At 72.9% G+C, this 57,671-nt stretch carries 40 protein-coding genes, 1 tRNA gene and 1 pseudogene (1 of these 42 running past the window's edge); 18 read left to right on the forward strand and 24 right to left on the reverse strand.

Annotated elements, in window-relative coordinates:
• From Q0283_RS11385 to Q0283_RS11430, 10 genes and pseudogenes are all read right to left on the reverse strand, one after another.
• Positions 1-599: pseudogene (locus tag Q0283_RS11385) on the reverse strand (hypothetical protein); the annotation flags it as partial.
• A complete protein-coding gene (locus Q0283_RS11390; protein ID WP_298044730.1) occupies positions 596-1,540 on the reverse strand; it encodes a PP2C family serine/threonine-protein phosphatase in 945 nt (314 codons plus the stop codon). The gene Q0283_RS11390 and the pseudogene Q0283_RS11385, both read right to left, overlap by 4 nt.
• Entirely contained in the window at positions 1,537-2,820 is a 1,284-nt protein-coding gene (locus Q0283_RS11395) for an RDD family protein (RefSeq protein ID WP_298044731.1), read from the reverse strand. The genes Q0283_RS11390 and Q0283_RS11395 overlap by 4 nt, the downstream gene beginning before the upstream one ends.
• 5 nt (positions 2,821-2,825) lie before the next feature.
• Positions 2,826-5,330: a DUF3488 and DUF4129 domain-containing transglutaminase family protein gene (locus Q0283_RS11400; protein ID WP_298044765.1), complete on the reverse strand. Its 2,505-nt coding sequence runs from the start codon at positions 5,328-5,330 to the stop codon at positions 2,826-2,828.
• Positions 5,330-6,538 carry a DUF58 domain-containing protein gene (locus Q0283_RS11405; RefSeq protein WP_298044767.1) on the reverse strand — a complete coding sequence of 403 codons (1,209 nt, stop codon included), beginning with the start codon at positions 6,536-6,538 and terminating at the stop codon, positions 5,330-5,332. Before Q0283_RS11405 ends, Q0283_RS11400 begins: the two co-directional genes overlap by 1 nt.
• A gap of 121 nt (positions 6,539-6,659) precedes the next feature.
• Positions 6,660-7,718 (reverse strand): MoxR family ATPase, encoded by a 1,059-nt coding sequence (locus Q0283_RS11410; protein WP_183524019.1) that lies wholly within the window; start codon positions 7,716-7,718, stop codon positions 6,660-6,662.
• Positions 7,719-7,826: 108 nt separating this feature from the next.
• On the reverse strand, positions 7,827-14,048 hold the full coding sequence (locus Q0283_RS11415) for an Ig-like domain-containing protein (protein ID WP_298044732.1): 6,222 nt from the start codon (positions 14,046-14,048) through the stop codon (positions 7,827-7,829).
• 140 nt (positions 14,049-14,188) lie between these two features.
• Positions 14,189-15,469, reverse strand: coding sequence for an adenylate/guanylate cyclase domain-containing protein (locus Q0283_RS11420; RefSeq protein ID WP_183524016.1), 1,281 nt, complete (start codon positions 15,467-15,469; stop codon positions 14,189-14,191).
• A complete protein-coding gene (locus Q0283_RS11425) occupies positions 15,462-16,028 on the reverse strand; it encodes a PH domain-containing protein (protein ID WP_298044733.1) in 567 nt (188 codons plus the stop codon). Before Q0283_RS11425 ends, Q0283_RS11420 begins: the two co-directional genes overlap by 8 nt.
• A gap of 97 nt (positions 16,029-16,125) precedes the next feature.
• A complete protein-coding gene (locus tag Q0283_RS11430; RefSeq protein WP_298044736.1) occupies positions 16,126-17,013 on the reverse strand; it encodes a biotin--[acetyl-CoA-carboxylase] ligase in 888 nt (295 codons plus the stop codon).
• Positions 17,014-17,123: 110 nt separating this feature from the next.
• Between Q0283_RS11430 and Q0283_RS11435 the strand changes: the two genes are divergently transcribed.
• From Q0283_RS11435 to Q0283_RS11485, 11 genes are all read left to right on the forward strand, one after another.
• On the forward strand, positions 17,124-17,918 hold the full coding sequence (locus tag Q0283_RS11435; RefSeq protein ID WP_183524010.1) for a class I SAM-dependent methyltransferase: 795 nt from the start codon (positions 17,124-17,126) through the stop codon (positions 17,916-17,918).
• Positions 17,919-18,155: 237 nt separating this feature from the next.
• Entirely contained in the window at positions 18,156-19,784 is a 1,629-nt protein-coding gene (locus tag Q0283_RS11440; RefSeq protein ID WP_298044739.1) for an acyl-CoA carboxylase subunit beta, read from the forward strand.
• Positions 19,781-20,083, forward strand: a complete 303-nt coding sequence (locus tag Q0283_RS11445) for an acyl-CoA carboxylase subunit epsilon (RefSeq protein WP_298044740.1) — start codon at positions 19,781-19,783, stop codon at positions 20,081-20,083. The genes Q0283_RS11440 and Q0283_RS11445 overlap by 4 nt, the downstream gene beginning before the upstream one ends.
• 187 nt (positions 20,084-20,270) lie before the next feature.
• Entirely contained in the window at positions 20,271-20,714 is a 444-nt protein-coding gene (locus tag Q0283_RS11450) for a hypothetical protein (RefSeq protein ID WP_183524001.1), read from the forward strand.
• 186 nt (positions 20,715-20,900) lie between these two features.
• Positions 20,901-22,565 (forward strand): DUF885 domain-containing protein, encoded by a 1,665-nt coding sequence (locus tag Q0283_RS11455; protein WP_183528186.1) that lies wholly within the window; start codon positions 20,901-20,903, stop codon positions 22,563-22,565.
• The gene (locus Q0283_RS11460) at positions 22,562-23,239 is read left to right on the forward strand and encodes a nucleoside triphosphate pyrophosphatase (protein WP_298044743.1); all 678 of its coding nucleotides are present in this window, start codon (positions 22,562-22,564) and stop codon (positions 23,237-23,239) included. Before Q0283_RS11455 ends, Q0283_RS11460 begins: the two co-directional genes overlap by 4 nt.
• A 144-nt stretch (positions 23,240-23,383) precedes the next feature.
• Positions 23,384-25,201 carry a biotin carboxylase N-terminal domain-containing protein gene (locus Q0283_RS11465; protein ID WP_298044744.1) on the forward strand — a complete coding sequence of 606 codons (1,818 nt, stop codon included), beginning with the start codon at positions 23,384-23,386 and terminating at the stop codon, positions 25,199-25,201.
• A 207-nt stretch (positions 25,202-25,408) separates the two neighbouring features.
• Entirely contained in the window at positions 25,409-26,866 is a 1,458-nt protein-coding gene (locus Q0283_RS11470) for an MFS transporter (protein ID WP_183523994.1), read from the forward strand.
• A 123-nt stretch (positions 26,867-26,989) separates the two neighbouring features.
• A complete protein-coding gene (locus Q0283_RS11475; protein WP_298044746.1) occupies positions 26,990-28,375 on the forward strand; it encodes an MBL fold metallo-hydrolase in 1,386 nt (461 codons plus the stop codon).
• A 186-nt stretch (positions 28,376-28,561) separates the two neighbouring features.
• Positions 28,562-29,002, forward strand: a complete 441-nt coding sequence (locus tag Q0283_RS11480; protein WP_183523989.1) for an Hsp20/alpha crystallin family protein — start codon at positions 28,562-28,564, stop codon at positions 29,000-29,002.
• 42 nt (positions 29,003-29,044) lie between these two features.
• Entirely contained in the window at positions 29,045-30,100 is a 1,056-nt protein-coding gene (locus Q0283_RS11485) for a zinc-dependent alcohol dehydrogenase family protein (protein ID WP_183523986.1), read from the forward strand.
• Between the two features lie 54 nt (positions 30,101-30,154).
• Here Q0283_RS11485 and Q0283_RS11490 read toward each other — a convergent pair whose 3' ends face one another.
• The 3 genes from Q0283_RS11490 to Q0283_RS11500 all read right to left on the reverse strand — a co-directional run bounded on the left by Q0283_RS11490 (position 30,155) and on the right by Q0283_RS11500 (position 33,549).
• Positions 30,155-30,373, reverse strand: coding sequence for a PLD nuclease N-terminal domain-containing protein (locus Q0283_RS11490; RefSeq protein ID WP_183528184.1), 219 nt, complete (start codon positions 30,371-30,373; stop codon positions 30,155-30,157).
• A complete protein-coding gene (locus Q0283_RS11495) occupies positions 30,373-32,028 on the reverse strand; it encodes a DUF4389 domain-containing protein (RefSeq protein ID WP_298044749.1) in 1,656 nt (551 codons plus the stop codon). The genes Q0283_RS11490 and Q0283_RS11495 overlap by 1 nt, the downstream gene beginning before the upstream one ends.
• A 114-nt stretch (positions 32,029-32,142) precedes the next feature.
• Complete coding sequence (locus Q0283_RS11500) at positions 32,143-33,549, reverse strand: NAD(P)H-quinone dehydrogenase (protein ID WP_183523983.1); 1,407 nt, start codon at positions 33,547-33,549, stop codon at positions 32,143-32,145.
• Positions 33,550-33,642: 93 nt separating this feature from the next.
• On the opposite strand from Q0283_RS11500, the gene Q0283_RS11505 reads away from it, so the two are divergent.
• The 5 genes from Q0283_RS11505 (at position 33,643) to Q0283_RS11525 (ending at position 38,380) form a co-directional block, all read left to right on the forward strand.
• Positions 33,643-34,509, forward strand: coding sequence for a purine-nucleoside phosphorylase (locus Q0283_RS11505; protein WP_183523981.1), 867 nt, complete (start codon positions 33,643-33,645; stop codon positions 34,507-34,509).
• A gap of 19 nt (positions 34,510-34,528) precedes the next feature.
• A complete protein-coding gene (locus Q0283_RS11510) occupies positions 34,529-36,307 on the forward strand; it encodes a phospho-sugar mutase (protein WP_183523978.1) in 1,779 nt (592 codons plus the stop codon).
• Positions 36,308-36,317: 10 nt separating this feature from the next.
• Positions 36,318-36,968: a deoxyribose-phosphate aldolase gene (deoC, locus tag Q0283_RS11515; protein ID WP_183523975.1), complete on the forward strand. Its 651-nt coding sequence runs from the start codon at positions 36,318-36,320 to the stop codon at positions 36,966-36,968.
• 54 nt (positions 36,969-37,022) lie between these two features.
• Positions 37,023-37,292 (forward strand): hypothetical protein, encoded by a 270-nt coding sequence (locus tag Q0283_RS11520; RefSeq protein WP_183523972.1) that lies wholly within the window; start codon positions 37,023-37,025, stop codon positions 37,290-37,292.
• 95 nt (positions 37,293-37,387) lie between these two features.
• The gene (locus Q0283_RS11525) at positions 37,388-38,380 is read left to right on the forward strand and encodes an acyltransferase family protein (RefSeq protein ID WP_183523969.1); all 993 of its coding nucleotides are present in this window, start codon (positions 37,388-37,390) and stop codon (positions 38,378-38,380) included.
• Between the two features lie 98 nt (positions 38,381-38,478).
• Here Q0283_RS11525 and mfd read toward each other — a convergent pair whose 3' ends face one another.
• Complete coding sequence (gene mfd, locus Q0283_RS11530; RefSeq protein ID WP_183523966.1) at positions 38,479-42,201, reverse strand: transcription-repair coupling factor; 3,723 nt, start codon at positions 42,199-42,201, stop codon at positions 38,479-38,481.
• Between the two features lie 89 nt (positions 42,202-42,290).
• Between mfd and Q0283_RS11535 the strand changes: the two genes are divergently transcribed.
• Positions 42,291-42,797, forward strand: a complete 507-nt coding sequence (locus tag Q0283_RS11535; protein ID WP_298044751.1) for a DUF2505 domain-containing protein — start codon at positions 42,291-42,293, stop codon at positions 42,795-42,797.
• 135 nt (positions 42,798-42,932) lie between these two features.
• Here Q0283_RS11535 and Q0283_RS11540 read toward each other — a convergent pair whose 3' ends face one another.
• On the reverse strand, positions 42,933-43,913 hold the full coding sequence (locus tag Q0283_RS11540; protein WP_183523960.1) for a ribose-phosphate diphosphokinase: 981 nt from the start codon (positions 43,911-43,913) through the stop codon (positions 42,933-42,935).
• Positions 43,914-43,983: 70 nt separating this feature from the next.
• The gene (glmU, locus tag Q0283_RS11545; RefSeq protein ID WP_298044752.1) at positions 43,984-45,486 is read right to left on the reverse strand and encodes a bifunctional UDP-N-acetylglucosamine diphosphorylase/glucosamine-1-phosphate N-acetyltransferase GlmU; all 1,503 of its coding nucleotides are present in this window, start codon (positions 45,484-45,486) and stop codon (positions 43,984-43,986) included.
• A gap of 281 nt (positions 45,487-45,767) precedes the next feature.
• On the opposite strand from glmU, the gene Q0283_RS11550 reads away from it, so the two are divergent.
• Positions 45,768-46,280, forward strand: a complete 513-nt coding sequence (locus Q0283_RS11550; protein ID WP_298044754.1) for a VanZ family protein — start codon at positions 45,768-45,770, stop codon at positions 46,278-46,280.
• A 53-nt stretch (positions 46,281-46,333) separates the two neighbouring features.
• Here the strand turns inward: Q0283_RS11550 and Q0283_RS11555 are convergent, their stop codons facing one another.
• The 8 genes from Q0283_RS11555 to Q0283_RS11590 form a co-directional block, all read right to left on the reverse strand.
• A complete protein-coding gene (locus tag Q0283_RS11555; RefSeq protein ID WP_183523951.1) occupies positions 46,334-47,503 on the reverse strand; it encodes a glycosyltransferase in 1,170 nt (389 codons plus the stop codon).
• Positions 47,500-48,684: a DegT/DnrJ/EryC1/StrS aminotransferase family protein gene (locus Q0283_RS11560; RefSeq protein WP_255459392.1), complete on the reverse strand. Its 1,185-nt coding sequence runs from the start codon at positions 48,682-48,684 to the stop codon at positions 47,500-47,502. Before Q0283_RS11560 ends, Q0283_RS11555 begins: the two co-directional genes overlap by 4 nt.
• On the reverse strand, positions 48,684-49,835 hold the full coding sequence (locus Q0283_RS11565) for a Gfo/Idh/MocA family protein (protein ID WP_183523948.1): 1,152 nt from the start codon (positions 49,833-49,835) through the stop codon (positions 48,684-48,686). The genes Q0283_RS11560 and Q0283_RS11565 overlap by 1 nt, the downstream gene beginning before the upstream one ends.
• The gene (locus tag Q0283_RS11570) at positions 49,835-50,335 is read right to left on the reverse strand and encodes a nucleoside-diphosphate sugar epimerase/dehydratase (RefSeq protein WP_183523945.1); all 501 of its coding nucleotides are present in this window, start codon (positions 50,333-50,335) and stop codon (positions 49,835-49,837) included. Before Q0283_RS11570 ends, Q0283_RS11565 begins: the two co-directional genes overlap by 1 nt.
• 346 nt (positions 50,336-50,681) lie before the next feature.
• Positions 50,682-53,339 (reverse strand): LuxR family transcriptional regulator, encoded by a 2,658-nt coding sequence (locus Q0283_RS11575; protein ID WP_183523942.1) that lies wholly within the window; start codon positions 53,337-53,339, stop codon positions 50,682-50,684.
• A complete protein-coding gene (locus tag Q0283_RS11580) occupies positions 53,336-56,041 on the reverse strand; it encodes a LuxR C-terminal-related transcriptional regulator (RefSeq protein ID WP_298044758.1) in 2,706 nt (901 codons plus the stop codon). The genes Q0283_RS11575 and Q0283_RS11580 overlap by 4 nt, the downstream gene beginning before the upstream one ends.
• Positions 56,042-56,350: 309 nt before the next feature.
• Positions 56,351-56,422: transfer RNA gene (locus Q0283_RS11585), tRNA-Gln, on the reverse strand.
• Between the two features lie 115 nt (positions 56,423-56,537).
• On the reverse strand, positions 56,538-57,671 hold the 3' portion of the coding sequence (locus tag Q0283_RS11590) for an ABC-F family ATP-binding cassette domain-containing protein (protein WP_183523936.1). The gene runs 750 nt beyond the window's last position; 1,134 of the gene's 1,884 nt are visible here — the last part of the coding sequence; the start codon falls outside the window, past its right edge — the gene reads right to left on this strand; it ends in the stop codon at positions 56,538-56,540.

Raw genomic sequence — 57,671 nt, forward strand, 5'->3', positions numbered from 1 at the left:
GCGGGCGGGACGGGGTCCGCTGCCCGCCCCGGTTCCGACGGGGCGGCCGGGCCGGCCGGAGGGGCCGTCGGCGTCGGGGCCGCGACCGGCGCGAGGTGATGGGCCGGCCGGGCCGCCGGACAGGACTCGGGGTCCCCGGACGCGGCGGCCATCAGGTCGCACTGGAGGGCCGCCAGCCGCACGGCGCCGGCCTCCAGCGGAAGGTCCTCCGCATCGGGCAGGGCGTCGTCCACGAGCAGTTCGAAGGAACGGACCCCGGGGACGATCCGCTCGGCCCAGGTCGAGACCCCGGTCCCGCTCAACCGGGCCTCGACGTCGTCCAGTCCGGTCATCCGCAGGTGGACGTCCCCGCGCAGGATGGCGTGCACGTCCTGGTCCGCGTAGGAGACGATGGCGAACGCGGGCATCCCCGTCAGGTCCAGGCGGCCGGAGAGGACGGTGGCGAGCAGGTGCTCCACCCCCGGGGTCCCGGCCAGCAGGTCCCAGAGGACGGCGGCGGTCTCCTCGCTGGCGTCCGCGGGCAGGGCCACCAGGGACCGGCCCCGGACCAGCCCGAGCCACGGCCCGGCGCTGTAGCGGACCATCGCTGTCGGCGTCATGGTCGTTCCCCTCCCCCGTCGCCCGGACCGGTGCCGCCCGTCGCGGCGTCCGAGGTGCCGACGCCGGCATCACCCGGGACGCCGCCGACCAGCGTTCCGGTCTCGCCGGACCCGAACCGGGGCCGGGTGGTCTGCTGCTCCTCGGAGTGGAGGGCCCGGGGCGAGGTGATGCTGCGGTTCTCCTCGGCCTCGGTGTCCTCCACGTCGACCACGATGACCGTGATGTTGTCCCGGCCGCCGCCGCGCAGGGCACTGCGGATCAGCGCGTCCACCGCGTCCTGCGGCGCGTGGTGGGCGGTGAGCTCCCGCAGGATCTCGTCGTCGTCCACCTCGGAGGTCAGCCCGTCCGAGCAGATCATCAGCCGGTCCCCGTCATGGACCGGGAGCATCCAGAAGTCCGCCTCCGACGCCTCACCGGTGCCCAGGGCCCGGGTGATCACGTGCCGGCGGGGATGGTGCCGGGCCTCCTCGCTGCTCAGGTAACCCGCGTCCACCATCTCCTGGACCTCGGAGTGGTCCACGCTGACCTGGCCGAACCGCCCCTCGGACACCCGGTAGACGCGGGAGTCACCCACGTTGAACACCATCCAGTACAGCCCCTGCCGCTCCCGCACGATCGCGGCCCCCGCCAGGGTGGTCCCCGCCCGCGAGTCCGCGACCCTGCGGATGGCGTCATCCGAGGCGACCATCAGGTGCTGCAGTTGCTCGGCCGTGAGGTCGTCCCGGACCTGCTTGACCCCCGAGGCGAGGGTCTCCACGCAGATCCTGCTGGCCACCTCGCCGGCCTCGTGTCCGCCCATGCCATCCGCCACGGCGAACAGGTTCCCGGTGACCACCAGGGAGTCCTCGTTCAGGTGCCGGCGCAGTCCACGATGGGTGCCGAACCCGTAGTTCAGGCGGAAGGGTCTCTGGGGCGCGTCGATGGCAGTCTCCAGGGTCATGCAGCGGACACCGTGAAGGAGCGGTCGCCGAAGTGGACGGTGGTCCCCACCGGGGCCAGGACGGGCTGGCCCGGTTCCAGCCGCCGGCGCTGCCCGCCACGCGGGGTGATGCCGGAGCCGTTGGTGGAGTTGCGGTCGGTCACCCAGACGCCGGCGGAGTCCACCGTCAGGTGCAGGTGCGTCTTGGACACGGACCGCCCCATGTCCGCGAACGGGATGAGCAGGTCCACTGTCTCGCCGGCGGCCGCGGCCGGGTTGCGTCCCACCAGGGCGGATGCGGAGAGCTCATGGGCCTGGCCGTCGTCGAAGCGCAGCCTCACCGCGGCGGGTCCGGCGGGCCGGCTGCGCAGCTGGGTGGAACCCAGCTCCTCGTCCGGGTCAGCGGACGATCCGGCGCCACCCACGAGGATGACCCGGTCCTCCCGGTACCCCGAGGAGTTGCCGGAGCCGGCGGGCACGGGCATCCGCGGGGCGGCGGTCGGTGCCGCGGCGGGGCGCCCGGCCGTCGCGTGGGCGGGTTCCGGCCGGACGGTCCCGGGCTCGGGGGCCGACGTCGGCGCCGGCGGCGTGGCCGTTGACGGCAGGACGGGCCGGTCGTCCGGGGACGACGGGCCGGACGGGTCCTGGGACGGACTCCGCCCGCCCCCCGGGACGGTGGTGATGGGCCCGGCCGCGGTGAACGCGGGCCAGCGGGTCAGGGCCGGGGTGCTCACCCCGGTCTCGGGGTGGCCGGGGTCTCCGGGGCTCAGGGCGCCGGGAGCGAACGTGGACGGTCCGAACAGTCCGCCGGTGGTCAGCGGGTTGCGTCCCGTGTGCACGTCCAGCACGAGGGTGCGCGCCACCTTGTCGTGCCAGCCCTGGCGCTGGTGGTTGGTGTCCCGGGTGTTCGACAGCAGCATGAGCACCGGCCCGACGACCGGCACCAGCCCGCTGACCCCGATCAGCACGGAGCGCAGGAAGATCGGCCCCCAGCCGGCGGGCGTGCCCTCCTCGGAGGTGATGCGCAGCCCGAGGAGCAGGTGACCCGGCGTCTTGCCGGCCGAGGCCTGCCAGCCCCACAGCCAGACCGCATAGGCCAGGGACAGCACGCCGGCGATGAGCATGCCCAGCCAGAGGGTGACCAGCGCGTCCTGCCGGGCGCTGCCGGCCCCGGCCAGGACCGCGGGGACGGTGACCGCGTAGACCACGCCCACGGCCACCGCGGGGATGATCTGGTCGATCAGCCAGGCCGCCAGCCGTTTTCCGGCCGGTGCGTTGACCAGGTTGAGGGTTCTCTGCACGGTTCCTATTCCTTGCTCGCTTGGTCGTCCACTGTACGGACTGCTCGGGTGCCACCGCCACGCCGGGCCGGGCGTGACCGCGGTTCGGCCGCGCGCTCCTCCGCCCGGCGCCCGGAGGCCGCCGCACGGCGGGCCAGGCGCTGCTGGCGCCGCAGCTGGTGCCGCTGCCGGCGCCGGGCGCGGGCCTCGAGCACGAGGGACCGCGGGGAGAACCTCGCCCGCAGCCGTCGCCAGCCGCCCACCGAGCCACGGATGCCGGCGATGTTCTCGTCCACCCGCTCCCAGTACTCGGCCACCTGGGCCTCGGTCGGCTCCCCGGGGCCGAAGACGGCGTGGTCGGCGCGGCGGGCCAGCAGGGTGGTGCCGGCCGCCGTCGTCGGGAAGGCGGCGCCCAGTGCGGCGGCGTGCTCGCGCCGGGTGCCGGTGCGCTGCGGCTCCGAGCCCAGGTCCGCGGCCAGGCTCAGCACCTCGGACCAGCCGCCGGAGACCTGCCCGGCCGGGCTGTCCGCGCGACGGCGCCGCGTGCGCCGCCGTCCCTTGAGCAGCGCGATGACCAGCAGCGGGATCATCAGGACGAGGACGGGGATCATCGAGTACACGACGATCATCATCACGGCTCCCCACCGGTCCCACCAGGAGCGCTCCTCCTGCTCGGCGTCCTGCGGCTCCGGCGCGGTGTCCGGCGGGAGGTCGGCCTGTTCCTGTGGCGGGGGCGGGGGCTGCAGCACCTGCGGCTTCGGCGTGGACTGCGGCTGCTGCTGCGGCGGGGTCGGGACGTTGTCCTTGTCCGGGGTGGGGTCCATGGCCACCCAGCCGATGTCCTCGAAGTTGACCTCCACCCAGGCGTGGACGTCCTTGCCCTTGATCTGGACCGGCCCGCCGCCCTCGGGGTGGTTCTCCGGGTAGAAGCCCATGACCACGCGGGCCGGGATGTCCAGGGAACGGGCCATCAGGGCCATCGCCACGGCGTACTGCTCGTCGTCGCCGATCCACTGCTCCGCGTCCAGCAACCGGGTGATGCGCCCGGCGTAGTGCCCGGACAGCGAGGTCACCTCGCCCTCGCGTCCGTTGGAGAACGCCCCGGACTCGTGCAGGGTGGACGCCAGCCCGCCGGCGATGCCGAACGCGGAGTCCTGCCGGCCGGTCAGCTCGGCCGCCTTCTCGGGGACCACCTGCGGCACCCCGGCCAGTTCCGGCATGACCACCGTGGCGAAGTCCCGGTCCTCGAGCTCCTCCGGGTCGACCCGTACCGGGTAGACGACCTCGGCGGTATAGGAGTCCCCGGACTGCAGCGGGATGGCGGACAGGGCGGTCTCGTTGGCGTCGTTGTAGTACAGGGACCGGGACAGCTCGCCGGCCCGCGGCCCGGACAGGGCCACCCCGGTCAGCTTCCCGCCCCCGGGCAGCCAGACGCCGTCGTAGGCCCCGATGGTGATCTCCAGGGACCCGTTCTGGCGGTTCGGCAGGTCCGGGGACTCTGCAGCGGAGAGGCGGGAGGCGTCACCGACCGGCGAGAAGTGCCCACTGGCCTGGGGGTTCACCGTGTAGACCATGCCGTCGTAGGCGTCCAGGGCGGCCAGCCGGACCCGCTGGCCCTCGGGGAGGCCGTCCACCGTGAACAGGACCTCCTCGTGCTGGTCCTTGACGTACTGCCGGAACTTCATCAGCGGGCTCGGGTAGTCGAACAGCTCGATCGGGGGCTCGACCACGTCCCGGAGCACCTTGCGGTCCTGGTCCTGCAGCAGCAGCGGCGAGGCCGCGGCGGTCAGCAGTCCGGCCACCGCCAACACCCCGGCCCCCAGGCCGACCCGTCGCCAGACCAGCCGGCGCGCGGTGGCCGGATGGGTCAGCGTGGTGGTGTCGGCGGACGTCCGGGTCCCGTGCACCCGCATCCGGTGCCGGCGCCAGGCCAGCCAGACGACGGCGGCCATCACCAGCACCATGCCCCGCAGCAGGGCCATGGGGGCGTCCTTGGTGCCGAACAGGATGCCTACGACGGTCATCGCCAGCACCGGGATGAGCGTCCAGTACGGCACCCGCACGCGCCAGGCCAGCAGGCCGGCCACCACGGCGGTCAGCAGCCCGGACAGGTACGGGGCCACCAGCATGCCGCCGTGCACGCCCACCGGTGCCGCGACGGTCAGGATGTCCTTCCACGTGGTCACCGGCGCCGTGAGCAGCACCCCGGGGGCGTCCGCACCCGGCAGGACACCCGCGGCCGGGTCGGCCGGGGTGGCCAGGACGAGGCCGGCGGCCAGGTAGACCGCGATCACCACGCCGGAGGTCAGCCAGGGGCCCCATCGCCGGGAGGAGCTCGCCAGGGCGACGGCCAGGCCCAGGACGATTCCCCCGAAGCCGGCCGTCAGGTACCGGGGGTCCCCGGCGAAGGTGTCGTGGAAGCCGAGCATCCCCAGGCCCAGCAGCACGGTCAGCACGGCGGCGTCGGCGCCCACCTGGGCCCGGGGGTGGCGCAGGCCCCTCTCCCGGAGCCCCGTCCGGGCCCCCGCCATCACGCCGCCGCCTTCCGCAGGGCCAGGCCCAGGTCCTGGAGGTCCCCGATGGAGACCACCGTCAGGTCCCCGATGCTCGCCCGCCCGGTCTCCAGCCCGTGGGCGCACCGGATGGCGAAGGCGCGGACCCCGGGCGGCGCCACGTTGGCGGCCCGGCGCAGCTCACCGGGGCTGGGCTGGCTGCCGGTGACCAGGAAGAACACCGAGGCGTTGGGCACGTGGTCCGCGGTCTCGCGGGCCACGTCCAGGCTGGTCCCGCGCAGCGGCCTGCCCTCGATCCGCGTCATGTCATCGAGCATGTTGCGGCCGGTCTCGGTGTGGATCGGCCCGGCGTGGGTGCGGATGGAGATGTTGCGCTGCTCCTTGAAGGCCTCCAGTCCGATCGAGGCGGCCACGGAGACGGCCAGCTCGAAGTCGTTCTCGGTGGCGTACTCGGCGGTGTTGGTGGACAGGGCGATGGCCAGGTGGGCGCGCCGGGTCTCCTCGAATTGGCGGACCATGAGCGTGTTGGTGCGGGCCACCGTCTTCCAGTGGATGTGGCGGCGGTCGTCACCGGGCACGTAGTCGCGCAGGGCGTGGAAGGAGACGTCCGCGCTGGAGAGGTCCTTCGTGGGCAGTCCCTCCAGGTCCCGGATGAACCCGGCCGAGGACCCCTGCAGGGCCACGGTGCGCGGGTGGACGTACAGGTCCTGCGGCTCGGTCCACCTCAGCTGGCGGCGCAGCAGGCCCAGCGGGTCCTGGCGCACCGAGCGCACCGGCCCGACGACGATCACCGCGCGGCGGTGCGTGGGGATGGTGAACAGGTCCTCGTGCACGGCGCCCGGGCGCATCCGGGGCAACGGGAACACGGCGGTGGCCCGCCCCACGGGCAGCTCCATCGCCACGGGGAGCAGGGCGCGGTCCGCGGTGTTGGTCACCTCGATCGCCCCGACCGCCCGGTCCCCGACGGCCACCCGCGAGCGTGCCAGGTCCAGGTCCACCCGGTAGGAGGAGCGGCCGAGGATGAAGCCGATGGCCAGCAGCAGCAGCAGGACGCCGACCAGTCCGGCGATGAGCGCCTCCGCCCAGCCCAGCGTCGTTCCGACCGTCCAGGCGGTCACCGTCACGGCCAGCACGATCCACCCCAGCGGGGAGACCACCTCGACCACCGGGCGGGCCGATCGCGCCCACCAGCCGGCGGCGGACTCGAGCACCGGCCCCGTGGTGATGGCGGCCGACTCTCCCAGCCGCCTCCACCGCTCCCTCAGGACGCCGGCCACCCCGGCCCCTCGTGGACGGGGCTGCCGTTGCGGGGCGCTCCGTTCCGGGGCCCTCCGTGCCGTCGGCACCTCAGGCCCCGGCGGCGGTGGAACCGCTCCGCGCCGCGGGGTCCCCGGACGTTCCGGCGCCGGCCGACGCCGCGGCGCCCACCCGGACCGGTGCCTCGGCGCGGTGTTGCGGGGCATCCACCTGGGCCAGGACGCGGGTGAGCACGGCCGGCGCGGTGGCCCCGGCGAACTCGGCCTCCGGATCCAGCACCAACCGGTGGGTCCACACGTGCGGGGCCAGGTCCTTGACGTCGTCCGGCAGCACGTAGTTACGTCCCCGGGAGGCCGCACGCACCTTGGCCGCGCGGACCATGGCCATGGCGCCGCGGACCGAGACGCCCAGCCGGGTCTCGTCCGCGTCGCGGGTCTCCTCGGCCAGCTCGGCGATGTAGTTCAGCACGGCCCCGTCCACGTGGACGGTGGTGGCCAGCTCGGCCATGTCCCGGATGGCCTGGGTGGTGATGATCGGGCTCAGGGCACCGGAGCGGTCCTTCGTGGCGGCACCGGAGAGCAGCTCGACGGTGGAGCTGCGGTCGGGGTAGCCGATCGAAGTCTTGATGAGGAAGCGGTCCAGCTGGGCCTCGGGCAGCCTGTACGTGCCAGCCTGCTCGATCGGGTTCTGGGTCGCGATCACCATGAAGGGGCGCTCGTTCGCGTAGGTGACGCCGTCCACCGTCACCCTGGCCTCCTCCATCACCTCCAGCAGCGCGGACTGGGTCTTCGGCGAGGCCCGGTTGATCTCGTCGGCCAGCACGATGTTGGCGAAGATCGGTCCCCGGTGGAACTCGAACTCCTGGGTCCTCTGGTCGTAGATCGTCACGCCGGTGACGTCCGAGGGCAGCAGGTCCGGGGTGAACTGGATGCGCGAGTGGGTGCCCTTCACCGTGGCGGCCAGCGACCGCGCGAGCATGGTCTTGCCGGTGCCGGGCGCGTCCTCCAGCAGGACGTGGCCGTCCGTCAGCATCGCCGTGAGCACCAGCGAGATGACGTCCTCCTTGCCCAGGATGGCCTGGCCGATGTTGTCCGAGATCTTCTCGAACGTGCCGGCGAACCACTCGGCCTGTTCAGTGGTCATGGTCATGGTGCGGTGTCCCCTTCGCTGGTGACGCTGGTGCAGGTGCTGGTGCTGGTGCTGGTGCTGGTGCTGGTGCTGGTGCTGGTGGTCAGTGTGCTGGCGCAGGGCCGGGTCTCAGTATCCCGGCCACGGCCTGATGGGCGTGGTCTTGACCCCGTTGCCGTCGAACACGGCCCAGACCTGGTCGAAGTACGCGTTGCCGGCCCAGCAGTTCAGGTCCCCGGCCCCGCGCCCGTCGGCCCCCACCGAGATCGCGTAGGAGTTGCCCGAACCGATCGTGCGTCCGGACCCGGCCTCTCCCCCGGAGGCCCAGCACTTGGCGGTGTGGGTGCCCGGGGGGAAGTCCTGAACGGAGACCCGCAGCTTGTGGCAGTTGATGTTGCAGCCGCTCTCACTGACGGGTGCCCCGCGCTGGGTGACCCCGCTCGGCTTGGCCGGTGGTGGCGGGGGCGGCGGTGCCTTGTCCGAGGTGGCCTTGCCGGACCACTGCCTGGACTGCTGGGCCGAGGTCTCCAGCGTGGTCTGGACCCGCACCACCACCGTCGAGGTGGTGCTGTACCCGACCCTGGCCGTGTGGGACCCGGCCGTCGCGTCGACCTGCCGGCCGTCCACCGTGACCGTCATGGTCAGGCCCCGGCCGTTCTCGTAGTCGCGGACGTTCGGGTTCCAGGAGTGGACCACCTTCTTCTCACCGCCGGAGGACCTCACGTTCGCGGCGTCCCGGATGGGGCCGTACGCGCTGGTCTGGTTGGAGGCGCCCGAGGGGTCTCCGGCGCCGGCGGCGTTGAGCGCCCGCACGGAGACCGTCACGTTGGTGCCGTTGGAACCGACGTTGATGGTGCTCCCGGGCCCTGCGATCCCCTGCCAGCCGCCGCCGTTCACCTGGTACTGGTACCCGGTGACCGGTGAGCCGTTGGTCGAGCCCGGGGTGAAGTCCACCGTGATCTGGTGGTCCTTCCCGGTGGCGGCGATCCTCGGGGTGGAGGGGGCCTTCGGCCGTCCATAGGGGGTGACCGCCGTGGACCGGGCCGAGGGCTCGGAGTCACCGACCCGGTTCTGCGCGACCACCGCGAACGAGTACGAGGACGTGGTCTTCAGGCCGGTCACCTGCTGGGAGGTCCCGGAGATGCCCGCGATGGTCCGCACCCTGGCCCCGCCCTCGTAGACGTGCAGGTCATAGGACGTGATCGTGGCGCCGTTGGCATCCGGGGCTCCCCAGGAGACGTCGATGACTCCCCCGTTCACGGCCGACTGGGCGCGCGCGGCCGAGGGCGCCAGGGGCTGCATCGGTGCCCCGGCCGGCGTGACGGACGAGGACCAGCCGGAGAACTCGGAGGGCCGGTCGGCGTCGTTCACCGCCTGGATCCGGAACTGGTACGCGGTGCCGTTGGTCAGCCCGTCCCACGTCGTGGAGGTGCCGGAGACGGACCGCTGGCTGACGCCGCCGGCCGGGGCCGGGGAGATCTCCACCGTGTACGAGGTGATGGGTGAGCCGCGGTTCACCGGTGCGGTCCAGGACAGGTCCACGGTGCGGTCGCCGTCGGTGCCCGTGGGCGGTGCCGGCTGTTCCGGCTCGACGTCCGGCCGGGCCGGCGCCGAGGCCACGGACGGATCGGACTCGCCGACGTCGTTCGTGGCGGTCACGGTGAACGTGTACTCCTGGTCGTTGGTCAGCCCGGTGAGGGTGCACGTGGTGGCCGGGCACTGCTGGTCCACCCCGGACGCGGAGACCGTGTACCCGGTGATGGCGGAACCGTTGTTGGCGGGGGCGTCCCAGGTCAGCACGACCTCTCCGTCCCCCACGGAATCCACGCGGGGCACCCCCGGTGCCTCCGGCGCGCCCTTGACGTTGAGGGTGATGGTGCCCTGGACCTCGCGGTCGGGGTCCTCCGTCAGGTCCCCGACCGTGTACTGGACGCGCATCTGGCCGACGAAGTCCTGCGCCGGGGTGACGACCACGTCCGACCCGGCGACCTCGACCTGTCCCTGCCCCTCCTGGGTGGTGGCCGCGCGCAGGGACAGCGGCCCCTCCCCCTCGAAGGGATTGACGTCGTTGGCCAGCACCGCCACGGTCTCGGCACGGCCCTGATGGGCGTCCGCGACGGTGTCCGGGTTGGCCACGGCGAGCTCGCGGTCGGAGGCGTTGACGCTGATCGTGACCCGGGCGGCCACGGGCTCGGACCTGCCGTCCGTGACAGACACCTGGGCGGTGCCCCGGGTCCCCTTCGGGGTGCGGTTGTCCGCCCGGACCGAGAGCACCGAGCCCTCCAGGCTCACGTCCACGCCCTCGATGTCCACGGCACCGAGCGCGAACTCCAGGTTCCCGGCGTCCTGCGGGTCCGGGTCGGCGGCGGCCTGGGACAGGTCCAGCCGGGCGGGTTCGGCGCCGGCGGCCACCTCCAGTGAGTTGGACTGCAGGGTGGGCGGGGTGTTGAACTCCTCCTCCGGCGGCGGGATCACCCGGATCGGCTGGGTCAGCACGGACTTCAGCCCGTCCGGGTCGTCAGGTCCCGAACCGTCCGTGACCTCGAAGCTGACGGAGGCGACGCCGGCGTAGTCCCGTGGCGCGCGGAAGACCAGTTCGGTGGCGGAACGGACCAGGTCGGCCTCCGACTGCGGCGAGGAGGTCACCTTCGCCTCCTCGGTAAGACGCGGGGCACGTCCGTCGCGCACCACCACGAGCTCGCCGACGTCGAGGCTCAGGTCCTCCCCGGCCGTCACCTCCAGCGGGGCGTCCGAGCGCAGCGCGGGGCGGGCCTCGCCCGAGCCCGGCACGATCACGAAGGCGTAGGAGGAGAGGGCGTCGGCGTCGGTGAGCCGGTAGGTGATGATCTGCGGGTTGGCCTCCACGGGGACCACCAGCTGGTCGTCCTCGGTCAGTCCCACGCCCTGCGGATCGTCCGGCAGGGCGACCGCGAGGTCGTCCGCTGTGCCGTCCGGGTCCTCGTCGTTGCCCAGGATGTCCACGGTGACCTCGTCCTGGTCCACGGTCTCCTGGAAGGAGACGCGGTCGTCCCGGGCGATCGGCGCCCGCAGCGGGGCCTCCGGGTCCGCCTCGACGGTGAGCGTGCCGGTGTCCGTGCCGCCGCGGCCGTCCGTGATGCCGTACCGCACGGTGACGAAACCGGCCTCGACCGGGGACGTCAGCAGGATGCGGCCGTCCACCAGGGCGGCGTCCGAGCCCTCGGTGGCCTCGAGCGTCTCGAGGAAGCGCAGCTCGTCGCCGTCGGCGTCCGTGTCATTGGCCAGCACGTCCACGGCCACCGGCCGGCCGGGCTGGACGCGGATCGAGTCGTTGACCGCCACCGGTGGGGTGTTCTCCTTGGCCACGGGGGCGATCCCGATCATGATCGTGCCCGTGGCCCGGGCCCCGAGCCGGTCCTCCACGACGTAGGTGAAGGCGTCCGTGCCGGCGGTGCCCTCGGCGGCGGTGTACTCGATCGAGTTCGCGGTCACCTTCGCGGTGCCCAGCGAGGGCGGGGTCTGGAGCTGCACCAGGGACACCGAGTCACCGTCCGGATCGATCCCGTCGAGCGGGATCGGGATGGCCACGGTGTTCCCGGCGAAGACGCGTCCCTCCACGCGTTCGGGCGTGGGCGGGGAGTTGCCCTCCAGGTCCACGGCGGTGACGTGGAAGGTGACCCGGGCGGAGGCCTCCTGGCCGTCCGGACCGGAGACCGTGTACACGGCGGAGACGGTCCCGGGTTCCTGGCCGGCTCGGAAACGGACCATGTTGTCCGCCACCGAGATCAGCCCGTCCGCCTCGTCCACGCCCTCGGCCAGGACCGGCTCCAGCGTGAGCTCGGCCCCGTTGGGGTGCACGTCGTTGTCCAGGACGGGCACGGTGACCACGTCACCGGCCCGCACGACGGCGGTGTCAGGGTTCGGCCGCGGTGGTTCCATCGACTCCGGGGCCGGGATGGGGATGACGGTGACCTCGCCCGTGGAGGCGGCGGTCCCGTTGGTCACGGTGTAGGAGAAGGTCAGCGGCTCGGCCAGGCCCCGCTGGTCGGTCACGCGCAGCACGGCGTTGCGCTCGATCGAGACCCCGATCGGCGCGTCCTGGGGCACGTCGACCTGCTGGACCACCAGCACCCCGCCCTCGGGGTCGGTGTCATTGCCCAGGATGTTGACCAGCACGTCCCCGTTGGCCGGCACCAGGGCCACGTCCCGCACGGCGATCGGCGCACCGGGGTTCTTCTCCGGGTCCTTGACGTCCACCCGGATCAGTCCCGGGGCGGAGGCCGGGCCGTTGGTGGCGACGTACTTCAGGTAGAAGGTCCGCTCCTGGCCGGAGCGGAACGAGACCGTGCCCGTGTCCGGGTTCATCTGGACCTCGGCGCCGGGGACCGGGTCCACGTGGGCCAGGCGCAGTTCGGAGCCGGTGGGGTCGAAGTCGTTCGCCAGGGGCGAGAAGGTGGCCTCCTCCCCCAGGTTCACGGTGACGTGGTCGGTGGCGGTGATGGGCGGTGCGGACCCCTCGGGCAGCACCTCGATCACCACGCGGCCCGTGGCGGACTCGCGGCGGTCGGAGACGGTGATCTCCAGCTCCTTGGTGCCGGTGGACTTGCCCACGTCCTCGAAGGTCAGCACCCCGTCCGGCCGGACCCGGACCACGTCCCCGTCCTCGGAGACGGCCCCCATCAGCTGCAGGTCGTCCCCGTCCGGATCCTGCCAGTCGGTGAGGATGTTCTGGGAGACCTCGGTGCCGGCCTGGACCCGCAGCGTGGTCACGCGTTCCTGCTCGGGGGCGCCGTTCTGGGCCTCGGGCACCACCCGGACGGTGGCCCGGGCGGTGTCCGTGCCACCCCGGCCGTCGTCGGCCTCGTAGGTGAAGGAGGCGTTGCCGGTGGCATCGGGGGGGACGACGAGCTGGAAGCCGGTGCTGTCATGGATGGGCTGCAGGGTGCCGACCTGCGGCTGGTCGCCCTTCAGCGCGGCGGTCAGCAGGTCCCCGTCCGGGTCCACGTCGTTGAACAGCACGGGCAGTGCCGTCGTCCGGCCGGCCCGGACCCCGAAGGAGTCGTCCCGGGCCACCGGTCTCTGGTTCTCCTCCTGGCGGTCCGGCAGCTCGATGGAGTCGGTGATCTCGTCCGACTCCTCCTCCTCCTGCTCGCCCTCGCCCTTCGGCGGTTCCAGGTCGGCCCAGTTGTTGACGATCTTCATGGCGTCCTGGACCAGCCAGGTGTTGCCCTGCGAGATGTCGTTGAGCACCACCACGTCCCGGTTGACGCGGAAGACCAGCTGCGCGGCGGCGGGGATCTCGGGGATGCGCTCGGTGACGTCCTGGGCGTCGTCGTCACAGTCCCGCTGGTACAGGCCGGACCCCTGCCAGGCGGAGTGCGTGCACGTGCCCACGCGGACCGGCTGGACCGGGGTGCCCGTGGCCTCCGCGGCCGAGTACGTGGCCTCTCCCCCGTCCAGGGGGACGGTGGCCGTCTTGTTGGCGAGCGCGACGACGGCGCCGTCCGCCTCCGGTCCGGGCGCCTGGAGCCGTCCCCCGGCCGGGTCGACGACGGTGGAGGACCGCCCCTCGGAGGTCACCAGCGTGCCGGAGTCCGCGTCGAACACCACGCCGGTGTCCCCGACGGCGGAGACCTGCGGGGACGCCAGTCCCTTGAGCCCGTCCACCTCGGTGGAGACGATCTCGCGGAATCCGGCCGGTTGCCCGGCCGAGGCGCCCCCGTCACCGGCGCCGTCCTCCCCCTGCCCGCCGTCCTCCCCCGTGCCGACCCGTTCGGTCGCGGCGGCCTCCCGGCGCTCGGACTCGGTCAGGGGGCGGAAGCCCGTGATGAGCTCGGCGTCCAGGTCCGCGATCCACACGGTGTCGTCCCGGCCCACGGCCGCGGCCACGCGGCCCTCCGCCTCGTAGAGCGGTTCGGCGCCCTCCGAGGACATCGCCCCCATCTCGGCACCGGCGGCGGCGTACACGCGCCCGCGCTCGGCATCGACGACGGCCACGACGTCCTGGCCGTAGGAGAAGCCCGCGTTGGCCGGCAGCATGTTCTCGTCCGTCAGCTCGAAGGCGGCAGGGTCCACGGTGACCAGTGCGCCGATCTCGCGGTCGCGCAGGTAGACCTGGTCCGCGTGCTGGGCCAGGTCGTACTCGGTCATGGTGGTGGTGACGCCGCCGTCGAGGGTCTGCGACTGGTAGTTGAGGTGGGCGACCTTGCTCTCCTCGCGGTTCACCACCCACACGCCGCCGTCGTTGAGGTCCACGTCCGCGGTCTGGAAGCCCGGGTAGAGGATGGCGCCGGTGACGGCGAGCGCGGACACCCCGACGAACGCCGTGGCCTTCAGGGCACCCTGGCGTCCGGCACCGAAACCTGCATTCACGATGACCCCCCATAGTGACCATTCCAGCGCGCGGGGTCCGTGGACCCACGGGCCGCCCCGGTGAGTCTATCCCGTGGAACACGGCCACAACCGCACCCGACATGGGGAGTTCTCCCCATCGGGCGTGGTGTGGCGGGGGTTCAGTCGACGACGAGTCCCTCGCCGGTACCGGACATGAGGATGGACGGACGGATCTCACCGAAACCGCGCACCATCTGCGGCGGCTGCGGGATCAGCACGAAGCGCTCGTCCCCCTCCAGGGCCAGGGCGGTCATCGCGTCGACCAGCACGCTGCCCGGGTCGGCGAGCGCGGTCAGCCGGGAGGCCAGGTTCACGGTGGGTCCGTAGATGTCCCCGAGGCGGGACAGCACGCGCCCCCAGACGAGGGACACCCGGGCGGAGGGCAGCACCGGGTCCTCGCTCATCGCCTTGGCCAGCGCCAGCGAGATCTGCGCCCCGGCCTCCGGGGTCTCGGCGTTGAACAGCACCTCGTCCCCGACGGTCTTGACGAGCCGGCCGCCGCCGATCGAGATGATCTCGGCGCACTTGTTCTCGAAGCGCTGGACCATCTGGGCCAGGGTGCGCTCGTTCATCCGCCGGGAGAGCGAGGTGTAGGAGACCATGTCCGCGAAGCCCACGGCGCGGGCCAGCGGCAGCGGGGCGTCGTCCTCGGACCCGTCCCGGCCGATGGCGCTGGCGGCCAGTCCTGCCTCGGCCCGGACGGTCAGTCGCTGCAGGGCCGAGTTGAGCTGGCGACGGTAGGAGTACTCCATCACCTGTTCGAGCGGCTCGATGATCTCGGGGAGCATGCCGACCACGGCACGGCGTGCCTCCGGGTCCGTCATGCCCTCCTCGCTGATCTTGTTCTCCACGAGCGCCTCGATCTGCCAGACGACCATCCGGTCCGTCATCTGGCCGATCGAGCGGGTCAGCGAGATGGCGGTCTCCTCGTTGAGCACGCCGCGGCGCACCAGGTCGATCATGGTGCCGATCGCGGCCGTGTCCTTCGGCGTGAAGGCCCGGTCCCCGTCCTGGACGTTCGGGAACCCCAGGGCGCGCCAGAGCTTGCGGGCGGAGATCAGTGAGACGCCGAGCTCGCCGGCCATCTCGCGGCGGGTCAGCGTGCGCGGGCCGCCGAGCAGGTCCGTCTCCAGGGCGGAGATCGCCTGGGTCCAGGTGGCCGGGTCCTCCTGGATGGCCAGCGACGAGGTGGCGGTGGTGTCCGGCGGCGACTCGGCCGGTTCCGGTTCCGAGGACGGCCCGGCGGCCACCCCGGCCGCGCCCGGCTCCCCGGGTGACCGCGGTGCCGTCGGCTCGCCGCCCGCCGGGATCACCGGCAGCGGGGAGGTGACGGGGAAGGGCTCATCGGCGTGGCCGGCGGGCCCCGCCGGCCCGTCGGCGCGGGACGGGTCCTCAGCCATGGTGACCACCGCCCCCGGCGGAACCGGGCGATGCCGGGGCCGGCGAGACCGTGTACGAGGAGTACGGCGGAGCGGCCTGCTCCGCCACCTGCCGGCGCAGGGAGGCCACCTCGCGCAGGATCAGCTCGCGGAACCGCACCGCCTCCGGCATCCCGGCCAGCACCCATTGGGAACCGGCTCCGTGCTCGATGACGAGGTCTCCGGCACCGGCCATCCGCTGGCCCCGGCGCTGGCGCAGCCGCACGTCGTACACGGCCAGCAGGTGCAGGGCGCGCTCCCGGGACCGGCCCGGGCCGGCGCGCTGGACGATCCGGAGACTGGTGAGGACGGTCGTGCGCGTGAGCCACCGCCAGGCCGGGCGCAGGCAACCGAACAGCAGGGCCAGGGCGGCGAGCACCCAGACGGCGCCGGTCAGCCATGGACGCGCCTGGACGAGGGCCTCGGGGAGGTCACCGCGGGCCAGGACGCCCTGGAGGTACCCGGTGGCCAGGGCGATGAGCATCAGCCGCAGGACGGGCATGGTCAGGGCGCGCGGATGGGCCCGGGTGCGCACGCGCACCTGTTCCTCTGGTGACAACCGCAATCCCACGTCCGTAGCGTCCTTCCCTGTGTGACGGTCCTGTGTCACGGTCCCCCGGGTGTCACGGTCCCCTGGGTCAGCGGCGCAGGTGCACGACGTCGGCGGCGGAGACCTCCAGCAACTCACCCCGCCGGGAGGCACCGGCGACCGCTGCCTCTATCCTCCCACGGTCGGCGGGCTCGATCAGCAGGGTCCCGCCCGGCCCCAGCCCCCGGGCGGTGCCGGCCAGCGTGGTCCCGCCCGGCAGCTCGGCCCGGACCTCCGCCCCCAGGGTGCCCAGTCGCTCGACGACGGCGCCCACCGCCGGGTGCGTCCCGTCGACGTCGGCGCCGGGGTCGGCACCGGGACCGCCGATGGCGGCCTCGAAGGCCGCCAGGGCCTCGCCCAGGGAGCGCAGGAGGGCGTCGAGGACGTCCACGGCGAGGGCGGAGGTCCCGTCCGCCGGCCCCCGGTCCCCGGCTCCGTCGGGCAGCCACTCCGCCATCGACGTCGCGGTGGGGACCGGGGCCCCCTCGGGGCCGAAGTCCAGGTTGAGCCCCAGCCCCAGGACGATCCCGGACTGGTCCGGCAGCACCCCGGCGAGGATGCCGCAGAGCTTGCGGCCGTCCGGGGCCAGGACGTCATTGGGCCATTTCACCGTGGCGGCGATCCCCCGCCGGTCGAGTTCCCCGGCGGTCACGGCGGCCGCGATCAGGGTGGCCCAGCTCCAGTGCTGGAAGGGCACCCGGAGCCGCAGCACGACGGACACGGACAGGGCGGTGCCGGCCGGCGTGGTCCAGTCACGCCCCTGCCGTCCCCGTCCGGTGCGCTGGTCCAGGGTGGCCACGGCACGCAGGTGCGGCCAGTCCCGCGGCGCATCCGCGGCGGCCTCGAGCACGAGCTGCTGCGTGGAACCGGTGTGGTCGAGCCAGGTGACCTCCGGGACGGGGGGACGGGCTGCGGCGGGGGGCGTGTCACTGTCCATGACCACAGGTATACCCCGTTCCGCCCGTCCGGCCGGCGGACCTACACCACCGCCCGGCACGGCGGTACCCTCGTGTCCTCCGGTTCGGTGACTGGTGAACGGGGTCGGGCATGACGGGTGACCAGTGGGCCAGGCCCACCGCCTACGAACGGTTCATGGGGCGGTGGAGCCGCCTGCTGGCACCGCGGTTCCTCCAGTGGCTCCAGGCCCCGGCGGGAGGGCACTGGCTGGACGTCGGTTGTGGCACCGGCGCGCTCACCGCCGCCCTCTGCGCGAAGGCCGATCCGGCATCCGTGCTGGGCTGTGACCCCTCGGAACCGTTCATCGAGTACGCCCGCGAGCACGTGCCGGACCCGCGGGCGCGCTTCGTGGTCGCCCAGGCGCCCGGGCTGCCGGCACGTGAGGGCGGTTATGACGGCATCAGCTCGTTGCTGGCCCTGAACTTCATGCCTGACCCCGGGCAGGCCGTGCGGCAGATGGCGGCCCTCCTGTCGGGCCCGCACGCCCAGGTCTCGGCCTGCGTCTGGGACTACGGGGAGCGGATGCAGATGCTGGACCGGTTCTGGCGCACGGCCGCGGCGGTGGACCACCGTGCCCGTGAGCTCGACGAGGCCCGGCGCTTCCCCCTGTGCAGGCCCGAGGCACTGGAGAGGCTGTTCCGTGGGGCCGGGCTGCGGCGGGTGCGCGTGGAGCCGGTGTGGCTGCGCACCGTCTTCGCGGGGTTCGAGGACTACTGGCAGCCCCTGCTCACCGGGGACGGACCTGCCCCGGCCTACGTGGCCACCCTCGACGAGGACCACCGGGATGCGCTGTGCCGGAGGCTCAAGCAGGCCCTGCCCGGGGGCACGCACGGCAGGATCTCCCTGCTGGCGCGCTCCTGGGCCGTCCGCGGCATGTTCCGGTGAACGCACGCCACCGGATCCTGCCCCGGCCCCGCGGCGTGGCGGGTCCCGCGGTGCGCATCGGTTGCGACGGGGCGCAACGGCTCCGACGGGGCGCGTCGGGCGTACGTTGTGCGGTTCCTACAACGGGCTCCCGGCCGCTCCTGCCTAGACTGGGGCGATGACAGCGGTCGTCCGCGCCTCGAGGGGTTCGGACCGCCCGGCTGGACTTGTATGAATGATCCAAGCGACGGAGGACCCGTGACCCTTCCTGCCCAGGCCGGCACCGGGACGAGCCCGGACGAGGCCGCACCGGACCTGACGACCACGGCGGGCAAGCTGCAGGACCTGGCCCGGCGCCGGGCCGAGGCGGCCCTGCCCGCCGGCCGGGCCGCCGTCGAGAGGCAGCACGCGCGCGGCAAGCACACGGCCCGCGAGCGCGTGGACCTGCTGCTGGACCCCGGGTCCTTCGTGGAGTTCGACGCCCTGGCGGTGCATCGCACCACGGCGTTCGGGATGGAGCGCAAGAGGCCGGTCGGTGACGGCCTGGTCTCCGGGTACGGCACCGTGGACGGCCGGCTGGTGGCCGTGTACTCCCAGGACTTCACGGTCTACGGCGGTTCCCTCAGCCAGGTCAACGGCGAGAAGATCGTCAAGGTCCAGGAGTTCGCCGCGCGCAACGGCTGCCCGGTGATCGGCATCAACGACGGCGGCGGCGCCCGCATCCAGGAGGGCGTGGCCTCGCTGGCGATGTTCGCGGACATCTTCCGCAACAACGTCATGTCCTCCGGGGTCATCCCCCAGATCTCCGTGATCATGGGGCCCTCCGCCGGCGGCGCCGCCTACTCCCCCGCACTGACCGACTTCATCATCATGGTCGACCAGACCTCGCACATGTTCATCACCGGGCCGGACGTCATCAGGACCGTCACCGGTGAGGACGTGGACATGGAGACCCTCGGGGGCGCCCGGCAGCACAACACGGCCACCGGCACGGCCGCCTACCTGGCCCCCACCGAGGAGGACGCCCTGGAGTACGTCCGGGAACTGCTCGAGTTCCTGCCGGCCAACAACCTGGCCGAGGCTCCCGTGGAGGCGTTCGTGGAGGAGCTCGAGGTCACCGACGAGGACCTTGAGCTGGACACGCTGGTCCCGGACTCGGCGAACCAGCCCTATGACATGCTCACCGTGATCGAGCACCTGCTGGACGAGGGCCACTTCCTCCAGGTCCATGAGCTCTACGCCCCCAACGTGATCACGGGCCTGGGGCGGATCGAGGGCCGGACGGTGGGGGTGGTGGCGAACCAGCCGATGCAGTTCGCCGGCACCCTGGACATCAACGCCTCGGAGAAGGCGGCCCGCTTCGTGCGGTTCTGCGACGCCTTCAACATCCCGATCATCACCCTCGTGGACGTCCCGGGCTTCCTGCCCGGCACCGACCAGGAGTTCTCCGGCATCATCCGCCGCGGCGCCAAGCTGATCTACGCCTATGCCGAGGCCACCGTGCCGAAGCTGACGGTCATCACGCGCAAGGCCTACGGCGGGGCCTACATCGTCATGGGCTCGAAGAAGCTCGGCGCGGACGTCAACCTGGCCTGGCCGACCGCGCAGATCGGCGTGATGGGGGCCCAGGGCGCCGTGAACATCCTCTACCGGCGCGAGCTGACGGCGGTGGAGACCGCGGGCGGGGACGTGGAGGCCAAGCGCGCCGAGCTCGTCGAGGACTACGAGGCCGAACTGCTCAACCCCTACCAGGCGGCCGAGCGGGGATACGTGGACGACGTCATCACCCCCGCCGAGACGCGCGTCCAGCTCGTACGCGGCCTGCGCGCCACGTTCCACAAGCGCGAGGCCCGGCCCGCCCGCAAGCACGGGAACATCCCGCTGTGACCACCACGCACGGCACCACCACGGGGAGGAGAACCCTGGAGATGAGCACGCTGACGAACCACGGGACGGACACGGACACCGGCGAGGAGCCCACGGTGGTCATCCGCGGGACCCTGGACGCCGAGGAGACCGCGGCCCTGACCGCCGTCCTGCAGGCCCTGGCAGTCCAGGCCGGCGACGCGGGGAACGGGGGCACCGGGCCGGACGGCACGGACCGCACCCTGGACCGCCGCCGCCGGCTGGGCCTGTGGGCCCGCCCCGGTTCCGACTCCTGGAGGCACGCCGCCGGGGCGAGCTGACCGGTGCCGGGCCCCCGCCCCGGGCGGCGGGTCCGGGGCGGCCCAACCCTGTCTGCCCGGCTGGTGCCGGACCTATGATGTGGCCACCCCCGCGCGACACGCCGCGGCATCCAGCCCCCGTGTCCTCCCCGCCGCACGCCTCATGAGACACCGGTTCCGTCCCACCACTCTCGACCGAGGATCCATCATGAAAACCCTGTCCCGCACGTTCACGGTGGCCGGATTCGCCACCCTGCTCACCGCCTTCGTCGGAGCCACGGCCGCCCAGGCCGCCACGAGCGCCACCCTGCCGGACGAGGGCACCCTGCTCGGTGACGGCGCCGGGGTCTCTCTCTCGGTGGACTTCGACTGCGACGCCGGCTGGTCCGCCAACGTCTGGGTCGAGGCCGCCCAGCGGACCGGCGGGGACAAGGTGGCGACCGGCATGGGGTACTCCACGACCGTGGAGTGCGCCGCCGGCGAGGAGTCCGTCGACGTGGTGCTCCTGGCCGCCGGGGACTACCTCGCCTTCGAGGAGGGTGACGCGGTGGTCCGCGTCTCCGTGTCCGCGTGCGGCACCGAGACCTGCGACCAGGCCGTGGCGGCCGGCGTGATCGGGTTCAGCGAGGACGGCGACCACGACGACGAGTGAACGCCGTGGGGCGGGCCTGGCCCACCCGACGGCGCGCGGGGGCGTGGCGGGGCCCGGGGCCCCGCCGTAGCCCCGTCGTAGCCAGGTCGTGGACCCGCTGTGGCCTGCGCCACCTGGTCGACTACGCTCGGAGGGGTGAACGCAGCGCACCAGAACCAGCCCACCGCCTCCGCGGGCGCCACCGGCCTGACCCGCCGGCCCAGCCCCATCGACGAGCTCGCCGACCGCTACTTCGCGGACACCCTCGCGTTGAACCCGGAGGAGGCCACGGCCCTGGGCCACCCCGGTCACGAGACCGAGTACGCGGACTACTCCCCCGCCGGCACCGCCGCCCAGGACGACCTCGACCGCCGGGTCCTGGCCGACCTCGACGCCCTGGACCCGGTCGACGAGGTCGACCGGGTCACCGCCGCGGCGATGCGCGAGCGGATCGGGCTGCAGCGGGAGATCACCGCCACGCAGCGCACGGAGCTGAACAACCTGGCCTCCCCCGCCCAGGGGATCCGCGAGATCTTCGACCTCATGCCCACGGACACCGCCGGGCAGTGGGAGCACGTCGCCGGACGCCTGGCGAACCTCCCGGCCGCCCTGGAGGGCTACCGCGCCTCGCTGCTGCACTCCCGGGAGGCCGGTCAGGTCCCCGCCCGCCGCCAGGTGGACATCGTCATCGAGCAGGCCGAGGCGCACTCCTCCCCCGGGGGCTTCTTCCCGGGCCTGGTCGAGCGGGCCGGGGCGGCCGGCGTCGTGCCCTCCTCCCTGCTGACCGAGCTGGAGGGCCGGGCGCTGCGCGCCGGGGAGGCGTACCGGTCCCTGGCCACGTTCCTGAAGGAGGAGCTGCGCGACGCCGCCCCGGAACGTGACGCGGTGGGGAGGGACTACTACGCCCTGGCCTCCCGGGAGTTCCTCGGGGCCAGCGTGGACCTGGAGGAGACCTACCAGTGGGGTCTGGAGGAACTGGCGCGGATCGTGGCCGCCCAGCGGGCCGACGCCCAGGCCATCCGCCCCGGGGCGGGCATCGAGGAGGCCCGGCAGGTGCTCAACGCCGACCCGGCCCGGCGCCTGGAGGGCACCGGCGCGCTCAGGGACTGGATGCAGGCCACCTCGGACGCCGCCCTGGAGGCGATGAGCGCCTACTTCGACGTCCCCGCGCCCATGGACCGGATCGAGTGCATGATCGCCCCCACCCAGGAGGGGGGCGTGTACTACACCGGACCCTCGGAGGACTTCTCCCGCCCGGGCCGGATGTGGTGGTCCGTGCCCGCCGGTGAGGACTCCTTCACCACGTGGGAGCAGAAGACCACGGTCTACCACGAGGGCGTGCCCGGCCACCACCTGCAGGTCGCCACGGCCATGCTGAACCGGGAGGAGCTCAACGACTGGCGGCGCAACGCGCTGTGGACCTCGGGTCACGGCGAGGGCTGGGCCCTGTACGCGGAGCAGCTGATGGAGGAGTTCGGGTTCCTCCAGGACCCGGGAGACCACCTCGGGATGCTCGACGCCCAGCGGATGCGGGCGGCCCGCGTGGTGTTCGACATCGGCGTGCACTGCGGCTTCGAGGCCCCGGCCGAGTACGGCGGCGGCACCTGGACCCCGGAGGCCGGCTACGCCTTCCTGCAGGAGCACATCAACGACACCCCGGGCCAGGTGCGGTTCGAGTTCATCCGCTACCTCGGCTGGCCCGGCCAGGCCCCGGCCTACAAGATCGGCCAGCGCATCTGGGAGCAGATCCGCGCCGAGCACGCCGCCCGCGCCGGCCACGAGGGCGGGACCTTCGACCTGAAGGACTTCCACACGCGCGCGCTGCGCCTGGGGTCGATGGGCCTGGACACCCTGCGCGAGGCACTGGCATGACCGTCCCGCCCGCCGCAGCCGCACCCCGGCTCGTCCTGGCCTCCGCCTCCCCGGCCCGCGCGCGGATCCTCGAGGCCGCCCGGATCGGGTTCACCGTGGTGGTCTCGGAGGTCGACGAGGACGCGGTCGCCGAGGCCCACCCGCTGGCCGGACCGGCCGAACTCGCCCTGCTGCTGGCCCACGCCAAGGCGGAGGACGTGGCCACGCGCCCGGAGGCCGCCGGAGCCCTGGTGCTGGGCTGCGACTCGGTGTTCGAGCTGGACGGGACCGCCTACGGCAAGCCCTACGAGCAGGGGGTCGCTCGGGACCGCTGGCGGCTGCAGTCCGGGCGCACCGGACAGCTGCACACCGGGCACTCGCTCATCGACACCAGCCACCACGCCACGGCCGGGCTCCGCGGGCCCGATGCCGGCAGCGCACCGTCCGCGACCGCGCTGGCGACCGCCTCGGTCACCTTCGCGGACGTGACGGAGGCCGAGATCGCCGCGTACGTCGGTTCCGGGGAGCCCCTGCAGTGCGCGGGGGCCTTCACCATCGACGGTCGGGGCGCCGCGTTCGTCTCGGCCGTGCACGGTGACCCGAACGCCGTGATCGGGGTGTCCGTCTCGACGTTGCGCGGCCTGCTGCACCAATTGGGGTGGTCCATCACCGACTTGTGGGATTCCTACAAGTGAGGACAGCCGACGCGGGGAAACCGCGCCGGATCCTGTAGGAATCCCACGGCCCGGTCTAGGCTCGGGCAGGTGAGCCTGCAGCCGGTGTCCGGTACGGACCGACAGGCTCCTGACGCGAACCGCTTGTGAAGGAGTCCCCACCCGATGCCCCAGACGACGCCGAACGCCCCCACCGCCCCGCGCCGCTTCTCGCGGGTGCTGGTGGCCAATCGCGGGGAGATCGCCGTCCGGGTCATCCGGGCGGCCCACGACGAGGGGCTCACGGCCGTGGCCGTCTACGCCGAGCCGGACCGCGATGCGCTGCACGTGCGGATGGCCGACGACGCCATCTCCCTGGGCGGGGCGACCGCCGCCGAGTCCTACCTGGCGCAGGAGAGGATCCTGGCGGCGGCCAGGACCGCCGGCGCGGACGCCGTGCACCCGGGGTACGGGTTCCTGTCCGAGAACGCCGACTTCGCCCGGGCGGTCGAGGCCGCCGGGCTGGTGTGGATCGGCCCCCCGCCGGCCGCCATCGAACGGCTCGGGGACAAGGTCTCGGCCCGGCACCTGGCCCAGGAGGTCGGCGCCCCCCTGGTCCCCGGGACCGCCGATCCCGTGGCCGACGCCGGCGAGGTGCTGTCCTTCGCCGACGCGCACGGCCTGCCCCTGGCCATCAAGGCGGCCCACGGCGGTGGCGGCCGGGGCATCAAGGTGGCCCGGACCCGCGAGGAGGTCCCGGAGCTGTTCGAGTCGGCGGTGCGCGAGGCCACGGCCGCCTTCGGCCGGGGCGAGTGCTTCGTGGAGCGCTTCCTCGACGCGCCCCGCCACGTGGAGACCCAGTGCCTGGCCGACCACGCGGGGACCGTGGTGGTGGTCTCCACCCGCGACTGCTCCCTGCAGCGCCGCAACCAGAAGCTCGTGGAGGAGGCCCCGGCCCCGTTCCTCACCGCCGAGCAGCAGCAGCGGCTGTACGCCGCCTCCAAGGACATCCTGCGCGCCGCCGGTTACGTGGGCGCCGGGACGTGCGAGTTCCTCGTCGGCGCGGACGGCACCATCTCCTTCCTCGAGGTCAACACCCGGCTGCAGGTGGAGCACCCGGTCTCCGAGGAAGTCACGGGGCTGGACCTGGTCCGCGAGCAGTTCCGGCTGGCCCGCGGTGAGGAGCTCGGCTACCGGGACCCCGAGGTCCGGGGCCACTCCCTCGAGTTCCGCATCAACGGGGAGGACGCCGGCCGGGACTTCATGCCGGCCCCCGGCACCCTGACCCGGTTCCGGCTGCCCTCGGGTCCGGGTGTGCGCGTGGACACCGGCGTCGAGGAGGGCGAGACCATCAGCGGGAACTTCGACTCGATGATCGCCAAGCTCATCGTCACGGGCGCCACCCGCGAACAGGCCCTGGAACGCTCCCGGCGGGCGCTGGCGGAGATGCAGGTCGCCGGTATGCCCACCGTGCTGCCGTTCCACCGCGCCGTGGTGGCCGACCCGGCGTTCGCCCCGCGGGACGGATCCGCCTTCACCGTGCACACCCGGTGGATCGAGACCGAGTTCGAGAACACCATCGAGGCGTTCGCGGCACCCGTCGCCGCCCCGGACCAGCCCGGGACGGAGGACCGCCGCTCAGTGACCGTCGAGGTCAACGGCAAGCGCGTGGAGGTCACGCTGCCGGCCATCTTCGGCGCCATCTCCACCGCGGCGGGCAATGCCCGGGCCGGCAGCCGGCGCCGGAAGGCCCGCGGCGGCCGCGGCGTGACGGCCGCCGCCGCCGACGGGGACACGCTCACCTCACCGATGCAGGGCACCATCGTCAAGGTCGCCGCCGGGGTCGGGGACACCGTGGCCGAGGGGGACCTCATCATGGTGCTGGAGGCGATGAAGATGGAACAACCGCTCACCGCCCACAAGTCCGGCACGATCACCGAGCTGGCGGCCGCACCGGGGGCCACGGTGACGGCCGGTGCCGCCATCGCCGTCATCGGGGACTGAGGCCGGGGACCGGAACTCCCCCGGCGTCCAGAGCGTCTCAGGATGTGGACGGACTGTCCGCATGCTGACCATGCGCATAAGATAGTGGGGCCGCAGAACCCGCACCGGTCCTGCCGGTCACCGCACCGGGCCCGCACCTTCGGCCCCGGGTCACCGGTTTCGCCCGTTCACGCGGCCATCATCATTGCCTTCCCGAGGAGTCTTGCCATGCCCGCTGACCTGTCCACCGACGGTCCGGCCTCGCCGGAGCCGGTCGACGCCAAGGACGACGGCACCGCCGAGCTGGGTGTCCCCCGCTCGCGCGTGGTGCTGGCGTCACTGATCGGGACCTCGATCGAGTTCTACGACTTCTACGTCTACGCGACCGCGGCCGTCTCGGTCTTCCCGCTGATCTTCTTCGCCTCGGGTGACGAGGGCGCCGCCCTGCTCGCGTCCATGGCGACCTTCGGCGCCGCCTTCGTCGCCCGGCCCGTCGGCTCCGTGCTGTTCGGCCACTTCGGCGACCGGATCGGGCGCAAGGCCACCCTGATCGGCTCCCTGCTGACCATGGGCATCGCCACGTTCCTCATCGGGATGCTGCCGACCTACTACCAGATCGGCCTGTGGGCCCCGGCCCTGCTGACCATCCTGCGCTTCTGCCAGGGCCTCGGCCTGGGCGGCGAGTGGTCCGGGGCGGCCCTGCTGGCCACCGAGACCGCCAAGGAGGGCAAGCGCGCCTGGGCGGCAATGTGGCCCCAGCTCGGCGCCCCGATCGGCTTCCTGCTGGCCAACGGCCTGTTCCTGATCCTGACCCTGGCCTTCAACCACGACTCCACGAACCCGGACATGGACGGCCCGTTCCTGACCTGGGTGTGGCGCCTGCCGTTCCTGCTCTCGATCCTGATGGTCGCCATCGGCATGTACGTCCGCGTGCGCCTGCAGGAGACCCCGGTGTTCCGCCGGGCCGTGGAGAACGACGAGCGCGTCAAGGCACCCCTGGGCGAGGTGTTCCGGAAGAACTGGTGGGAGCTCATCCTGGGCACCTTCATCATGCTGGCCACCTACGTGCTGTTCTACCTGATGACGACCTGGATCCTGTCCTACGCCATCGGCAACCCGGAGAAGACCGGCGGGCTCGGCGTGCCCTACTCCGACTTCCTCGTCCTGCAGCTGATCGGCATCCTGTTCTTCGCGGCGTTCGTGCCGGTGGCCGGCCTGCTCGCCGACCGCTTCGGCCGCAAGCCGACCCTGATCGTCATCACCGTGCTGCTCCTGGCCTTCGGCCTGACCTTCGGCTGGTGGCTGAGCTCCGAGTCCATCGGCCAGGGCACCGACCTGAACAGCGTGCAGATGATGCTGTTCCTGATCGTCGGCATGACGCTGATGGGCCTGACCTTCGGCCCGATGTCCGCCGTCCTGCCGGAACTGTTCCCGACCAACACCCGGTACACCGGTTCCGGCGTCGCCTACAACGTCTCCTCCATCCTCGGTGCGGCCCTGACCCCGTTCGTGGCCGCCTGGCTGGTGCAGAACTACTCGGTGGCACACGTCGGCTACTACCTGGCCTTCGCCTCCGTGCTGACGCTGGTCGCCCTGGTGCTGGCACCGGAGACGAAGACCAAGTCGCTGGATTCCGGCAGCGCCCAGTCCCGGGCCATCGCCGAGGAGATCGTCTCCGAGCCGTGATCGGCTGATCACCCCCCAGCACGACGCCGGCCCGGCACCCTCCTGCGCGAGGGTTCCGGGCCGGCGTCGTGTCCGGCAGGCCATCCCTGCCGGCCCGCCGGCGGCGGGTGCTAGCCTGCGGCCATGGTCGAGCACAAGACCGGTGATCCGGGGGTGACCCTGCGGTTCCTCGGCGGAGCCGACACGGTCACCGGCTCCCGGTTCCTCATCGAGACGCCCTCCACCCGCGTGCTGGTGGACTGCGGGATGTTCCAGGGCCTGAAGGTGCTGCGGGAGCGCAACCGGGCCCCCTTCCCCGTCCGGCCGGACTCGATCGATGCGGTCGTCCTCACGCACGCGCACCTCGACCACACCGGATATGTCCCCGCCCTGGTGCGCGACGGCTTCCGCGGACCGGTCTACGCCACGCCGGGAACGACCGACCTGGCCGCCATCATGCTGCCGGACAGCGGCTATCTCGCCGAGGAGGAGGCCCGGCGCGCGGCGCGTTACGGGTACTCCAAACACGCCAGGCCCCGGCCGCTGTACACCGCGGCGGACGCGGAACGGTCGCTGGAGAGCTTCGTCCGCGTCGACTTCGACGCCCCGCAGGAGCTGGGCGAGGGTGTCCGCTTCACGATGATCCCCGCCGGACACATCCTCGGCGCCGCCGGCGTGCGGCTCGAGGCCGGCGGGCGCTCGGTCCGCTTCACCGGCGACCTCGGACGCCGGCACGACCCGCTGATGCTCCCGCCCCGGCCCCTGGAGCAGGCCGACGTCCTGGTGACCGAGTCGACGTACGGTGACCGGCTCCACCCGGACCAGGCCCCGGAGGACGTCCTGGCCGGCATCGTGACCCGCACGGCGAAGCGGGGCGGTGTCGTGCTGATCCCCGCGTTCGCGGTGGGACGCACCGAGACGGTCCTCTACCACCTCTCCCGGTTGCTGGAGAGCGGACGGATCCCGGACATCCCCGTGTACCTGAACAGCCCGATGGCCATCGACGCGGCGGCCATCTACCAGCGCTATCCCCAGGAGCACCGCCTGGACGCGCGCGCACTGCGCCGGATGTACGGGCTCGCCCGGCTCGTCCGCGATCCGGACGAGTCGAGGCTGCTCAACCTGCGCGGCGGGCCGATGATCATCCTCTCCGCCAGCGGCATGCTCACGGGCGGGCGGATCCTGCACCACGTCGTCGCCTACGGATCCGACCGGCGCAACGCCATCGTCCTCACGGGGTACCAGGCCGTGGGGACCCGCGGCTCCGCCCTGCTCAGCGGCGCCGACTCCCTGCGCATCTTCGGCGCCGACGTCCCCATCCACGCGGAGGTCGTGTCGATCGACGGCATGTCCGCGCACGCGGATGCCGACGAACTGTTCTCCTGGATCGCCGCCGCCCCCCGCCCGCCGGACGTCGTCTACCCGGTGCACGGGGAACGGGTGGCCTCCGATGCCCTGCGCGCCCGGCTGCAACGTTCCCTGGGCTGGCGCGCGCGCACGCCCGAGCACCTCGAGCGCGTGCGGATCTGACGCGGTCCGGAGCCGACGGCACCGGGCCGCGTCGTGGCGGTGCGGGGGTCCGGTCAGGGGGTCCGTGGGATGTTCACACCGCGCGGTGGCGATACCTACCATGGGCCCGTACCCGGGCCCATGGGCCGTCCGTGATCCTCCGGAGCGTGCCCGCCCACACCACCGAAGCACTGGAGGACGGACATCATGAGCGACCTGCTGAGGCGCGGCCACTTCCCCGAACGCCGTATGCCCTTCGACATGCCGGAGACCTTCCGGCGGCTGTTCGAGGGCGAACTGGACAAGGGCATGATCCGGGTCGAGGAGGAGGCCCGCGAGAACGAGTTGTGCATCCGTGCCGAACTGCCCGGGATCGACCCGGACCAGGACATCGACATCAGCGTGGCCGAGGGCATGCTGACCATCAGCGCCGAACGCCGCCAGGAGGAGCGCCACGAGGACAAGGAGGGGTTCCGCTCCGAGTTCCGCTACGGGTCCTTCTACCGGAGCCTGCCCCTGCCGGCCAACGCCACGGCCGAGGACATCAAGGCCTCCTACAGGGACGGGGTCCTGGAGATCACCATTCCGGTCCCCACGCCCCCCGCGGAGGACACCACCGGTCGCAAGATCCCGATCAACCGCGCCTAGGACCGCGCCGGATCCCGGCGTCCCACGAAGGAGGAGTCCCGCATGAAGGCCATGGTCTACGGCGGACCGGGGCAGAAGTCCTGGACCGAGGTCCCCGACCCGTCCGTCCAGCAGCCCACGGACGCCATCGTCGAGATCGAGACCACGACGATCTGCGGCACCGACCTCCACATCCTCAAGGGCGACGTCCCGGCCGTCCGGCCGGGACGCGTCCTGGGTCACGAGGGAGTCGGCCGGGTGGTGGAGACGGGACCGGCCGTGACCGGGGTGGGTGTCGGAGACCGGGTACTGGTGTCCTGCATCTCCTCCTGCGGCCGGTGCGCGTACTGCATCGCCGGGCTCAACTCCCACTGCCTCGGGCAGGAGGGACAGTCGGGGATCGGCTGGGTCCTGGGCCACCTGATCGACGGCACCCAGGCCGAGTACGTGCGGATCCCCTATGCGGACACCTCCCTGCACCGGCTCCCGGACAGTGTCTCCGACACGCAGGGGACCATGCTCTCGGACATCCTGCCCACCGGTTTCGAGATCGGGGTGCGGTACGGCCAGGTCCAGCCCGGGGACACGGTCGCCGTGGTGGGTGCGGGTCCGATCGGACTGGCCGTCATCCTCACCTCGTCCCTCCACGGTGCCGCGCGGGTCATCGCCCTGGACCTGGAGGAGACGCGCCTGGAGCTGGCCCGGTCCTTCGGGGCCACCGAGACGGTCCTGACGTCCTCACCGGACTGGCGCACGGTCGTGGACGGCCTGACGGAGGGACGCGGAGCAGACGTGGCCGTCGAGGCCGTCGGTGTCCCCGAGACCTTCCAGATGGCGCTGGACCTGGTCCGGCCGGGCGGCCACGTGGCCAACGTGGGCGTCCACGGCGCACCCGTGGAGTTCCACCTGGAGGACCTGTGGATCCAGAACCTCACCATCACCACCGGGCTGGTCAACACGAACACCACGCCCATGCTGCTGCGGCTGGTGGCCAGCGGACGGCTGCCGGCCGAGCAGTTCGCCACCCACCGGTTCACGTTCGACGACGTCATGGACGCCTACGACACCTTCGCCCGCCCGGCCGAGACCAGGGCACTGAAGGTCGTCATCACGAGGTGATCGCCCGGGGGGCCGTCCACGGGCCCCCTGTGCCGGCCCGGTTCGCCCCCCGGCTCACCGACGGCGGCCGCGGAGGAAGTACAGAACGGGGCCGACGAAGTTCACGGCGATGACCGCGGCCCAGACCGCCTTGCGACCGTTGACCTGGCCGGCCGGCCGGCGGGCCAGGTCCACCCAGGCCGTGACGGCCAGGGACACCTGGACCGAGGCCAGGGTCAGGATCCCGGCCTGCTCACGCGGGCTGAGGTCACGCCACCTCCGGTGCGGGCGCATCACGGCACCCGGGGATCCGGCCCCGTGGAGGACGCCTGCGGTCCAGCCGGTCCGCCGGGCGGACGGGCTCCGGGGGCGGCCTCTGGCGGCACCGCCGGAACCGGTTCCACCGGGCCCTGGTCGAGCCGGAACGGCGGGTACTCGTCCCGCAGCAGCAGGACGTACGCCGAGACCCGGTACGTCCAGCGGTTCAGGCCCACGACGAAGTCGAAGAGCCCGGTGCTGTACCTGCCGGTGAACAGCAGGGCGACGGCCGCAACGAGGATGAGCAGTCCCAGCAGCGAGAAACCCCAGCCGAGGCCCGAACCGCCCGCGTAGTAACCCCAGCCGATGCCCGAGCCACCCGTGAAGATGCCGACGATGAGCAGGTGGGGGATGGCCAGCAGCCACCACTTCACCAGCACCAGTCCGCGCGACAGGCGATCCGGGTAGGCCACGTCCAACCCGGCCGGATAGTCGGCGCGGGCCAGGGTGAACGGCGGATACCGGTCCGTGCCCAGGGCCGAGTATCCGTAGAACCCCACCCGCCACGACCAGCGCAGCACCCCCACCGTGAAGGCGAACCAGCCCCGCGGATACCGGCCGGTGACGAGGATGGCGATGCCGGCCGCGACCGTGGTCACGAACAGGGCGAACCACAGCAGGGCGAGCACGATGTAGTGCGGGATCGCCAGCAGCCACTTGACCAGCCACAACCAACGGGACACCGGCGGGTCCAGTCGGCCGGTGAAGCGCACAGGGGATGCGCCCCTCGGCAGACGCCCGGACCCGGGGACCGACGCCGGAGCCGCACCGGGCCCCTGCCGGCGGCGATCCCTCCCGACGCGCGCGGCGGGCTCGACGTCCCGGCCCAGGCCCGTTGTCCCGAGGAGCAGCAGCGGAATGCCGATGACAGTGCTGATCAGGCCGGCCCACAGCAGTCCGTTGCCGACCGGGCCGATCAGCTCAGAGCGTGCCCCGGCCTGCAGGTCCACCCAGACCGGCCGGTCGGCGTTCGCGTTCATCACCACGAGGGTCCACCGCCCCGGCTGCGGGGCGAACGTGATCTCCTGCGGCCCGGCGCCCGATGCGGAGACGGCCCAGAAGTCTTCCCCGGCCGGCGGACCCGGCCGGCGATCACCGGGCGTGACCGGCACGTCGTCGCGCATCCTGTCCGAGTCCCAGTCCCGGTCCCAGTCGTCGGAATACGCGTCCGGGATGCTGCGGGGCCAGGCCCGGGGCGCGTCCCAGTCGGTGGCGAGCAGGAGCGAGCGCGGGACATCGGCCAGGTACTCCCGGACATCAGTCTCCTCAGCGATGCCGACGAAGACCTCGTCCTGCGGGACCACGGGGCTCGCCCGCAGTTGCACGCTGCCCAGGTCCGAGAGGTCCACGGTTCCGGACGTGACGGGCTCACCGGCGTCGATCACCACGGCGGGGCTGACCAGGGCGTAGCCGGTGCTGCGGTACCTCTCGGTGTCCCCCAGCAGGTAGCGGCCGTCCTGCTGGGCCGCGTCGGCCCGGAGCAGGACGGCACCGCCGGAGAGCAGGCCCAGGCCCAGCACGCCCAGGAGCACACCGAGGACGAGCAGCACCCAGTGGCCCGGTCTCATCCGGGTGGACGGCGAGGGGTCCGGGACGGCGGACGCGGTCGGCGGGGTGGGATAGGCGGTCATCACGATTACCTCGAGACGGACTGGGCCGGATGGCCCGGACTCTAGTGGCTGTCCCGTGCCCAGATCCAGAGCCGCCCGCCGCCCCCGGGGCGCCGCGCCGGACCGTCCCGCCGGCTACAGGTGGACGTGCAGCCGCCGGGCGGCCTCCGAGATCGAGCCGGACACCGAGGGGTACACGGTGTAGGTGTTGGCCAGGTCGTCCACGTGGAGCTTGTGGGTGACCGCCAGGGCCAGGGCATAGATCAGCTCGGAGGCCCGGGGGGCCACCACCACGCCGCCGATCACGGTGCCGGAGCCCTTGCGGGCGAAGATCTTGACGAAACCGTGGGTGACGTTCTGCATCTTCGCCCGGGGGTTGGTGGCCAGGTCGAGCTTGATGGTGTCCGCCTGGTACTTGCCGGAGGCGATCTGGGCCTCCGTGACCCCCACGGTGGCGATCTCGGGCGAGGTGAAGATGTTCGAGGAGACCAGGTGGGGCTGGAACGGCTTGACGGCATCCCCCATCAGGTGGGCCACGGCCACCCGCCCCTGCATGGCCGCCACGGAGGCCAGGGCGAACACCCCGGTGCAGTCGCCGGCGGCGTAGATCGTGGGCACCGAGGTGCGGGAGACGCCGTCGACCGCGACGTGCCCCGACTCGGTGAGCCGGACCCCGGCCTCCTCCAGCCCGATGCCGGCGGTGTTGGGCACCCCGCCCACGGCCAGCAGGCAGTGGCTTCCCTCCAGCACCCTGCCGCCGGTCAGGTGCACGCGCACACCGTCGGCGGTGCGCTCGACGGACTCCGCACGCGTCTTGCCGATCACCGTGACACCGTCCTCGACGAAGGCGTCCTCCAGCACCGCCGCGGCGTCCTGGTCCTCCCCCGGCAGCACCCGGTCACGGGACGAGACCAGGGAGACCCGGGCGCCCAGCAGGTTGTAGGCGGAGGCGAACTCGGCACCCGTCACCCCGGAACCCACCACGATCATGTGCTCGGGCACCTCGGTCAGGCTGTAGACCTGGGTCCAGTTGAAGATCCGCTCACCGTCCGGCCGGGCCGTCGGCAACTCCCGGGGATCCGCGCCGGTGGAGACGAGGATGGCGTCGGACTCGATCGTCTCGGTGCCCGCGGGCGTGGTGGCCTGGACCGTCGTCGGGCCCGCCACGCGTCCCTCACCGATGATCACCCGGACGCCCAGGCGCTCCAGCGCCCGGTGGATGTCCCGGGACTGCTGCAGCGCCAGGGCCAGCAGGCGCTGGTCCACGACCTTCATGTCCGCCTTCGGCACCGACTCGCCCAGGGTGACCCCGAGTCCGGAGGCGCGGCCGGCCCGGCGCATCGAGTCCGCCGTGGCGATGAGGGTCTTGGAGGGGACCACGTCGGTCAGCACCGCCGAGCCACCCATGCCCTTGCGTTCGACGACGGTCACCTTCGCTCCGAGCTTGGCGGCCACCATGGCGGCCTCGTAGCCGCCCGGCCCGCCGCCGATGATCGTCAGGGATGGATGGGGGATGATCTGGGTGCTGGTCACGGTCCCCATTCTGTCCAACCGCGGGGGATTGTGGAAACCACCCGGTCGGCCACCGCGGCCCGGCCGGGATGGCCCCGGTGACCGCCGCGTAGGATATGCGTCGTGACGGACCCTTCCACGAACCTCCTGCCCACCGACTCCTCCCCCCTGGTCGGCGACCACCCCGGTTTCGACGAGGCCCGCCGGGCGGCGGTCGCCCTCGCGCACGCCACCGAGGCCGAGGTGACGGGCCCGGGCAGCCACCGGATCGCCGTCGTGCTCGGGTCCGGCTGGGGCGGCGCCGCCGAGCTGATCGGCGAGACCACCCACACCGTGCCCACCGCCGACCTGCCCGGCTTCGCCGCGCCCAGCGTCCCCGGCCACAACCCCACGGTGCGCTCCGTGCGGCTCACGGACGGCCGGCGGGCACTCGTGTTCGGCTCGAGGACGCACTACTACGAGCACCGCGACGCCGGCGCCGTGGCGCACACGGTCCGCACGGCCGCCGCTGCCGGCGTGGAGACGGTGGTGCTCACCAACGGCTGCGGTTCACTGGTCCCCGAGTGGGGTCCGGGCACGCCGGTGCTGGTGGCCGACCACATCAACCTCACGGGGGCCACCCCGCTGGCCGGTGCCAACTTCGTGGACCTGACGGACCTGTACTCCCCGCGGATCCGGGACATCGCCCGGTCGGTGGACCCGGGCCTGCCCGAGGGCGTCTACGTGCAGTTCGCCGGGCCCCAGTACGAGACGCCCGCCGAGGTCCGTTACGCCAAGGCGATCGGCGGCGACCTGGTCGGGATGTCCACCGCACTGGACGCGATCGCCGCCCGGCACGCCGGGCTGGAGGTCTTCGGCATCTCGCTGGTGACCAATGCCGCGGCCGGCTTCAGCGGCGAGCCGCTCAGCCACGACGAGGTGGTCCAGGCCGGCCGCGACGCCGGTCCCCGGATCTCCGCCCTGCTGGCCGGGATCATCGAACGCATCTGAGAACGCGGAAGGGCAGGACATGACTGACACCCCGGGGCCGGATCCGGAATTGCTCGCCGTCGCGGAGGACTGGGCCCGCCAGGATCCCGACGACCGCGACCGCGCGCTCCTGGAGGCCGAGATCGTCGCCGCGCGGGCCGGGGACCCGCTGGCGACCGCCTCCCTGACCAGCCGGTTCGCCGGCCCGCTGGCCTTCGGCACCGCCGGGCTGCGCGCCGAGGAGGGCCCCGGCCCGGCGCGGATGAACCGTGCCGTCGTGCGGCGCACCGCGGCCGGCCTGGCGCGCTACCTGCTGGCCCGGCTCGGTGACGCCCGGGGCGACGGGGCGGACGCCGCCCGCCCGCCGCGCGTCGTCGTCGGTTACGACGCCCGCCGCGGCTCGGAGCGATTCGCCCTGGACTCGGTGGCCGTCTTCGCCGCCGCCGGCCTGGAGGCGGTCCTGATGCCGCGGCCCCTGCCCACCCCGGTGCTCGCCTTCGCCGTGCGGCACCTGGACGCCGACGCCGGCGTCATGGTCACCGCCAGCCACAACCCGCCGGCCGACAACGGCTACAAGGTCTACCTCGGCGGGCGGATGACGGACGAGGCCGGGCGCGGGGCACAGATCACCACCCCGTCCGACGCGGAGATCGCCGGCCACATCGACCACGCCGCCCGCCTCGAGTCCATCCCGCTGGCCCCCGACGGCTGGACCGTGCTGGACGAGGGCATCGTGGGCGCCTACCGGCTCGCGGCCCGCGTGGTCCTGGCCACCCCGGACCACTCCGTCACCGTCCCCGCACGGCACCTGGACGTCGTGTACACCCCCCTGCACGGCGTGGGCGGGGCGGTGCTGCCCGACCTGTTCGAGGACGCCGGCTTCGCCCGGCCGTACGTGGTGCCCGAGCAGGCCGAGCCGGATCCCGCGTTCCCCACGGTCGCCTTCCCCAACCCCGAGGAACCCGGCGCCATGGACCTCGCGCTCGCCGCGGCGGCCGAACGCGGCGCCGACCTGGTGATCGCCAACGACCCCGACGCCGACCGGCTGGCCCTGGCCGTCCCGGTGCCGCAGCGCCCGGACCGGGCGGGCACGGGCGGGCCGGGCTGGCGCATGCTCACCGGTGACGAGGTGGGCGTGCTGCTCGGCCACCAGCTGATCGACCGGCTCCGTCCGACCGGGGCCGTGATGGCCAGCTCGGTGGTGTCCTCCCGGCTGCTGTCCCGGCTCGCCGCGGAGCTCGGCGTGACCCACGAGACCACGCTGACCGGGTTCAAGTGGATCGGCCGGGTCCCCGGGCTGGGCTACGGCTACGAGGAGGCCCTGGGGTACTGCGTGGCCCCGGACCTGGTGCGGGACAAGGACGGGATGACCGCGGCCCTCGTGGCCGCCGAGATGGCCGCCTCGCTCGCGGCCGAGGGCCGGACCCTGCTGGACGTCCTGGACGCGATCGCCCTGCAGTTCGGCGTGACCGTGACCGGCCAGCTCTCCCTCCGGGTGGCGGACACGGCCCTGCTGGAGGCGATGATGACCCGGTTGCGGGTCACGCCGCCGACCAGCCTCGCCGGCCATGACGTCACCGCGGCGGTGGACCTGTCCCAGGGCTACCGCGGCCTGCCGGCGACCGATGCCCTGATGTACACCACCGCGGACGACTCCCGGGTGGTCGTGCGCCCCTCCGGGACCGAGCCCAAGCTCAAGTGCTACCTCGAGGTCGTCCGCCCGGTCGACTCCGCGGCCGACCTGCCCACGGTCCGCGCCGAGGCCGGCGCCGCCCTGGAGCAGCTGGAGCGGTCCGTGGCCGAGGCCCTGGGCCAGTAGGCTGGAACCCATGGATCTCGCCCAGTACATCGACCACACCCTGCTCAAGCCCCAGGCCTCCCGCCAGGACATCCTGGACCTGTGCGCCGAGGCCGCCGCGGCGAAGGTGAAGAGCGTCTGCGTGAACCCCGTGTGGGTGTCCACGGTGCACGAGGCCCTGGCCGGCAGCGGCGTGCTCACCTGCGCCGTGGCGGGATTCCCGCTGGGCGCCACCACCACCGCCGTCAAGGTGTCCGAGGCCGCCGGTGCCGTGGCCGACGGTGCCGATGAGGTGGACATGGTCATCGACATCGCCGCCGCCCTGGCCGGGGACAACGCCGCGCTGGTGGCGGACATCGGCGCCGTGGCCGAGGCGGTGCACGCAGGCGGGGCGATCCTGAAGGTCATCATCGAGACCTGCCTGCTGGACGACGCCGCCAAGGAACTGGCCTGCCGGGCGGCCGTCGAGGCCGGTGCCGACTTCGTCAAGACCTCCACGGGCTTCTCCACCGGGGGCGCCACCGTCGAGGACGTCGCCCTGATGCGCCGCGTGGTGGGGCCCGAGGTGGGGGTCAAGGCCTCCGGCGGCGTCCGCACCCGTCAGGACGCCCTGAACATGATCGACGCCGGCGCCACGAGGATCGGCGCCAGCTCCGCCCTTGCTATCCTGAAGACGAGCTGACGCACGGGCCCATCCCGCGTCGGCAATCGCTCGCACCAGTACTGAGGAGACATCGTGATCGTCAACGGCAAGCCCAAGAGCTACTCCGGTCAGGGCAACTTCTGGGGCAACATCCTGGTGACGGCCGTCTGCTTCGTCCTGTTCGTCGGCTCCCTCTACGCCATGGGCTGGTGGGACTTCGAGAACGCCTGGATCCCCGGCATCGCCGCCCTGGTCCTGGCCACGCTCGCCTTCATCATCCCCCAGGGGGTCATCGGCCGCGGTGACACCGTGGACCACGAGGCCATCCACGCCGAGGCCACGGTCGCACGCCGCGGCCACTGAGCCCGGCGTCCCGGACACCGGGACCGGAGGGTCCTATCCCCCACCCAGACACCTCGGCCTCGCCGGCCACCAGACGTCCACGCCGGAACACCGGCGTGGACGTTCTGCGTATCGTCTCCATCGCCGCCGTCGTCCTCGGCCACGCCTACGGGCCGCGGCTGCCCGGCAGCGAGTACCTGGAGATCTGGCGGATGCCGCTGTTCTTCTTCCTGACCGGTTACTTCTGGACCCTGGGCCGGCCGTTCGCCCACGAACTGCGCGCCCGCTGGAAGACCCTGGCGATCCCCTACCTGGTCTGGGCCGTGATCATGAGCGTGCCGGCCTGGCTGTGGACCCGCGGTGCCCCGGCCGAGTTCTGGCCCCTGATGGCCACCGGCTGGTACGGGGGATCGGACCAGACCCCGCCGTGGTGGGCCTTCTGGTTCATCTCGGTGCTGTTCTTCGTGACGCTGCTGCGCCGCTGGCTCGAGTACTTCCCGCCGTGGGTGGCCTGGGCGGTCTCGGTGGGCGGCCTGCTGCTGTCCCTGATCCCGGACTCGTTCCTGGGCCGGACGCCGCTGGGGATGGGCCTGGCCCTGCCCTGCCTGTTCTTCGTCCTGGCCGGTGAGCTGTTCCGCTACCAGGTCCAGCCCCGGATCACCCGGTACCGCGCCGTGACGGGAACCTGCATCCTCCTGTTGGGCCTGCTGGCGGTGCGCCTGGGCGTGGAACCCCTGAACATCAAGTTCGCCGGGTTCGGGCAGTTCCTGCTGAGCCCCGTGGTCGGCACGGCCATGGCCGCCGGCCTGGTGCTCGTGTTCGGCACGGTGGTGGACCGGTTCGTCCGTGATGCGGCGCCGGCGGTCAACGCCCTCGTGCGCACCGGCACCGTGGTGGTGCTGTTCCACGGGTGGCTGTTGCAGACCCTCGTCGCCTCCGGCGTCCTGGACGACGCCGCCAAGTTCGTCCTGTGCCTGCTCATCAGCTGGTCCGTGGGCCTGCTGATCAACGCCACCCCGCTGTCCCCGTGGCTCTCCGGCGTCCCGGCCCCGGACTGGTGGACCCGCTGGCGGGCCCACCGCGAGTACCTGGCGGGCCGGCACCACTAGGCCGCCGACCGCACTGGGTCACCGGCGGACCCTGGTCGCCGGCAGTCCCGGGCGGCCGGCGGACCCGGGTCGCCGGCGGTCCCGGGTGACCGGCGGCCCTAGGCGGCCGGCTGGTCCGGCAGGAAGATCGCCTTGAGCACCTGGGCGGCCCAGTCCAGCAGGGGCAGGTCCACGAGGTCCTTGCCGCCCACCGGGGCGGTCCTGGGCCGCGGGATCATCACCGCGTTCAGCGCCGGCTTGACCGAGGCCCCCTTGTACATGCGCTTCAGCCGCATCTCCCGGGACTCGGGCAGGTCCGCCGGGCCGAACTTCACGTTCTGGCCCATCAGCATGACCTCGGTGACGCCGGCGGCCCGGGCGGCGTTGCGGAACCGCGCCACGGCCACCAGGTTCTGCGCGGCCCCGGGCAGCTCGCCGTAGCGGTCCTGCAGCTCCTCCACCACCGCGTCGACCGCGGCGTCGTCGTTGGCCTGGGCCAGGTTGCGGTAGGCCTCCAGCCGCAGCCGCTCCCCCGGCACGTAGTCGTGCGGCAGGTGGGCGTTGATCGGCAGCTCCACCTTGACCTCGGCGGGGGCGGTCTCCTCCCCGCCCTTGAAGTCGGCCACGGCCTCACCCACCATCCGCAGGTACAGGTCGAACCCGACCCCGGCGATGTGCCCGGACTGCTCGCCGCCGAGCAGGTTGCCGGCGCCGCGGATCTCCAGGTCCTTCATGGCCAGTTGCATGCCGGAGCCGAGCTCGTTGTGCGCGGCCACGGCCTTGAGCCGTTCCAGGGCGGTCTCCCCCAGCGGCTTCTCGGCGTCGTACAGGAAGTAGGCGTAGGCGCGGTCCCGACCACGGCCCACCCGCCCGCGCAGCTGGTGCAGCTGGGACAGGCCGTAGGCGTCGGCGCGGTCGATGATCAGCGTGTTGGCGTTGGCGATGTCCAGGCCGGTCTCGATGATCGTGGTGGAGACCAGCACGTCGAACTTCCGCTCCCAGAAGTCCACCATCACCTGCTCCAGCCGGTTCTCGCCCATCTTGCCGTGGGCCACCACCACGCGCGCCTCGGGGACCAGCTCGCGGATCCGCGCGGCCACCTTGTCGATGGACGAGACGCGGTTGTGCACCACGAACACCTGGCCCTCGCGCATCAGCTCGCGGCGGACCGCCGCGGTGACCTGCTGGTCCGTGTACGGGCCCACGTAGGTCAGCACCGGGTGCCGTTCCTCGGGGGCCGTGGCCAGGGTGGAGGTCTCCCGGATCCCCGTCAGGGACATCTCCAGGGTGCGCGGGATGGGGGTGGCGGACATGGCCAGCACGTCCACGTTGGTGCGCATCGTCTTCAGCGCCTCCTTGTGCTCCACCCCGAAGCGCTGTTCCTCGTCCACGATCACCAGTCCCAGGTCCTTGAACCGGATCTCCTTGGACAGCAGCCGGTGGGTGCCGATGACCACGTCCACCGACCCCTCGGCCATCCCGTCGAGGGTCTCCTTGGACTCCGCGGCGTTCTGGAACCGGGACAGCGCCCTGACCTTGACGGGGAAGCCGGCGAACCGTTCGGTGAAGGTCTCGTGGTGCTGGCGGGCGAGCAGCGTCGTCGGGACCAGCACCGCCACCTGCTTGCCGTCCTGGACGGCCTTGAAGGCCGCCCGGACCGCGACCTCGGTCTTGCCGAAGCCGACGTCACCGGAGATCAGCCGGTCCATGGGGACCGCGGCCTCCATGTCCTGCTTGACCTCGTTGATGGTGGTGAGCTGGTCCGGGGTCTCGATGAACGCGAAGGACTCCTCGAGCTCGCGCTGCCACGGGGTGTCCGCGGCGAAGGAGTGACCCCTCGAGGCCATCCGGGCCGAGTACAGGCGGATCAGTTCCCCGGCGATCTGCTTGGTCGCCTTCTTCGCCTTGGACTTGGTGGAGGCCCAGTCCGAACCGCCCATCTTGGACAGGCTCGGCGCCTCCCCGCCGACGTACCGGCTCACCTGGTCCAGCTGGTCCGTGGGCACGAAGAGCCGGTCCCCCGGCGCCCCGCGCTTGGACGGGGCGTACTCGAGCACGAGGTACTCGCGGTAGGACTCCCCGGTGGCCGAGCTGCCGGCGCCCCCGGCCGTCCCGGCACCGGCCACCTTGCGGCGCTGCAGTTCCACGAACCGGGCGATGCCGTGCTGGCTGTGCACCACGTAGTCGCCCTCGGTCAGGCTCAGCGGGTCCACCGCGTTGCGGCGCTTGCGGGCCAGGGTCTTGGTGGCCCCGCGCGGCCCGGAGACCCGGTTGCGCCCGAACAGGTCCTGCTCGGTCAGCAGGGCCACCTTCGCCTGCTGCATCGCGAAGCCGGAACCGGCGACGGCGGTGGTGATGGTCACCTGTCCGGGCTGCGGCTCGGCGGGCACGGTCTCCACCACGACGGCGGGCAGTCCGGACTCGCCGAGCAGCTCGGCCAGCCGCCGGGCCGGGCCGGGCCCGTCGGTGGCCACGACCGCCTGCCAGCCCTCGGCGCACCGCTGGCTGACGTGCTGGATCATGGCGTCCACGTCCCCGTGGAAGCCGCGCGGCTCGGTGAACGCGGTGCGCAACGCGGAGGCGTCGGGGAGCAGTTCGACGTCGGCCCCCAGCGCGGTGAGCTGCCACCAGCCCTGGAAGCGCCCCAGCGCGGTGGCGCGGGTCTCCGCGAGGGTGGCGAAGCCGCCCGCCCCCGCCTGGCCGGTGTCGGGACCGGATCCGGCGGCGCCGCCCAGCGCGGCGATGTCCACCGGGGCCGCACCGCCCTGGGAGGCGGAGGCCCAGGCCGCGGTGAGGAACTCCTCGTTGGTGTTGAGCAGGTCGTCGGCGCGGTGCCGGACCTTCTCCGGTTCCACCAGGACGGTCAACGAGTCCTCGGGGAGCAGCTCCAGGAACGGGACCATACCGTCCGCGAGCACCGGCGCCAGGGACTCCATGCCCTCTACCGCGATGCCCTCGGCGATCCGCTCGAGCATGTCCACGGCTCCGGGCAGGGACGGCTGGAGGTCCCGGGCACGGCGGCGGACGGAGTCGGTCAGCAACAGCTCGCGGCACGGCGGGGCGTACAGCGTGGTGGGGTGGCCGGAGCCGTCACCGGTGGCGTCCTGCAGGGAGCGCTGGTCCGCCACGGAGAAGTACCGCATCTGCTCCACGGTGTCCCCGAAGAACTCGATGCGCAGCGGGTGGGCCTCGGTGGGCGGGAAGACGTCCAGCAGCCCGCCGCGCACGGCGTACTCCCCGCGGCGCGAGACCATGTCCACCCGCGAGTAGGCGGCGTCGGCCAGGGCCTGGACCACCGCGTCGAAGTCGTGGTCCTCGCCCACGCGGATGCGCACCGGGGTCAGGTCGCCGAGCCCGGCCACGAGGGGCTGGAGCACCGAGCGGACCGGGGCGGTCACCACGACCAGGGGCGGCCGGCCGGCCTCACCGGGGTGGGTCAGGCGGCGCAGCACCGCCAGGCGGTTGCCCACGGTGTCCGAGCGCGGCGAGAGCCGTTCGTGCGGCAGGGTCTCCCAGGACGGGAAGTGGGCCACGGTCTCCGGGTCCATCCAGCCGGCCAGGTCCGCCGCGAGGTCCTCGGACTCCCGGGAGGTGGCGGTCACCAGCAGGACGACGCCGGGCCGGGCCAGGCCCCGCCCGGCGTCCTGTGGGACCCTTGACATCCCGTGGTGCGCGCCGGCGAGCATGGCCGCCAGGGGTGCCCGGGCGCCGTCGGGCAGGCTGATCTCCAGGTCCTCGGTGCGGTCGGCTCCGGTCCGGCCGGCGGAGACGACGGCGGCGGCGACGGACGGGTCCTGCAGCAGGGCGGGAAACAGCCCTGCCAGCGGGTGGGGTGTGGTCATTCATCCCAGCATAGTTGCTCCGATAGGCTCGACTCCGGCGTCCGCTGCCAGCGGAGGCCACGTAGCGTCGAACCCCCAGGAGGAGCCCCATGGCGTTCAAGGAGTCCACCACCATCGCCCACCCGCCGGCTGACGTGTTCACGGCCCTGGCCAGTGAGGAATTCAACCGCAAGGTCACCGAGGGGCTCGGTGGTCAGCTGGTCGCCTTCGAGCGCCAGGGTGAGCCGACCGGGCCGGTGTCCGTCACCATGCTCCGTTCCGTGCCCGTGCACCGGTTGCCCGAGACGGTGCAGAAGTTCGCCGGCAAGTTCCTCGGGGACAAGCTGAGCGTGGAGCAGCAGGAGAACTGGTCCGCCCCCGCGGCGGACGGCTCGCGGACCGGGCAGTTGCTGCTCAGTGTCACCGCGGTCAAGGTCACCGCGACCGCCGAGCAGCGGCTGGTGCCGAATGAGACCGGCACCGACGTGCAGGTGGACGGCTACGTGGAGTGCCGGATCCCGCTGGTCGGCGGCAAGCTGGCCGAGGCCGCCGAGCCGCGGGTCGGCAAGGTGCTGGCACGGCAGTCGCGTGAGGTCACGGACTGGCTGGACCGCTAGGCCGCGCGGATCCGCGCCGTCGTCCTGAACGAGAGGACCCGTCACCCCGGGAGACCGGGGTGACGGGTCCTCTCGTTCAGGACGGAACGCTCCGTCCGGGAGGGCCGGGCGCCACGAGGGCGAGCCCGGCCCGCGTCAGGAGACGCCGTCGAACAGGCTGGTGACCGAGCCGTCCTCGAACACCTCGCGGATGGCGCGGGCGATCAGCGGGGCGATGGACAGCACGGTCAGGGTCTCGAACCGCTTCTCCTCCGGGATCGGCAGGGTGTTCGTCACGACCACCTCGCGGGCGCCGGACTCGGCCAGTCGCTGAGCGGCCGGATCGGAGAACACGGCGTGGGTGGCGGCGATGATGACGTCCTTGGCCCCGGCGTCCTCGAGCACCCGGACGGCCCCGGCGATCGTGCCGCCGGTGTCGATCATGTCGTCGATCAGCACGCAGGTGCGGCCCTCGACCTGGCCGACGACCTGCTTGGACACGGCCTGGTTCGGCACGGTCAGGTCACGGGACTTGTGGACGAAGGCCAGCGGGGCACCGCCCAGGCGCTCGGCCCACTGCTCGGCCACGCGCACGCGACCGGTGTCCGGGGAGACCACGGTGAGCTCGTCGCCACCGGTCCGGGAACGGATGTAGTCGCTCAACAGCGGGATGGCGAACAGGTGGTCCACGGGGCCGTCGAAGAAGCCCTGGATCTGGGCGGTGTGCAGGTCCACGCTCATGATGCGGTCCGCGCCGGCGGTCCGGTACAGGTCGGCGACGAGGCGCGCGGAGATCGGCTCGCGGCCGCGGCCCTTCTTGTCCTGGCGGGCGTAGGGGTAGAACGGCGAGATGACGGTGATCCGCTTGGCCGAGGCCCGCTTGAACGAGTCCAGCATGAGCAGCTGTTCCATCAGGTGGTTGTTCAGCGGCGCCGGGTGCGACTGCATCACGAAGATGTCCTTGCCGCGCACGGACTCCGCCGAGCGGACGTAGATCTCCCCGTTGGCGAAGTCGTAGGCGCTCATCGGCAGCAGCTCGGTGCCCAGTTCCTGGGCCACCTGCTCCGCCAGCTCGGGATGGGCGCGGCCGGCGGCCAGGACCAGCTTCTTCTCGCTGTGCTGGGTGATCTCATTCATGGGGATGTACTTCCTGGTTCTTGTCGGGGGTGCCGGCCGGCGGGGAGGGGAGGGGAGTCTCGGGGCGGGCTCAGGAGCCGTCGCCGGGGGCGTCCTGCGCGGACCGGGCGCGAGCGGCGGCCTCGGCCGCGGGGGAACCGGGGCGGCGCTCCTCGGTCCAGCCCTCGGCGTTGCGCTGCGGGGCCACGGTGAGGGCCAGCGCACCGGCCGGGACGTCCTTGCGCACCACGGCGCCGGCGCCGGTGTAGGCACCGTCCCCCACGGTCACGGGGGCGATGAACACCGTGTTGGAGCTGGTGCGCACGTGGTCGCCGATCACGGTCCGGTGCTTGGCGACGCCGTCGTAGTTCGCGGTGATGTTGCCGCAGCCGATGTTCGTGTACTCGCCGATCTCGGCGTCCCCGGCGTAACCGAGGTGCGAGAGCTTGGACCCGCGGCCGATGACCGCGTTCTTCGTCTCGTAGAACGCCCCGATCTTGCCCTGCTCCCCCAGCACCGTGCCCGGCCGGATGTAGGTGAACGGCCCGACGACGGCCCCGGCGCCGATGACGGCCCCGGTCGCCTGGGTGCGGGTCACGGTCGCACCGGCGCCCACCGTGGTGTCCACCAGCGTGGTGTCCGGACCGACGACGGCGTCCTCGGCGATGTGCGTGGTGCCCTGCAGGTGGGTGTTCGGCAGGACGGTGGTGTCCGGCTCGAGGGTGACGGTGGAGTCGATCCAGGTGGTCTCGGGGTCCTGCACGGAGGTGCCCGCCCGCATGTGGGCCTCCACGGTGCGCCGGTTCATCTCCGCTCCGAGCGCGGAGAGCTGGACGCGGTCGTTCGCGCCCTCGACCTGCCACTGGTCCTCGGTGGTGACCGCGGCGACCCGGCCGCCGGCCTCGCGGGCCAGCGAGAGCACGTCCGTCAGGTACATCTCGCCCTGGGCGTTGTCCGTGGTGACCCGGGACAGGGCGTCCACCAGGAGGGCGCCGTCGAAGGCGTAGATGCCGGAGTTGACCTCGTTGACCTGCCGCTGGGTGTCGGTGGCGTCCTTGTGCTCCACGATGCCGGCCACGGAGCCGTCCGCCTCGCGGAGGATCCGGCCGTATCCGGTGGGGTCGGCGAGCAGAGCGGTCAGCACGGTCACGGCGTTGCCCTCCGACTGGTGGGCGGTGACCAGTTCGTCCAGCAGGGCGGTGGTCAGCAGCGGGACGTCCCCGTAGGTCACCACGACCGTGCCCTGGACCGGGTGCCCGGCGGCCTGGAGTGACTCCAGTCCACACTGCACGGCGCGGCCGGTGCCCGGGACCTCGTCCTGGTCGGCGATCGTGAGGGTGGCCGCCTCGAGGCCCGGGAGTTCGTCGGCGAGGGCGGTGATGTGCCCGGCCACGAGGTCGCGCTGGTGCCTGACGACGGCGACGAGCCGCTGGGGGGCCAGGCCGGCCGCGGCGGCGAGCGCGTGGCCGATCATGGAGCGGCCGCCGATGCGGTGCAGGATCTTGGGGGTCTTGGACTTCATCCGGGTACCGGCGCCTGCTGCCAGGACGATGACGGCTGACGGCGCGGCGCTGGCCACGGAGGACTCGGTCAAGGATCTACGCTCCTGCATCGATGCTTCACGGCGGGACTGCCGCAGGCCAGTCTAGACCGCCCGCTCCACGTGATCGCCACTCGGGACCACGTGGACGGCGTGACGTGTACCGGGCGGGGGTACTCGACCGCCTCGGGGTCCGGCCCGTGGGCTGCGGGTTGCCCTTGCCGACCGGGCGGGGCGTTCCTACGGTGAAGCCAGTGCGACCGTTGACCGGCAACGCGTCGCGGAGGACGCCTGGGGGGGCACAGATGCCGACGATGAACGCCGAGTCAGCACGAGTGGGTGAACCCACGGCAGCGCCCTTCGGCCGGGCACGCTGCCGGCAATGGGCCGGCTGGCTCCTGCTGGCCTACCTGCTGGGGGTGTGTGCCCTGGTGCTCTCCGTCCGCCTGACCTCCCCGGGCCTGCCAGAGTTCACCGACTCCCTCGTGGCGTGGTCCGCCGAGACGGGGATCCTGGCCGGGCTGCCCTTCGACCGGATCGGGGCCGTGGCGAACGTGGTGGTCTTCGTGCCCATCGGTTTCCTGCTGACCTGCCTGTGGGGGCGGTGCGGGAGCCGGGGCGAGGGCACCGGGACCGCGCCGCGCACCGGCGTGCCGGACTGGGGGGTCCTCCTGCTGGCCACGGCGTGGTCCGCCGGGGTCGAGCTGACCCAGTTGTACCTGCTCACCGGGACCAGCGGGACCGTGCGGGACCTGGTCTGCAACTCCGCGGGCGCCCTGGCCGGCGTGGTCCTCTACCGCGGCGTCCAGGCGGCCCGCCAGCGGGGCCGGACGGACATTCCCTCCTGAGCGGCCGCCGTCGTGTCCCCGGGCCGCGTGGCGGGGACACCGCGCCCGGCGGTTCATACCGCAGGCCGCCCTGCCAGCAGCCGGTGGGTCAGGAACGATCCCAGTTCGGCGGCCGACCGCGCCAGCGAACCGGTGCGCTCGGCGAGTCCGTGCCGACGGCCCAGCGCATTGCCGTAGATGTTCTCCAGGAGCAGGGCCGCGCGGCGGAGACTGTGGTGCTCCTCGACCACCGCGCGTGACCACTCCCCCCTGCGGCGGCGCTCGGCGGCGTCCGCGGCCAGTTCCATCAGGTGGGGCAGCAGTCCGTACTCCCCGCCGTCGCCGACGCCGTAGTAACCCTGCCAGTCGAACGACGTCATCGTCCGCCGGGTGACCGGCTCGCAGAATCCGTCCGCACCCAGCACGATCGCCGGTTTGGCGTAGGCCATGCCCCGCAGGACCGAACCGCCCATGCCCAGCACCACGTCCGCGGCCGCATAGGCCGGGGAGGGGTCCGGGAGGCTGCCCGTGACGAGCACCACGCGGCGCCCGTGGCGGGTGTTGACCCGGCGGGCGGCCGCGCGGATGCGCACGAGCTCGGGTCCACCGCCGCCGATCAGCAGGACGGCGGGCTCGCGTTCGGCCAGGCGGTCGACGTGGGCGATGGCCGCGATGACGCCCGCGGCCTGGTCGAGATCGGTGGTCATCTGTCCGACCAGGGAGATCACCAGGTCCTCCGGCGAGAGCCCCAGGGACCTGCGGGCGGGCCGGGGGTCGGTGGGCGCGCAGGCGACCGTGTCCACCGGTGGCGCCATCAGGTGCCGGCGGGTGTGGGCCCCGGTGTCCGCCCACAGCCTCCGCGAGCCCACGATCAGGTCCAGGTGCCGGGGCAGGAACCGCGGGACGTCCCCGCACGGCACCGTCATCACCTGCGGGATCCCGATGAGACCGTGGGCACCGAAGGAGACCCCGATGGAGGGACCCCACTCGTAGGTGTGCACGACGTCGGCCCGCCACGAGCGGGCCAGCCGGAGCAGGCCGGCCGCCCAGCCCACCGAGAGACGTGCCGAGGAGCCCGCCAGGGTCAGGTCCAGGCCCAGGGCGTGGACCCGGTCCATCAGCGGGCCGGGCGAGGCGTAGAGCATGACGTGATGACCGCGGTCCCGGATGGCGGCGGCCAGGTCCAGGGCGTTGAGCTGGCTGCCGCCTGCCTCCATGTCGTGCAGGCAGACGATGATCCTCATCGGGGTGGCACCCCCGGGGTCCCCTCGCCGCGGCGGTTCCGCGGCGCCTGGGAGGCGGACTGCAGGCTCGCGGTCACCCGGCGGTGTTCCTCGGCCGTCATCGTGTGGAAGACCGGCAGGACCAGGGTGTGGTCGGTCAGCCGCTCGGTCACGGGCAGCGGCCGCACCCGCCCGGAGTGTCCCGCGTACGCGTCCTGCCGGTGGACGGCCATGACGCCCCGCCGGGCCGAGATCCCGTCCGCGACCAGCCAGGCGAGCAGTTCGTCCCGGTCCAGGGGGAATCCGGGCAGGACCTCGATCCAGAACGACTGGAAGTTGCCCCGTCCGTAGTCCGGGTCCGCCGCGTACCGCACCCCGGGCACCGTGGCCAGCACGTCCTGGTACTCATGGGCCAGGGCCCTGCGGCGCCGGACCATCTCCGGCACCTTGCCCAGCTGGACCAGCCCCAGGGCGGCCTGCAGGTCCGTCATGCGGTAGTCGAAGCCGATCTCCGGGTAGTGCTCCGGCGCCGAGGGCACGGACTCATGGCGCTCGGCCGCGCTGACGTCCAGGGAGTGCTCGCGCAGCCGCCGGGCGCGGGCCGCCCACTCCGGGTTGTCCGTCGTGAGCATGCCTCCCTCACCGGTGGTGAGCACCGCGTCCTGGTGGAAGGACCAGGCCGTGATGTCGGCGCCCGTCCCGACCGGACGGTCCCGGTAGGTGCAGCCGACCGCGCCGTCGGCGTCCTCGATCAGGGCCAGCGAGTGGCGGTCGCACAGGTCCCGGATGGGGTCCAGGTCCAGCGGCATCCCGCCCTGGTCGACCGCGATCACCGCCGTGGTCCGGGGCGTGATGACCGCGTCCAGCGTCTCCGCCGTGGCGATGCCGGTGATCAGGTCCACGTCCGCGAACACCGGCCTCGCTCCCGCATAGGTCACCGCGTTGGCGACGGCCAGGAAGGACAGGGACGGGACGATGACGTCATCACCGGGCTGGATCCCGGCCACGACGAGCGCCAGGTGCAGGGCCGAGGTGCCCGAGGAGGTCGCGACGGCGTGGGAGACGCCCTGGGCCTGGGCGAAGGCGCGTTCGAACTCGGCGGTGCGTGGACCCTGGGCGACCCAGCCCGACTCGATGACCTGGCGGACCGCCTCCGCCTCCTCCGGCCCGAGCCAGGGACGCATCAGGCTGATCCTGCTCATCAGGTCCCACCCCGTCCGGTCCGCTCGCCCGCGTCCGGTGCCGTCCCGCCGGCGCCGGACGCCCCGTGGGCCGGTGCCCACGGATCGGGGATCGCGGTCGTGGCCCCACCCCGCGCGAGGCTGGTCGAGGTCGACTCCAGCACGGACAGCACGCGCAGGGCCGACCGGCCGTCGGTCAGGGCCGGCCGGTGACCACGGATCGCGTCCGCGAAGTTCGAGACCATCAGGGCGAGCGGCGTGGACTCGCTCAGGGGAGGCGACCAGGGGTCCTGCAGCCGGGACGGGATCGCCGCGCCCGGGCCGGTCCCGGCATCGGCCAGGCCCATGTGCCGGCGGTCCGGGACGGCATCCCGGTCGTAGATGCTCAGCCGCTGCTGGGGGTTCAGGTCGTCCCAGATCAGTGTCTTCCGGCTGCCCCCGATCACCATCTGCTGGACCTTCGTCGGGGACAGCCAGTTGACGTGGACGTGGGCCAGGGCACCATTGGACAACGGCAGGTTCAGGTACCCCACGCAGGCCTTGCCCGAGCGCAACGGGTCCGCGCCCTGGGCCGAGACGACCTGCGGTTCCAGGCCTCCGGGGAGGACGAAGTCCAGGACGGACAGGTCGTGCGCCGCCTGGTCCCAGAACACGTCCGCGTCCGACCGGACGAAGTCGTGGTTGATCCTGACGGAGTCCACGTAGCGGATCTCCCCCAGCTCACCGCCGGCGATGAGCTCACGGATCTTGAGCACGGCCGGGGTGTAGCAGTACGCGTGGTTCACCATCAGCACGCTGCCGCGGGACTCGGCGGCGGCCACCATCTCGACGGCGGCCCCGGTCGTGTCCGCCAGGGGTTTCTCCAGCAGCACGTGCTTGCCGGCGGCGAGCGCCTGCAGGGTGATCCCGTGGTGTGTCTGGGCCGGTGTCGCGATCACGACCGCGTCGACGTCGTGTCCGGCGAGCAGTTCGGTCACGGAGCTGGTCACGGCAGGGTTCCCGGCCTCCCGGGCCAGGCCTTCGGCCCGGGACCGGTCCTCGTCACAGACGGCGACGACCTCCCAGTCCGTGCTCTGGGCGAAGCCCCGGGCCAGGCCCGGGGTGCCGCTGTCGGCACCGATCACGGCCACGCGCAGCGTGGGACGGAGGGTGTTCTCGGAGGGGAGGCCCATCAGTACACCCCCGGCCCGGGTCCGTGGAGGCCCTGATCGTCCCCCGTCAACGGCCCGGCCACGACGACGGCGTCGGCGCCGAGGTCCTTGACGGCGGTATCGACCTCGTCGATCCCCACGTAGCACAGGGCGCGGTGGGCCTCACCCCAGTCCTGGGTGGCGTCCCCCGAGGCGACCTCGCCGTCCAGCACCACGCCCACGATCGTGTAGGCGGCGGGCCGCCGCCCGGCCCGGTGCAGGACCTGGCGCACGTCGGCCGGGGCGCCGACGACCACGACGGAGAGGGCACGGCCCTCCAGCCGGCTCCGGCGCACCACGGCCCGCCAGGGCCGCCGGGCAGGCAGCCACCGGGCCGGCCCGCCGGGGGCGGTGATCCGCAGGAGCGTCGTCAGGACCGTCACGAGAGCGCGGTCCAGGAGGCCACCCCGGCACGGGGTGACCGGGACGGCGTGCTGCGTGCGCTGACCGCTCGACAGGGCGGTGCCGGATGTCTGCACCATGGTCACGACTCATCCCGGGGCCCGCGCGGGGCATCGGCTGGAAAAGGCATTTGGACTCCCACAGGGGTGAGGGGCCGGCCTGCCCATGAGCGTGAAGCACGACCGGCCCGGGGAGGCCGCCGGGGGTGACGGCCTCTCGCTTCCCCTCGAGCCTAGGATCGGCCCCCGCCCGCCACATCCGTGGGCCCGTACTCTAAATCGCCCCGCGGAGCACGTGCTCGGATCCCGGGCTCTCGCTACGGTCACTCGCCGGGACGGGTGAGCCGCCCGCGGGTGCATGGGCGTGGCCCGATGTCACCCGCGGGCGGCTGGCCCGGGGAGGCGTGGTGGTGCGCCGGCGCAGGAATCAGACCGGCAGGTCGCGCAGCTCGGAGCGCTCCGTGATACCGAGCTTGGTGAACACCCGGTAGAGGTGGCCCTCGACGGTCCGCTGGGAGACGAAGAGCTTCTCGGCCACCTCGGCATTGCTCATCCCGGCGGCCGCCAGGTCCACGATCTCCTGCTCCCGTGCGGTCAGCTCCCCGAGGGCCAGGGCGCCGGTCACGAAGGGCGGGAACTGCAGGCCCGTGGACACCTGGAGCCTCTTCAGCCTCCGCAGGGCCTCACCGCGCCGTCGCAGGTCCCCGGCCCCGTGATGCAGCAGGACCAGCCGGGACCAGGCGATCGCTGCCGGGAGGATCTCCCCGGACGACGCCGTGTGCTCGGCCACCGTGGCCAGTCCGCGTGGGTCGTGGCCCAGGGCCGGGTCGAGGACCCGTGTGAGCGCCCGGGACCGACGCCCGTCCAGGCCGGAGCAGATACCGTGCAGCCGTGACATCACGCCGTCGTCCTCGGCCTGCGGGGGACGCAGGACCAACAGGGTGAACAGGATCTCGCGACGCACCACGGGGTCGGCGTCGAGCCGGGGATCCTCGAGGATCTGACGCCACAGGGGCCGGTGGTCGTCCGTCATGGCCTTCACGCGGTCCTCGGCGATGCTGAACAGGGCCAGGGCCAGCAGCCAACGGCCCCGGGAACCGCGCTGTGGCCGGCGCGCCCGCACGTCGGCACCGATGTCGACCGGGGTCGGGGACAGCGCCACCCGGTGGGGGGTGAGCGTGGCCTCGGCCCACGGCAGCAGCTGCGCCGGGTCGTAGTGACGCAGGTCCACCACGGCGTCGTGCAGCGTGGAGACCGACCCCGCGGTGCCGCCGTGGACCAGGTCCACCATCGCCCGCAGCGCGAGCACGGTGCCGGCCCGCTGGTGCCATTGACGGGGACCCAGCCGGTCCTGGGTGTCCAGGACCCTCCGGGCCTCGTCGAGCTCGCCGGCGGTCGTCAGGTTCAGGACCAGGTTGACCAGTGCGTAGACGCCGAACCTGGCCGAGAACTGCGGCGTGCTGACGGCCAGCTCATGGGCCGCGCGGGCCACCTCGATGGCCTCCGCGGCCTGCCCGGCCAGGCCCAGCAGGTCCGACTGCAGCAGGAGCAGGATGGCCCGGGTGCCGGGGTCGGTGCCGGGGTCCTCGATCAGCTGGCGGGACTGCGCCAGCAGTTCGTCGCGCCGGTCGTCCATGCCCGGGTCCAGCAGCAGGTTGATCATGGTCCGCAGGGACTCGGGAAGCGCGGGCTCGGTGGTCATGCGCGCCCGCACCCCGGCCAGCGCCTGCGGCAGGGCCGCCCAGCCGTGGGGCGCCTGGCCGTTGCGGACGAGGTCGAGGGCCAGCAGCCCGTAGACCTCGATCCGGTAGTCCGGGTCATCGGACCGGGCCGCCAGCTCCTCCAGTTCGGCCCGGGCCGTGCCCGTCCGGCCGCCCACGAGCATGAGTTCGGCCACCAGCAGGTCCGCACGCGGGTCCTCTCGCCCGGCCAGGAACGGGGCCAGGGCGCGCGCGGTCGGCCAGTCCTTGGTCCCCAGCGCCCGGTAGCCGGCGGCGATGATGTCCCCCAGGTCCACGGGATGCCCGCACTCCAGGGCCCACAGCACGGTGCGCGCGGTGGGCCGGTCGTGGATGGACCCGCCCACGGCCTGCCAGCGGGCGAACAGGTCCACGCTGCGCCCCGGAGGGATGCACGAGCGCAGGACCTCGGCGTGCAGGACCGCGGACAGGGTCACGGCATCGGCACCGGCCTCCCGGAGGAAACCGTTCTCGAGCAGGTCCTGGACGTGGTCGCCGCTCACCGCACGCAGGTGGGCCCGGGAGGCCACCCCGGCCAGGGCGAGCAGGTCCAGGCACTCCCGCTCTCCGGGCAGGAGCGAGGCCTGCATGGATTCCACCGTGTCCACGAGCCAGGCATCCGGGTCCGGGGCCGGACGGAGCAGGACCCAGGGGACGGCACGGCCCGGCAGGACCGAACCGCCCTTGGCCTGGACCAGCACCCCCTGGTGCAGGGCCGATTCCAGGAAGGCCTGGACCAGCCGGGGGTTGCCCCCGGTCATCCCGTGGATGGTGCGCGCCGCCCCCTGGGTCAGGGAGCCGCCGAGCGTCCGCTCGCACTGGCGCCGCACCTGGTCCGGGTCACCCGGTCCCAGGTGGACGGTGCGGAGCATGCCGGTGTCGGACAGCGCCGCGATCCCGGATTCCCGGCCGAGCAGACCGGTCCCGCTGGCCAGCAGGGTGGCTGCCCGGTTCTGGACCAGCTGGGCCAGGACGAAGGCGCTGGCGGCGTCCAGGTACTGGACGTCCACCACCACGATCACCGGGGTGGTGCCCAGCTGCTGGAGCGCCCGCAGCACCCCGACGGGCGTGTTGAGCTCGTCCAGTGCGGTCAGCAGGGGGACGAGGGCCCCGTACGGTATCTCGCGCAGCGACGGTGTGCACTGGACGGTGTGCACGTTGTCCGCCAGGCCGGCGATCTCCAGGGCGGCCTGGACGAGCGAGGACTTCCCCGTGCCGGGGCCGCCCAGGATCACCGCGCCGGCCCGGTCGGCTCCGAGCAGGTCCTCGACGAGCGTCGTGAGGTGAGGGGAATCGGTGGGGATCCCCGCGTGCTGGGGCCGCAGCCCCGTGGTCTGCTCGCTCATCGGCCCACCTGCAGCTGGGCCTGGGCGGCGGCGAGCCGGGTCAGGTCCGCCCGGCCCCGGACCTGCAGCTTGGCGTAGATCTGGTAGAGGTGTCCCTCGACGGTGCGGATGGAGATCCCCGTGATGCGGGCGATCACCGCGTTCGTCTTGCCGTCGACCACGAGCCGGGCGATCTCCCGTTCGCGGCGGGTCAGCTGGCCCATCCACTCGGGGTCGGTGCCGGCGTCGTCGGCCGGCCCGTTCTTCGCCCGCCGTGACGGGGCGGCGTCGGCGATCCGGCGCAGCACCTGGGGCGAGAGCCCCTTCAGCAGCGGCGAGTCCGCCTGTTCGACGTATGAGGCGCACCCGGCCTCCGCGAGGGCCTCGAGGGCCCGCACCAGCAGGTTCTCGTCGTCTTCCAGGACGGCCCGGGCCAGGAGCTGGTTGGGGGCCGAGGCCGCGGTCTGGGTGCGTGCGGCGGCCTGGGCCAGCCGCGGGGCGAGCCGGAGGTCCCCGGACTGGAAGGCGATCGCCAGGGCCGAGAACTCGACGGCGTACAGGCCGGCCTCGGCAGCCCGCTCGGCCAGGGCGGAGATACGGGCGAGGCTCGCCTCGGGTGAGTGGATCCGCGCGGTGGCCTGGGCCAGGAACAGCTCGGTCACCCAGCCGAGCCGGCCGAGGGGCTGACCCGCCAGCTGCCCGGCCTGGCTGTCCACCAGCGCCTGGAAGACCTCCGAGGCCCGGGTGTCCGCGCCGCCGTCGCCACCGTCACTGCAGAAGACCAGCAGGGCCCGGGCCGCCTGGAGCTCGTGCGGATTGCCCGTGGCCTCCAGCTGGGCCATCAGGCCCGCGGCCCGGCGGTACGCCGGCTCACGGTCTCCGGTCATGGCATCGACCGTGGTCAGGACCAGTTCCGCGTACTGCGCTGACTGCGGGTTCCCGTGATGGCCGTCGATGACCGTCTCGGCGAGGTCCCGGCACCGGTCCAGCTGCCCGCAGGCGAGCAGGACGTTCAGCATCGACTGCGCCAGGACGGAGCGGTCCGCGGGACTCAGCACGTCGTCGATGATCCCGGCGGAGTGGAAGCGGGTGAGCTCTGCGTCGAGCCGGTCCAGCAGGCGCAGTGCCCCGTCCTGGTCATCGCCCAGGGCCAGGGCCTCGGCCCGCAGGGCCTGGGCGCGGCAGCGCACGGACTCCCCGGTGACGTCCGAACCGCGCGGAGCCAGCAGCTCGGGCAGGTGCTCGGCAGGGATCTGGTCCAACCGGGCGTGTGCCTCGCGGAGGTCACCGCGCGCCACGGCCACGCTGGCCGCCAGCACGCTCAGGGACGCGGAATCCGCGACCGGCGCCCGCGTCAGCACGGCCTCGGCCCCGTCCAGGTCCCCCATGGCGATCCGGGCACAGCACTCGGCCCAGGCCAGGTGTGTCCAGGCGGACTCCCCTGCCGGACCGGGGTTCGACGCCGCGTGCCACCCGGATTCCACGAACAGGGACACCGCGCCCTGGACGTCACCGAGCATGATCAGTTCGTCGGCGGCCCGCAGCACGCTGTGGTACCCGGGATCCAGGGTCTGCAGCATGCCGGCCAGTTCGCGGCGGCGGTCCGGCTCGATCGCCGCCAGGGTCTCCGCCGACTGCACGGAGTCCAGCCGGGCGATCCGGCCGGACTGGTCACTGCGGATCTCCAGCGCGCCCCCGTCCTGCAAGGTGTCCAGCTCGTGCGCGAAGCCGATGTGGATGAGGTCGCTGACGGGCATGGGCCCGCAGACGGCCAGCATCTCGAGCAGGGAGCGCTGGCGGACGGGCAGGTGCCGCAGCGAGGTGGCCAGCAGACCGGTGGGGTCCATCCTCGGCAGGGCCCCGGGCACCATGATCCAGCCCTCCTCGGCACGCTGCAGCTTGCCGCTGGCCACGCAGTCACGCGCGAGCTGACGCAGGCGGCTGACCGAACCGCCGCTGTGGCGCCACAGCACGGTCGCCGCGAACCGGGACACCGGACCGTCGAGCACGTCCTCGATCAGCCTCTCACCGGCCGTGGGCGTCAACGGCCGCACCGTGATCCCGGCCACGAGGCCCGCGCGCAGCAGCGACACCAGGTCCACGGGGACGTCGGTCAGCCGCTCGCAGTGGACCACCAGGCAGATGCTGTCGACCTGGGCCAGCTGGGACAGCACCGTGATGGTGCCGGCATCGATCTGGTCCGGCTGGGAGACGATGACGACGGCCGGGGCGGCCCCGTCCGGGCGCAGGAAGCCCGACAGGGTGCGCAGCATGCCGTGCAGCGACGAGGGCGGCGTGCGGTCCAGTCCGGAGAGGAGGATGGCCAGGGCCCCGTACGGGGTGGCGGCCGCGAAGGCGCTGCCGTGCAGGCGGTAGACGGACCGCTCGGGCGGGAGGGCGGCGAGGGCGGCGAGGGCCGTCTCGATGGTCTCGCGCCGGTCACCGGCCTCACCGATCAGGACGGCACCGCGCAGGGCGTCGCCGGCGAGGATCCGGCCCAGCGCCGTGCTGGCCTCCTGGGGAGACTCCATCCACCGGCCGTCGGTGCCGGAGCCCAGCCAGGCGACCCCGGGCTGCTGCGCCAGGCGCGACCGCTGGGACACCGGTGGCTGGACCGGCGGTGACGCGTTGAGGGAGGGGGCCGGCGGTGCTGCCGGCGGGGCCGGTGCGACGGCACGCGGCAACGGGGGGACGGGCTCGACGGACAGGGTCCGGCCGGTCATGGGGAGACGGGGCCGGGGGGTCTGGAGCGAGCGTTGGGGTGAATGGGACCGATGAGACGTGTACATACTGGAGCGCCCTCTGTTCTGAACTGCCTCCGGAAGGGGGATTCCGGACATGATCGCGGGGATGCGTCACGACCTTGACAGGTGGCTTTCGTCACAGATCCTAGGGAGCAGTTCGGGGCGGGGGGAAGCCCTGACGACATGGGCGGACGCTTAGGAGGCGAAATCAACCCCCAAAATTAACCCTTGACGAAATGACCATCATGTGCCTATCGCCCTGACTGGGCGACACGGCATCGATCACGGTTCCGCCCATAGGATTCGAACCTATACTGCACGGCTCCAAAGGCCGGCGTGCTGCCGTTACACCAGGGCGGATCGGCCAGCGGGGCCGGCAGTCCATTCTGCCACAGTCACCTCGCGGGGCAAGGAGGGGATGCAGCGGCCGGGCCGGTCACCGCAGGCCAGGGCCGGGTCCTCGCCTACCCCTCGCCTACCCCTCGGCGACCTCGCCGGCCTCGAGCCAGGCCAGCTCGGCCTGTTCCTTGCGCTCGGCCAGCTCCTGCAGGTCGGCGTTGGCCCCGGCGAGCGCCTCGAAGTCCCCGGACTCGGACAACCGCGCCATCCGGGCGTGCAGTTCGGACTCCTCCTCGGCCAGTCGCGCCAGCTGTCGCTCCAGCCGGCCGGCCTCCTTGCGGGCCGCCCGCTTCTCGGCCTCGCTCGGACCGGACGGCACGGCCGCCGTCCCGGGTCCGGCGGGGGCACTCGAGCCCGTCCCGCCGCCGGCAGGCGGGGCCCCGGCACCACCGCCGGCGCCCGTGAGCCCCCCGACCCGCCCCGTACCCGGGGACTCCTGCTCCCGGCGCAGGGCCAGGTACTGGTCCACTCCCCCGGGCAGGTCGCGCACCCTGCCGTCCCCGAGCAGGGCGAGCTGGTGGTCGGTGACGCGTTCGAGCAGGTACCGGTCGTGACTGACCACCACGAGGGTGCCCGGCCAGCCGTCGAGCATGTCCTCCACCGCCGCCAGGGTGTCCGTGTCGAGGTCGTTGGTCGGCTCGTCCAGCATCAGCACGTTCGGCTCCCCCACCATGAGGCGCAACAGCTGCAGACGGCGCCGCTCGCCGCCGGAGAGCTCGGCCACGGGCGTCCACTGCCGCGACGTGCCGAAGCCCAGTTGCTCCAGCAGCTGCCCGGTGGACAGGTCCCTGCCGCCGACCTGGAACGAGTTGCCCTCCCGGGCCATGACCTCGGCCACCCGGAGGTGGGAGACCTCGTCGAGCTCCCGGACGTCCTGGGTGAGGATGGCGGTCTGCACGGTCTTGCCGCGCCTGACCCGCCCGGAGTCCGGCTGCACCTGCCCGTCGAGAAGGCGCATCAGGGTCGACTTGCCGGCACCGTTGACGCCCACGATCCCCACCCGCTCACCGGGGGCCAGCCGCAGCGTGACGTCGTCGAACAGGGTGACGGGCGCGCCGCCGTCGGGGCCGGGGATCGTGTAGGTGACCGACTCCAGGTCCAGGACGTCCTTGCCCAGCCGGGCGGTGGCCATCTTGGCCAGCGAGACGGAGTCCCGCGGTTCCGGCACGTCGGCGATCACCGCGTTCGCCGCCTCGATGCGGAACTTGGG

Source organism: uncultured Citricoccus sp. (assembly GCF_937871995.1).
Classification (GTDB): Bacteria; Actinomycetota; Actinomycetes; order Actinomycetales; family Micrococcaceae; genus Citricoccus.

Excerpts from the sequence above, each read along its gene's own strand:
- Q0283_RS11390 (WP_298044730.1), bottom strand. The coding sequence starts at position 1,540 with ATGACCCTGGAGACTGCCATCGACGCGCCCCAGAGACCCTTCCGCCTG.
- Q0283_RS11575 (WP_183523942.1), bottom strand. The coding sequence starts at position 53,339 with ATGAGCGAGCAGACCACGGGGCTGCGGCCCCAGCACGCGGGGATCCCC.
- Q0283_RS11450 (WP_183524001.1), top strand. The coding sequence starts at position 20,271 with ATGAAAACCCTGTCCCGCACGTTCACGGTGGCCGGATTCGCCACCCTG.
- Q0283_RS11570 (WP_183523945.1), bottom strand. The coding sequence starts at position 50,335 with ATGGTGCAGACATCCGGCACCGCCCTGTCGAGCGGTCAGCGCACGCAG.
- Q0283_RS11480 (WP_183523989.1), top strand. The coding sequence starts at position 28,562 with ATGAGCGACCTGCTGAGGCGCGGCCACTTCCCCGAACGCCGTATGCCC.
- Q0283_RS11535 (WP_298044751.1), top strand. The coding sequence starts at position 42,291 with ATGGCGTTCAAGGAGTCCACCACCATCGCCCACCCGCCGGCTGACGTG.
- Q0283_RS11475 (WP_298044746.1), top strand. The coding sequence starts at position 26,990 with ATGGTCGAGCACAAGACCGGTGATCCGGGGGTGACCCTGCGGTTCCTC.
- Q0283_RS11495 (WP_298044749.1), bottom strand. The coding sequence starts at position 32,028 with ATGACCGCCTATCCCACCCCGCCGACCGCGTCCGCCGTCCCGGACCCC.
- Q0283_RS11565 (WP_183523948.1), bottom strand. The coding sequence starts at position 49,835 with ATGGGCCTCCCCTCCGAGAACACCCTCCGTCCCACGCTGCGCGTGGCC.
- Q0283_RS11410 (WP_183524019.1), bottom strand. The coding sequence starts at position 7,718 with ATGACCATGACCACTGAACAGGCCGAGTGGTTCGCCGGCACGTTCGAG.
- Q0283_RS11540 (WP_183523960.1), bottom strand. The coding sequence starts at position 43,913 with ATGAATGAGATCACCCAGCACAGCGAGAAGAAGCTGGTCCTGGCCGCC.
- Q0283_RS11470 (WP_183523994.1), top strand. The coding sequence starts at position 25,409 with ATGCCCGCTGACCTGTCCACCGACGGTCCGGCCTCGCCGGAGCCGGTC.
- Q0283_RS11555 (WP_183523951.1), bottom strand. The coding sequence starts at position 47,503 with ATGAGGATCATCGTCTGCCTGCACGACATGGAGGCAGGCGGCAGCCAG.
- deoC (WP_183523975.1), top strand. The coding sequence starts at position 36,318 with ATGGATCTCGCCCAGTACATCGACCACACCCTGCTCAAGCCCCAGGCC.
- Q0283_RS11400 (WP_298044765.1), bottom strand. The coding sequence starts at position 5,330 with ATGGCGGGGGCCCGGACGGGGCTCCGGGAGAGGGGCCTGCGCCACCCC.
- Q0283_RS11500 (WP_183523983.1), bottom strand. The coding sequence starts at position 33,549 with ATGGGGACCGTGACCAGCACCCAGATCATCCCCCATCCATCCCTGACG.
- Q0283_RS11490 (WP_183528184.1), bottom strand. The coding sequence starts at position 30,373 with ATGCGCCCGCACCGGAGGTGGCGTGACCTCAGCCCGCGTGAGCAGGCC.
- Q0283_RS11485 (WP_183523986.1), top strand. The coding sequence starts at position 29,045 with ATGAAGGCCATGGTCTACGGCGGACCGGGGCAGAAGTCCTGGACCGAG.
- Q0283_RS11510 (WP_183523978.1), top strand. The coding sequence starts at position 34,529 with ATGACTGACACCCCGGGGCCGGATCCGGAATTGCTCGCCGTCGCGGAG.
- Q0283_RS11465 (WP_298044744.1), top strand. The coding sequence starts at position 23,384 with ATGCCCCAGACGACGCCGAACGCCCCCACCGCCCCGCGCCGCTTCTCG.
- Q0283_RS11435 (WP_183524010.1), top strand. The coding sequence starts at position 17,124 with ATGACGGGTGACCAGTGGGCCAGGCCCACCGCCTACGAACGGTTCATG.
- Q0283_RS11580 (WP_298044758.1), bottom strand. The coding sequence starts at position 56,041 with ATGACCGGCCGGACCCTGTCCGTCGAGCCCGTCCCCCCGTTGCCGCGT.
- Q0283_RS11430 (WP_298044736.1), bottom strand. The coding sequence starts at position 17,013 with ATGGACAGTGACACGCCCCCCGCCGCAGCCCGTCCCCCCGTCCCGGAG.
- Q0283_RS11420 (WP_183524016.1), bottom strand. The coding sequence starts at position 15,469 with ATGGCTGAGGACCCGTCCCGCGCCGACGGGCCGGCGGGGCCCGCCGGC.
- Q0283_RS11560 (WP_255459392.1), bottom strand. The coding sequence starts at position 48,684 with ATGAGCAGGATCAGCCTGATGCGTCCCTGGCTCGGGCCGGAGGAGGCG.
- Q0283_RS11460 (WP_298044743.1), top strand. The coding sequence starts at position 22,562 with ATGACCGTCCCGCCCGCCGCAGCCGCACCCCGGCTCGTCCTGGCCTCC.
- mfd (WP_183523966.1), bottom strand. The coding sequence starts at position 42,201 with ATGACCACACCCCACCCGCTGGCAGGGCTGTTTCCCGCCCTGCTGCAG.